Origin of the sequence: Sphingobacterium sp. 1.A.5 (assembly GCF_002734235.1) — a bacterium.
Classification (GTDB): domain Bacteria; phylum Bacteroidota; class Bacteroidia; order Sphingobacteriales; family Sphingobacteriaceae; genus Sphingobacterium; species Sphingobacterium daejeonense.
Genome location: NZ_PEBA01000012.1, coordinates 1 through 57,671, shown reverse-complemented (window position 1 = coordinate 57,671; position 57,671 = coordinate 1). Strand labels below are relative to the sequence as shown.

The 57,671-nt window shown below is 37.7% G+C and carries 55 protein-coding genes (1 of these 55 running past the window's edge); 21 read left to right on the top strand and 34 right to left on the bottom strand.

Annotation, left to right across the window (positions count from 1 at the left end; all coding sequences use genetic code 11):
• On the bottom strand, window positions 1–922 hold the 5' portion of the coding sequence (locus CRT24_RS07310) for a glutamine--tRNA ligase/YqeY domain fusion protein (RefSeq protein ID WP_099370587.1). The gene continues 752 nt to the left of window position 1, outside the view; the window shows 922 of its 1,674 coding nt (coding positions 1–922); the start codon lies at window positions 920–922; its stop codon lies beyond the left edge, outside the window.
• Window positions 923–1,015: 93 nt separating this feature from the next.
• Between CRT24_RS07310 and CRT24_RS07305 the strand changes: the two genes are divergently transcribed.
• On the top strand, window positions 1,016–2,242 hold the full coding sequence (locus tag CRT24_RS07305) for a hypothetical protein (protein WP_144034528.1): 1,227 nt from the start codon (window positions 1,016–1,018) through the stop codon (window positions 2,240–2,242).
• 81 nt (window positions 2,243–2,323) lie between these two features.
• Here CRT24_RS07305 and CRT24_RS07300 read toward each other — a convergent pair whose 3' ends face one another.
• The 3 genes from CRT24_RS07300 to CRT24_RS07290 all read right to left on the bottom strand — a co-directional run bounded on the left by CRT24_RS07300 (window position 2,324) and on the right by CRT24_RS07290 (window position 5,009).
• Window positions 2,324–2,971 (bottom strand): carbonic anhydrase, encoded by a 648-nt coding sequence (locus CRT24_RS07300; protein ID WP_099370585.1) that lies wholly within the window; start codon window positions 2,969–2,971, stop codon window positions 2,324–2,326.
• A 72-nt stretch (window positions 2,972–3,043) separates the two neighbouring features.
• Window positions 3,044–4,621: a SulP family inorganic anion transporter gene (locus tag CRT24_RS07295; RefSeq protein WP_099370584.1), complete on the bottom strand. Its 1,578-nt coding sequence runs from the start codon at window positions 4,619–4,621 to the stop codon at window positions 3,044–3,046.
• A 106-nt stretch (window positions 4,622–4,727) separates the two neighbouring features.
• Window positions 4,728–5,009: a hypothetical protein gene (locus CRT24_RS07290; protein ID WP_099370583.1), complete on the bottom strand. Its 282-nt coding sequence runs from the start codon at window positions 5,007–5,009 to the stop codon at window positions 4,728–4,730.
• Between the two features lie 272 nt (window positions 5,010–5,281).
• Here CRT24_RS07290 and CRT24_RS07285 point away from each other — a divergent pair, with 272 nt between their 5' ends.
• The 3 genes from CRT24_RS07285 to CRT24_RS07275 all read left to right on the top strand — a co-directional run bounded on the left by CRT24_RS07285 (window position 5,282) and on the right by CRT24_RS07275 (window position 8,571).
• Window positions 5,282–6,829 carry a DUF853 domain-containing protein gene (locus CRT24_RS07285; RefSeq protein WP_257213987.1) on the top strand — a complete coding sequence of 516 codons (1,548 nt, stop codon included), beginning with the start codon at window positions 5,282–5,284 and terminating at the stop codon, window positions 6,827–6,829.
• Between the two features lie 54 nt (window positions 6,830–6,883).
• Window positions 6,884–7,795: a sugar phosphate nucleotidyltransferase gene (locus CRT24_RS07280; protein ID WP_099370581.1), complete on the top strand. Its 912-nt coding sequence runs from the start codon at window positions 6,884–6,886 to the stop codon at window positions 7,793–7,795.
• A 95-nt stretch (window positions 7,796–7,890) separates the two neighbouring features.
• Window positions 7,891–8,571 carry a TIGR02117 family protein gene (locus CRT24_RS07275; protein ID WP_099370580.1) on the top strand — a complete coding sequence of 227 codons (681 nt, stop codon included), beginning with the start codon at window positions 7,891–7,893 and terminating at the stop codon, window positions 8,569–8,571.
• Window positions 8,572–8,632: 61 nt separating this feature from the next.
• Here the strand turns inward: CRT24_RS07275 and dnaK are convergent, their stop codons facing one another.
• A complete protein-coding gene (gene dnaK / locus CRT24_RS07270) occupies window positions 8,633–10,555 on the bottom strand; it encodes a molecular chaperone DnaK (protein ID WP_099370579.1) in 1,923 nt (640 codons plus the stop codon).
• A 194-nt stretch (window positions 10,556–10,749) separates the two neighbouring features.
• On the opposite strand from dnaK, the gene CRT24_RS07265 reads away from it, so the two are divergent.
• The gene (locus tag CRT24_RS07265; protein WP_099370578.1) at window positions 10,750–11,307 is read left to right on the top strand and encodes a thioredoxin family protein; all 558 of its coding nucleotides are present in this window, start codon (window positions 10,750–10,752) and stop codon (window positions 11,305–11,307) included.
• A gap of 66 nt (window positions 11,308–11,373) precedes the next feature.
• On the opposite strand, the gene CRT24_RS07260 is transcribed toward CRT24_RS07265, so the two are convergent.
• From CRT24_RS07260 to CRT24_RS07240, 5 genes are all read right to left on the bottom strand, one after another.
• A complete protein-coding gene (locus CRT24_RS07260) occupies window positions 11,374–11,739 on the bottom strand; it encodes an MmcQ/YjbR family DNA-binding protein (protein ID WP_099370577.1) in 366 nt (121 codons plus the stop codon).
• Window positions 11,740–11,742: 3 nt separating this feature from the next.
• Entirely contained in the window at window positions 11,743–12,426 is a 684-nt protein-coding gene (locus CRT24_RS07255; protein ID WP_099370576.1) for a LytTR family DNA-binding domain-containing protein, read from the bottom strand.
• Window positions 12,419–13,474 carry a sensor histidine kinase gene (locus CRT24_RS07250; RefSeq protein WP_099370575.1) on the bottom strand — a complete coding sequence of 352 codons (1,056 nt, stop codon included), beginning with the start codon at window positions 13,472–13,474 and terminating at the stop codon, window positions 12,419–12,421. Before CRT24_RS07250 ends, CRT24_RS07255 begins: the two co-directional genes overlap by 8 nt.
• Window positions 13,471–13,749, bottom strand: coding sequence for a hypothetical protein (locus CRT24_RS07245; RefSeq protein ID WP_099370574.1), 279 nt, complete (start codon window positions 13,747–13,749; stop codon window positions 13,471–13,473). The genes CRT24_RS07250 and CRT24_RS07245 overlap by 4 nt, the downstream gene beginning before the upstream one ends.
• Window positions 13,750–14,040: 291 nt before the next feature.
• Window positions 14,041–15,003 carry an isopenicillin N synthase family oxygenase gene (locus CRT24_RS07240; RefSeq protein ID WP_099370573.1) on the bottom strand — a complete coding sequence of 321 codons (963 nt, stop codon included), beginning with the start codon at window positions 15,001–15,003 and terminating at the stop codon, window positions 14,041–14,043.
• 269 nt (window positions 15,004–15,272) lie between these two features.
• Between CRT24_RS07240 and CRT24_RS07235 the strand changes: the two genes are divergently transcribed.
• From CRT24_RS07235 to CRT24_RS07190, 10 genes are all read left to right on the top strand, one after another.
• Window positions 15,273–15,719, top strand: coding sequence for a MarR family winged helix-turn-helix transcriptional regulator (locus CRT24_RS07235; protein WP_099370798.1), 447 nt, complete (start codon window positions 15,273–15,275; stop codon window positions 15,717–15,719).
• A 22-nt stretch (window positions 15,720–15,741) separates the two neighbouring features.
• Window positions 15,742–18,168 carry a 3-hydroxyacyl-CoA dehydrogenase/enoyl-CoA hydratase family protein gene (locus CRT24_RS07230; RefSeq protein WP_099370572.1) on the top strand — a complete coding sequence of 809 codons (2,427 nt, stop codon included), beginning with the start codon at window positions 15,742–15,744 and terminating at the stop codon, window positions 18,166–18,168.
• Between the two features lie 54 nt (window positions 18,169–18,222).
• Complete coding sequence (locus CRT24_RS07225; protein ID WP_099370571.1) at window positions 18,223–18,588, top strand: four helix bundle protein; 366 nt, start codon at window positions 18,223–18,225, stop codon at window positions 18,586–18,588.
• Between the two features lie 100 nt (window positions 18,589–18,688).
• Entirely contained in the window at window positions 18,689–19,861 is a 1,173-nt protein-coding gene (locus tag CRT24_RS07220; RefSeq protein ID WP_099370570.1) for an acetyl-CoA C-acyltransferase, read from the top strand.
• Window positions 19,862–19,928: 67 nt separating this feature from the next.
• Entirely contained in the window at window positions 19,929–21,722 is a 1,794-nt protein-coding gene (locus CRT24_RS07215; RefSeq protein WP_099370569.1) for an acyl-CoA dehydrogenase family protein, read from the top strand.
• 109 nt (window positions 21,723–21,831) lie between these two features.
• Window positions 21,832–23,274, top strand: a complete 1,443-nt coding sequence (locus CRT24_RS07210) for an NAD(P)/FAD-dependent oxidoreductase (RefSeq protein ID WP_306473157.1) — start codon at window positions 21,832–21,834, stop codon at window positions 23,272–23,274.
• Complete coding sequence (locus CRT24_RS07205) at window positions 23,271–24,191, top strand: TIGR01777 family oxidoreductase (protein ID WP_099370567.1); 921 nt, start codon at window positions 23,271–23,273, stop codon at window positions 24,189–24,191. The genes CRT24_RS07210 and CRT24_RS07205 overlap by 4 nt, the downstream gene beginning before the upstream one ends.
• Before the next feature lie 7 nt (window positions 24,192–24,198).
• Window positions 24,199–25,452, top strand: coding sequence for a YeiH family protein (locus CRT24_RS07200; RefSeq protein WP_099370566.1), 1,254 nt, complete (start codon window positions 24,199–24,201; stop codon window positions 25,450–25,452).
• Window positions 25,453–25,505: 53 nt separating this feature from the next.
• Window positions 25,506–26,042, top strand: a complete 537-nt coding sequence (locus tag CRT24_RS07195) for an RNA polymerase sigma factor (protein ID WP_099370565.1) — start codon at window positions 25,506–25,508, stop codon at window positions 26,040–26,042.
• 50 nt (window positions 26,043–26,092) lie between these two features.
• Complete coding sequence (locus CRT24_RS07190) at window positions 26,093–26,677, top strand: hypothetical protein (protein WP_144034526.1); 585 nt, start codon at window positions 26,093–26,095, stop codon at window positions 26,675–26,677.
• A 37-nt stretch (window positions 26,678–26,714) separates the two neighbouring features.
• Here CRT24_RS07190 and CRT24_RS07185 read toward each other — a convergent pair whose 3' ends face one another.
• The 8 genes from CRT24_RS07185 to CRT24_RS07150 form a co-directional block, all read right to left on the bottom strand.
• The gene (locus CRT24_RS07185; protein WP_257213986.1) at window positions 26,715–27,281 is read right to left on the bottom strand and encodes a nitroreductase; all 567 of its coding nucleotides are present in this window, start codon (window positions 27,279–27,281) and stop codon (window positions 26,715–26,717) included.
• Between the two features lie 50 nt (window positions 27,282–27,331).
• A complete protein-coding gene (gene pepT / locus CRT24_RS07180) occupies window positions 27,332–28,585 on the bottom strand; it encodes a peptidase T (RefSeq protein WP_099370562.1) in 1,254 nt (417 codons plus the stop codon).
• Window positions 28,586–28,909: 324 nt separating this feature from the next.
• Window positions 28,910–29,701, bottom strand: a complete 792-nt coding sequence (locus tag CRT24_RS07175; protein ID WP_099370561.1) for a DUF4197 domain-containing protein — start codon at window positions 29,699–29,701, stop codon at window positions 28,910–28,912.
• Between the two features lie 118 nt (window positions 29,702–29,819).
• On the bottom strand, window positions 29,820–30,656 hold the full coding sequence (locus CRT24_RS07170; protein WP_099370560.1) for an endonuclease/exonuclease/phosphatase family protein: 837 nt from the start codon (window positions 30,654–30,656) through the stop codon (window positions 29,820–29,822).
• 1 nt (window position 30,657) lies between these two features.
• A complete protein-coding gene (locus tag CRT24_RS07165) occupies window positions 30,658–31,419 on the bottom strand; it encodes a glycerophosphodiester phosphodiesterase family protein (RefSeq protein ID WP_099370559.1) in 762 nt (253 codons plus the stop codon).
• Window positions 31,420–31,434: 15 nt separating this feature from the next.
• Window positions 31,435–32,283, bottom strand: a complete 849-nt coding sequence (locus CRT24_RS07160; RefSeq protein ID WP_099370558.1) for a phosphodiester glycosidase family protein — start codon at window positions 32,281–32,283, stop codon at window positions 31,435–31,437.
• A gap of 62 nt (window positions 32,284–32,345) precedes the next feature.
• Window positions 32,346–33,014: an HD domain-containing protein gene (locus CRT24_RS07155; protein WP_099370557.1), complete on the bottom strand. Its 669-nt coding sequence runs from the start codon at window positions 33,012–33,014 to the stop codon at window positions 32,346–32,348.
• Window positions 32,995–34,158 carry a class I SAM-dependent RNA methyltransferase gene (locus CRT24_RS07150; protein ID WP_099370556.1) on the bottom strand — a complete coding sequence of 388 codons (1,164 nt, stop codon included), beginning with the start codon at window positions 34,156–34,158 and terminating at the stop codon, window positions 32,995–32,997. The genes CRT24_RS07155 and CRT24_RS07150 overlap by 20 nt, the downstream gene beginning before the upstream one ends.
• 65 nt (window positions 34,159–34,223) lie before the next feature.
• Between CRT24_RS07150 and CRT24_RS07145 the strand changes: the two genes are divergently transcribed.
• Complete coding sequence (locus CRT24_RS07145) at window positions 34,224–34,598, top strand: DUF3127 domain-containing protein (protein ID WP_099370555.1); 375 nt, start codon at window positions 34,224–34,226, stop codon at window positions 34,596–34,598.
• 298 nt (window positions 34,599–34,896) lie between these two features.
• Here CRT24_RS07145 and CRT24_RS07140 read toward each other — a convergent pair whose 3' ends face one another.
• From CRT24_RS07140 to yiaA, 4 genes are all read right to left on the bottom strand, one after another.
• Entirely contained in the window at window positions 34,897–35,400 is a 504-nt protein-coding gene (locus CRT24_RS07140; RefSeq protein WP_099370554.1) for a GDYXXLXY domain-containing protein, read from the bottom strand.
• Window positions 35,387–36,457, bottom strand: a complete 1,071-nt coding sequence (locus tag CRT24_RS07135) for a DUF4401 domain-containing protein (protein ID WP_099370553.1) — start codon at window positions 36,455–36,457, stop codon at window positions 35,387–35,389. The genes CRT24_RS07140 and CRT24_RS07135 overlap by 14 nt, the downstream gene beginning before the upstream one ends.
• Entirely contained in the window at window positions 36,447–37,406 is a 960-nt protein-coding gene (locus CRT24_RS07130) for a DUF2157 domain-containing protein (protein ID WP_099370552.1), read from the bottom strand. The genes CRT24_RS07135 and CRT24_RS07130 overlap by 11 nt, the downstream gene beginning before the upstream one ends.
• Window positions 37,407–37,498: 92 nt before the next feature.
• Window positions 37,499–37,966 carry an inner membrane protein YiaA gene (gene yiaA, locus CRT24_RS07125; RefSeq protein ID WP_099370551.1) on the bottom strand — a complete coding sequence of 156 codons (468 nt, stop codon included), beginning with the start codon at window positions 37,964–37,966 and terminating at the stop codon, window positions 37,499–37,501.
• Between the two features lie 131 nt (window positions 37,967–38,097).
• On the opposite strand from yiaA, the gene CRT24_RS07120 reads away from it, so the two are divergent.
• From CRT24_RS07120 to CRT24_RS07110, 3 genes are all read left to right on the top strand, one after another.
• Window positions 38,098–39,615: a hypothetical protein gene (locus CRT24_RS07120; RefSeq protein WP_099370550.1), complete on the top strand. Its 1,518-nt coding sequence runs from the start codon at window positions 38,098–38,100 to the stop codon at window positions 39,613–39,615.
• A gap of 98 nt (window positions 39,616–39,713) precedes the next feature.
• Window positions 39,714–40,499, top strand: a complete 786-nt coding sequence (locus CRT24_RS07115; protein ID WP_099370549.1) for a hypothetical protein — start codon at window positions 39,714–39,716, stop codon at window positions 40,497–40,499.
• 1 nt (window position 40,500) lies between these two features.
• On the top strand, window positions 40,501–41,607 hold the full coding sequence (locus CRT24_RS07110) for a toxic anion resistance protein (protein ID WP_099370548.1): 1,107 nt from the start codon (window positions 40,501–40,503) through the stop codon (window positions 41,605–41,607).
• Between the two features lie 66 nt (window positions 41,608–41,673).
• Here CRT24_RS07110 and CRT24_RS07105 read toward each other — a convergent pair whose 3' ends face one another.
• From CRT24_RS07105 to CRT24_RS07095, 3 genes are all read right to left on the bottom strand, one after another.
• Window positions 41,674–42,207, bottom strand: a complete 534-nt coding sequence (locus tag CRT24_RS07105; protein WP_257213985.1) for a fumarate hydratase — start codon at window positions 42,205–42,207, stop codon at window positions 41,674–41,676.
• A 4-nt stretch (window positions 42,208–42,211) separates the two neighbouring features.
• Window positions 42,212–43,609, bottom strand: a complete 1,398-nt coding sequence (fumC, locus tag CRT24_RS07100; RefSeq protein ID WP_099370546.1) for a class II fumarate hydratase — start codon at window positions 43,607–43,609, stop codon at window positions 42,212–42,214.
• 194 nt (window positions 43,610–43,803) lie between these two features.
• Window positions 43,804–44,370, bottom strand: coding sequence for a hypothetical protein (locus CRT24_RS07095; RefSeq protein ID WP_099370545.1), 567 nt, complete (start codon window positions 44,368–44,370; stop codon window positions 43,804–43,806).
• 138 nt (window positions 44,371–44,508) lie between these two features.
• On the opposite strand from CRT24_RS07095, the gene CRT24_RS07090 reads away from it, so the two are divergent.
• Entirely contained in the window at window positions 44,509–46,119 is a 1,611-nt protein-coding gene (locus CRT24_RS07090) for a S41 family peptidase (RefSeq protein WP_099370544.1), read from the top strand.
• 8 nt (window positions 46,120–46,127) lie between these two features.
• On the opposite strand, the gene CRT24_RS07085 is transcribed toward CRT24_RS07090, so the two are convergent.
• From CRT24_RS07085 to CRT24_RS07060, 7 genes are all read right to left on the bottom strand, one after another.
• Window positions 46,128–46,973 (bottom strand): endonuclease/exonuclease/phosphatase family protein, encoded by an 846-nt coding sequence (locus CRT24_RS07085; protein ID WP_257213984.1) that lies wholly within the window; start codon window positions 46,971–46,973, stop codon window positions 46,128–46,130.
• A 254-nt stretch (window positions 46,974–47,227) separates the two neighbouring features.
• Window positions 47,228–48,103 (bottom strand): rhomboid family intramembrane serine protease, encoded by an 876-nt coding sequence (locus CRT24_RS07080; protein ID WP_099370542.1) that lies wholly within the window; start codon window positions 48,101–48,103, stop codon window positions 47,228–47,230.
• Window positions 48,104–48,119: 16 nt separating this feature from the next.
• Entirely contained in the window at window positions 48,120–48,836 is a 717-nt protein-coding gene (locus tag CRT24_RS07075) for a rhomboid family intramembrane serine protease (protein ID WP_099370541.1), read from the bottom strand.
• Window positions 48,837–48,851: 15 nt separating this feature from the next.
• Window positions 48,852–50,717 carry a DNA mismatch repair endonuclease MutL gene (gene mutL / locus CRT24_RS07070; protein WP_099370540.1) on the bottom strand — a complete coding sequence of 622 codons (1,866 nt, stop codon included), beginning with the start codon at window positions 50,715–50,717 and terminating at the stop codon, window positions 48,852–48,854.
• Window positions 50,718–50,814: 97 nt separating this feature from the next.
• Window positions 50,815–50,982 carry a hypothetical protein gene (locus CRT24_RS20840; RefSeq protein WP_180269083.1) on the bottom strand — a complete coding sequence of 56 codons (168 nt, stop codon included), beginning with the start codon at window positions 50,980–50,982 and terminating at the stop codon, window positions 50,815–50,817.
• 204 nt (window positions 50,983–51,186) lie between these two features.
• Window positions 51,187–52,476, bottom strand: a complete 1,290-nt coding sequence (gene lat / locus CRT24_RS07065) for an L-lysine 6-transaminase (RefSeq protein WP_180269082.1) — start codon at window positions 52,474–52,476, stop codon at window positions 51,187–51,189.
• Between the two features lie 6 nt (window positions 52,477–52,482).
• Window positions 52,483–54,012 carry an aldehyde dehydrogenase family protein gene (locus CRT24_RS07060; RefSeq protein WP_099370538.1) on the bottom strand — a complete coding sequence of 510 codons (1,530 nt, stop codon included), beginning with the start codon at window positions 54,010–54,012 and terminating at the stop codon, window positions 52,483–52,485.
• Between the two features lie 317 nt (window positions 54,013–54,329).
• Between CRT24_RS07060 and CRT24_RS07055 the strand changes: the two genes are divergently transcribed.
• On the top strand, window positions 54,330–55,481 hold the full coding sequence (locus CRT24_RS07055) for an acyl-CoA dehydrogenase family protein (RefSeq protein ID WP_218962589.1): 1,152 nt from the start codon (window positions 54,330–54,332) through the stop codon (window positions 55,479–55,481).
• Here the strand turns inward: CRT24_RS07055 and CRT24_RS07050 are convergent.
• On the bottom strand, window positions 55,478–55,921 hold the full coding sequence (locus CRT24_RS07050; protein WP_099370536.1) for a hypothetical protein: 444 nt from the start codon (window positions 55,919–55,921) through the stop codon (window positions 55,478–55,480). The two genes, CRT24_RS07055 and CRT24_RS07050, sit on opposite strands and share 4 nt — an antisense overlap.
• A gap of 13 nt (window positions 55,922–55,934) precedes the next feature.
• Window positions 55,935–56,753: a hypothetical protein gene (locus CRT24_RS07045; protein WP_099370535.1), complete on the bottom strand. Its 819-nt coding sequence runs from the start codon at window positions 56,751–56,753 to the stop codon at window positions 55,935–55,937.
• Between the last annotated feature and the right edge of the window lie 918 nt (window positions 56,754–57,671).

Below are 57,671 nucleotides of genomic sequence, written 5' to 3'. Positions count from 1 at the left end.
AATTACGAATGCTTTCAGGTGTATAACCCCTTCTGCGTAAACCAGAAATAGTAGGCATACGTGGATCATCCCAGCTCTCAACAAACTTCTCATTCACCAATTGGAGTAACTTGCGCTTACTCATAACCGTATAGGAAAGATTCAATCTCGCAAATTCATATTGTTTGGATGGGAAAATCTCCAATCTATCAATTAACCAATCATATAATGGCCTGTGTGGAATGAATTCCAATGTACAAACTGAATGCGTGATTTTTTCAATGGAGTCTGATTGGCCATGTGCAAAATCATACATAGGATATATACACCACTTGTCACCCGTACGATGATGGTGTGCATGCTTGATACGGTATAAAATAGGATCGCGCATATGCATATTAGGGCTAGCAAGATCAATTTTTGCACGTAATACTTTCTCGCCATCCTTATATTTTCCATCACGCATTTCTTCGAATAGTCTCAAGTTCTCTTCGATACTACGGCTGCGGTATACTGTAGGTACTCCAGGTACTGTTGGACTCCCCTTCGAAGCAGCAATTTCCTCCGAGTTACTGTCATCAACATATGCTAGGTCCTTCTGAATCAGTTCAACAGCAAAAGCATACAAAGTGTCAAAATAGTCGGAAGTATAAAGCTCATCAGCCCATTGAAATCCTAACCATTGAATATCTTTCTTGATGCTATCTACGTACTCAACATCCTCAGTTACGGGGTTGGTGTCGTCAAAACGTAAATTAGTTTTGCCATTATAACGCTGTGCTAAAGAAAAATTTAGACAGATTGACTTTGCATGCCCAATATGAAGATAGCCATTCGGCTCAGGTGGGAAACGGGTGAGGACACGCCCATCATGCTTCCCCTCTCGAAGATCCTCTTCGATAATCTCTTCAATAAAATTCAATGATTTTTCTTCTTCTAACATGTAGCAAAGTTAGCTATTTCATCGATATTATGAATAAGTGCATGAACGATAAATGCCTGAATTTGCTTATTTTCGATATAAAATTAGAGAACTATGAATTTGAGAGCCTTTATGCTCCTTTGCATGTTAATCCCCTTAGGTGCTCTGGCACAAAAAAAGGAAAAACCAAGATTGCTAATATATGGCTCAAATGCCGTCGCTTGGACTGCAGCAGTGCAAGCAACACAATCCAATGTGCCCGCAGTATCAGTGTATAATGAACCCATCGATTCACAATTTAACTTAAATAAATGGGCTGAATCATTAAAAAATAACCATAAACCTGATTCCCTTAACAAAGACCCAGACTCACTAGATGCACTTGAATTAGGAACAGTTGGCTTCAATAAAGTTAATGACGCAGTAAATCCTTTATTAACTGAAATTGAAAATAGAACGATTAAGAAGTTAGATAAAACAAAAAGAGGCTGGCAGGTTACACTCTCAGATAATCAAAAATTCAACGTTATTGCTATAATTGATGCAACTGAAAATTCAGATTTAGTGAAAATGAGTACCCTGAATTTTGAAACTCCAATAAAAGAAGAATTTACCCTCGCTAAAGAGATGACCCTACCACTCAGCAGAACCACTGTAGCTACCATAAATACAACGGATAGCATAAATAAAGTAGTTTTCCTGGAGGACATCTTAAAAGCTCAAAAAGATAATCTTTTTGGATTGGGTAGAGGTAAATATTTGCTGAATGAAAAACAAAATGACTCTGGTACAATCGCATTTTCAAGAGCTCTTGGTGTTACAGCAGGATATCTTGCATTTTTTAAAACTGATGCAAGCAAAATTGATGTCAGAAAATTACAGGCTGAACTGATCAACTTCAGTACTGCAATAATCCCTTATCAAGATGTAAGTGCGGAAGACAGCCATTTTAAAGCAATCGTCAAATGCTATCTTACAGGTTTCTTTTTAGGTAAAGAACAAGGCAATAAATATATTTTTGATAAAAATGCAGCAGTAAGATTTGAAGAAATCAAACCCGTACTTAATGATATTTACACAAGAAGCCAACTTTGGTTCTTAGATAATTATCGGGATGACGACCTTACTTGGAAAGATTTAATAAGCTTGATCAGATTTGTATCCTTTAAGGGCGATGAAGTCGATAGACAGATAAAAAAAGACTGGAATACAAAATTGAAATTTGAAGGTGAATATAATGCTGAAAGCAAAGTTACACGCGAACAGTTTGCAGTGATGACGGATTTGTTCTCCACAGCTTTCGCAAAAGCAATCAATCTGGATGGTACCTTTGTGAAATAAAGAATTATCTATAAAACAAATAAGCCGCTCAATTTAATTGAACGGCTTTTTGTTTATGGTAAATAATCCTATGGGATAAGTTTATTTATAAGCGAATACTTTTGCCATACCTTCATTGTTCGTAAAGGTAGTGTCAAGGTTTATCAATTCTCCAGTACCGATATTGATAACCATTCCATGAATAGCTAAATCAGCACCATTTTTCCAAGCATTCTGAACAATGGAAGTAGAAGTCAAATTGAAAACCTGCTCTTTTACGTTCAATTCAACCAATTTATTGGTTCTTTCCTCTGGGTCTTGAATTGAATCAATCTCTGAAGCATGAAGACGGTATACGTCTTTGATATGGCATAACCAGTTATCAATAATACCATATTGTTGTGAACTTAAAGATGCAGCAACACCACCACAACCATAATGACCAGCAACAATGATATGTTTTACCTTTAATACATTTACAGCATAATCCAATACAGCTAACATGCTCATGTCTGAGTGAACACACATGTTTGCAATATTACGATGAACAAAAACTTCACCAGGCTTCTTACCAGTCAATTCGTTCGCAGGAACTCGGCTGTCTGCACATCCAATCCATAAAATCTCCGGACTTTGACCCTTTGCTAATTGTTGAAATCTACCACTTGTATCTTTCTCAACAAAGTTCATCCAATCCTTATTTCCAGCTAAAATCTGATTAAATCCTGTTTCTAATTCTTTATTTCCCATTATATGTGATTTATTTTTTAAAGTACGGCCGTCAATAAGACCATACAAGTTTCTGCAATTATTTTAAATTATTTAAACTACTTTTTTAAGTTTTTGTTTTTTTCGAACGCTCTTTCTTTTATAAGTAACATCGTTCAATTCGATTTCTAAACCTTTGCTCAACGCATTCTGCTCGAAATCCTTGATTACATCAATTACGTCCTTGTCAATAAACTTACTTTTTTGACCATCAATAATAATAGACTTAACGCTTTTTGGCAAATTGTATAACTTCTGTTGAATAGGGGCCTTGTTTAAAAAGGTAACCTCCTCAGCTAACGTGAAAACCGCAGTTTCGCTCTCAGATTGATCCGTAGTCTTAATGTTAAGATGGTAAGCATTGTGCATATTAGCACGTAAGATGTAAAATGTAGCAACCAAAATACCAATACCAACACCAGTTAACAAATCTGTGAATACTACCGCAACAACTGTTACTACAAATGGAATAAATTGATCCAACCCTTTTTTCATCATTTGCTTGAACAAAGCTGGTTTTGCCAATTTAAATCCTGTATGCAATAATATAGCCGCTAGTCCTGCTAATGGAATCAAATTGATAATGCTAGGGATAGCTAATAAGGCTACTAATAACCAAATACCATGAAGTATCGCGGATTGTCTTGTGCGACCGCCAGCATTGGCATTGGCCGATGAACGAACAATTACGGATGTCATTGGTAATCCTCCAAGGAAACCACTAGTGATATTACCAATACCCTGAGCAACAAGCTCACGGTTCGTTGGTGAGTTACGCTTTAATGGATCTAACTTATCAACCGCTTCAATACTCAATAAAGTCTCCAAACTCGCAATAATAGCAATCGTAAAAGCAACAATCCAAACCTCTTTATTGAAGATCTGCGTGAAATCAGGAAAAATAAACAAGCCCTGGAATTCAGCTATCGATGAAACAACTGGAATGCTAACAAAATGACTCTCGCTTAATGCAAAGTTCGTTCCTTGAAATGCATACCCTAAACCTACACCTAATAAGACAACAACTAATGGCGCAGGAACTTTATTTAATTTTTTGATGCTAGGCCAAAAAATTAATATCGCCAAGGATAAGAAACATATAATCGTGGCTCCCCAATTTACACTGGAGAGAACGGTATTCGTAAATGCTGTGATTCCTCCATTCTCAAAATCAAAGGCATTATTTTCTGATAAACCGAAAGCTAATGGAATTTGCTTTAAGATAATCGTAATACCAATCGCAGCAAGCATACCCAAAATAACAGCAGATGGAAAGTAATTCCCAATCATACCTGCTTTGATAATTCCTAAAATCAATTGGATCGCTCCAGCAATGAGAACAGCCAATATAAAGGTCTCATATGCTCCTAACTTCTCAATTGCCCCTAAAACAATAACTGTTAATCCTGCTGCAGGACCACTAACTGATAATGGAGAGCCTGAAATAGAAGCAACTACAATACCACCAATTATACCAGTCAAAATACCGGCAAACAAAGGCGCTCCCGACGCCATTGCAATTCCCAAACATAATGGCAATGCCACTAAGAATACTACAATACTAGCAGGGAAATCATATTTTAAGTCCCTTTTTGATAATTTCAAAAAAGCGGACGTACGTGTACCAAACATAAACTTACGTTTTAAATTTTTAATTCAACAAATGATAAAATGATTCGATATGCCCATTAAGACATCAGTAATGACGTCAGAACATAATTATTCCTCGAAAGTCGAATTAACAGTTTGGAGGTGGGGTGGGAACGGAAGAATGGTAGGCACAAATACTCTTTTCGTTTTTCAGGTAGTGTTTGATGCCGCCAGTATTTTCAACTGTGGGGTTGAAACTCATAAAATTGATCTCTCCAGGCTTGAAAATCTTGATGCCAGTCTCATGCAAATCCTCATTATTGCTGTTAGCACCTTTAGCCGTGTTCTCAATCTCTAATTGCATGACCACTTGCAAGACTGTACCCTGATCAAGTACATCTACAAACATAGGCGTAACAGAAATTAGCATCTTCGTGAAAAAGATAAAAAAGCAAAGCTTTGCCGCTAATATTCTATATGCCCTTGTAAATATGTATGCCCGTGTAATCATATAACATCACAAAAATAAAATTTAATTTCAAAAAAAACCCTTTTTTGAAATTTTATTATGAAAAAATTACAAAAGTCGTGCCTTTTGTCTGAAATCTTAATATTATGTTAACATAACTTTGTTTAAATTCTTAAGTTGAAAAAGGATATCTTTATTCATAAATTTAAATAGCGGTTTAATGCTAGATAATTATGAAAGAACAATTTATTCAAAAAATAACAACTTCTTATAGCCCTAAAGGGCCATTTATTCAATTAGGATCAGGAATCTTAAACGGTGAAATTGTTACTGAGGCAAAGGTAAATCTTGCCCTCAAAATGATGAACCGACATGGACTTATTGCCGGAGCAACAGGAACAGGGAAAACTAGAACCCTACAATTGATGGCTGAGCAACTCTCCGATGCAGGAGTGCCAGTGTTTATGCTAGATGTGAAAGGTGACCTGTCAGGCCTCGCTCAACCAGGGAATACAAATGATGCCCTAATCGAACGCGGAAATGCTGTAGGTATTCCCTTTCAACCAGCAGAATTCCCAATAGAAATATTCTCTCTGTCAGGAAAACTTGGAGCACCAATGCGAGTGACCGTAGAAGATTTTGGTCCTGTATTATTAGCCCGCATATTAGACCTGAATGATACGCAAGCTGGAGTATTGAGCGCCATATTCAAATATGCAGATGATACTCAGTTACCAATAGTAGATTTCCAAGACCTCAAAAAACTCCTTAGCTATTTGTCTGATGGTCCAGGAGCAGAGGAAATAAAAAATGATTATGGCAAGATTTCAACAGCAAGTGCAAACACCATATTGAGAAAAATTGTAGCTATTGAACAACAGGGACTAGCACATATTTTCGGAGAAAAAGAATTCGATATAGAAGATCTATTTGGAAAAATTGATGGAAAAGGAGTGATTACACTTTTGAATATCTCGGATATCCAAGATCAACCTTTATTGTTTTCTACATTTCTCTTAAGCCTATTAGCCCAACTATTCAAAAACCTTCCCGAAGTAGGAGATTTAGACAAACCAAAGTTAGTCTTCTTTTTCGATGAGGCACATTTACTTTTCAATGGGGCATCAAAAGCTTTCTTGACACAAATCGAACAAATTGTAAGATTGATCAGGTCAAAAGGAGTAGGCGTATTTTTCTGTACTCAAGCGGCAACAGATATTCCTGAATCTGTCTTGGGACAATTAGGAAATAGAGTACAACACGCCCTAAGAGCATTTACCCCGAACGATGCTGACAACTTAAGAAAAACAGTTAAAACGTATCCAACCTCTGAGTTCTATGAAATCGATAAAGTTTTAACCTCATTGGGGACAGGTCAAGCATTAATAACGGTATTAAATGATAAAGGGATTCCAACAGAGGTAGTTGCAACTCATTTAGTACCCGCTAGAGCGATTATGGGACCATGTCCGCCAGAAAAATATCAAGAACTTATTCAGAACTCTGAATATCGAGGCAAATACCAAGAAAGAGTAGAAAGAGAAACAGCCTCTGAAATTTTAGAAGAAAGACAAAAAGTTAATGAGGCCAAAGCTCAAGCTGAAGCAACAAAAGCGGCACAAGAAAAAGCCGCTAGTAAAAGCAGCTCCTCGAGATCCAGAAGACAAACACCATTGGAAGCAGCCCAAAATCAAGCCAGCAGAACATTGGCAAGAGAAGGAGCTAAGCTTTTAGGAAAAATCGCAACAGGAATCCTAAACTCCATATTCAAAAAGAGATAATTTTAAAATACTATATTTGCGTACGAAAAATCGAAAACTAAACTAAAAAACATTATGGGAAAACCAATTTTGGTAGTTCTAGCAGCAGGAATGGCGAGCCGTTATGGCTCATTAAAACAAGTGGATGGATTTGGTCCACATGGTGAAACAATTATAGATTATTCCATTTTTGATGCTATACGTGCTGGATTCGGAAAAGTGGTTTTTATTATCCGTGAAGAATTTGAGCAAGTAATGCGTGAAAAATTCGACAAAAAATTAGAAGGAAAAATCGAAGTCGCTTATGCTTTCCAAAACTTTGACCTTAGAAAATTCGGAATCGACAAAGATATCGAACGTGCTAAACCGTGGGGAACTGCACATGCGGTGATGTCAGCAAAAGATGAAGTCGATGGACCTTTCTGTGTAATTAATGCAGACGATTTCTATGGTTATGATGCATTTAAAAAAATGGCTGATTTCCTTTCTAATGAAGCTGATGATAAGCATATGTCTTTAATGGGATTCGAACTGGGAAATACAATGTCAGACTACGGTTATGTATCTAGAGGAGTATGTGAAGTAACTAACGAAGGACATATGGCTTCAGTAACCGAAAGAACCAACATCTATTACGATAAAGAAAACAATGATAAAAAGATCGTGTTCGAAGAAAATGGAGTGAAAAATGAATTGCCAGCAGATGCTCGCGTGTCGATGAACTTCTGGGGATTTACTCCGAAAATATTCGATGTCGCAATGGAGATGTTCCCAAAATTCGTCGAAGAAAATGGTGATAATCCTAAATCAGAATTCTTTATCCCATCCGTTCCTGACCATATGGTGAAAAATGGACAAGCTGACTTTAAAGTTATACCGACTTCTTCAAAATGGTTCGGGGTAACATATGTTGAAGATAAACCAATCGTACAAGAAAGTATTTCTAAATTGGTGGCAGATGGTGAATATCCAGAAAAATTATTCTAAGAATATAAAATCTAAAACGAAAATGGCAGGCTTCAGTCCTGCCATTTTCGTTTTAGTACAATATTGATATCTTTATCCTATATAAATCTACACTGATGAAGAAAATTATGATGGTAATCCTGTATATTTTTATTGGACTCATTGGTTTTGCCACCATCTATTTTGCTGCTGACTTTATTCTTTCAAGAATAAGCGCAAATCATAATGATAACAACCAAAATAAAAATATTACAGCCTATATTTTGTCCAATGGCGTTCATACAGATATTGTTTTGCCAATAAAAAATGAACTGCAAGATTGGACAGAAATCTTTCCATTAGAAAACACAAAAGGAAATGCTCAAGACCATAATTTTGTTTCCATAGGATGGGGAGATAAAGGCTTTTATTTAAATACGCCTGAATGGAAAGACTTAACATTGAAAACAGCCTTGATTGCAGGTCTAGGAATAGGAGAGACAGCATTACATATCACCTATTACAAGAAGATGGTCGAAGATGATTTATGCTATAAAATTCAAATCGACACCAATCAATATAACGCAATAAAAGATTATGTACTGGAAGCATTAGATAAAGACGAAAATGGAAAACCAATTCTTATAAAAACAAATGCACAGTACGGAGATGATGACGCTTTCTATGAAGCGAAAGGAGCTTATAACCTATTTTATTCTTGCAATACCTGGTCAAATGCCGCATTGAAGAAAGCAAATATGCCTTCAGCAGTCTGGACAGTATTCGATACAGGTATTTTAAGACATTATAAAAAATAGAAAAAGCTCGGTCCGAATTGAACCGAGCTTTCTCTTAATATAAGGGGGTAAACTTAAAGTCTTATTTTACCTCTTCGAAATCTACATCTTGAACATCGTCAGCGCCACCACCTTGGTTGCCACCGCCATTGTTCGCTTGGCCAGCATCACCTTGTGGTTGTTGCTGTCCAGCACCTTGTTGTGAAGCAGCGTACATCTCTTCAGATGCTGCACTCCACGCATTGTTCAATTCTGTAGTAGCTGTCTCGATCTCTGGGAAGTTTTTGTCAGCATGTGCTTTCTTCAACTTCTCTAAACCAGATTCGATAGGAGCTTTCTTGTCAGCAGAAATTTTGTCGCCATACTCTTTCAATTGTTTTTCAGTCGAGAAGATTAAAGCATCTGCACCATTCAATTTATCTACTTCCTCTTTCACTTTTTTATCCGCTTCAGCATTTGCCTCCGCTTCTTGCTTCATTTTCTTAACTTCCTCTTCGGATAGTCCTGAAGAAGCCTCGATACGAATGTTTTGCTCTTTACCAGTAGCCTTGTCGATAGCTGATACCTTGATAATACCGTTAGCATCAATATCAAATACTACCTCAATTTGCGGAATTCCACGTGGAGCAGGAGGGATGTCTGTCAATTGGAAACGTCCTAAAGTACGGTTCTGTGCAGCCATTGGTCTTTCCCCTTGCAATACATGAATCTCTACTGATGGTTGGTTGTCTGAAGCCGTTGAGAATACTTCCGATTTACGAGTCGGAATAGTCGTGTTAGCTTCAATTAATTTAGTCATAACACCACCCATAGTTTCAATACCTAAGGAAAGTGGAGTAACGTCTAATAATAATACATCTTTTACTTCACCTGTCAAAACACCACCTTGAATAGCAGCACCTAATGCTACAACCTCATCTGGGTTAACACCTTTTGATGGCTCTTTTCCAAAGAATTTTTTAACAGCTTCTTGGATCGCTGGAATACGTGTAGAACCACCTACTAAAATAATCTCATCGATATCTGATGTGCTGAAACCAGCGTTTTTCAATGCAGTACGACATGGCTCAATAGTACGGTCAATAAGTGGACCAACTAAACTCTCGAATTTAGCACGTGATAAGGTACGAACCAAGTGTTTAGGACCTGAACCATCAGCAGTAATATATGGTAAGTTAATCTCTGTTGATGTTGTGCTTGACAATTCAATTTTAGCCTTCTCAGCAGCGTCTTTCAAACGTTGCAAAGCCATAGGATCTTTCCTTAAATCTAAACCACCATTCTCGTCAGCAAATTCATCTGCTAACCAATTAATGATCGCGTTATCAAAGTCATCTCCTCCTAAGTGAGTGTCCCCGTCAGTTGATTTTACCTCAAAAACACCATCACCTAATTCTAATACTGAAACGTCATGTGTACCACCACCACAGTCAAAAACAACAATCTTCATGTCTTTGTCTGCTTTCTCAAGTCCATAAGCCAATGCTGCAGCTGTAGGCTCATTGATGATACGCTCTACTTTCAAACCAGCAATCTCACCAGCCTCTTTTGTAGCTTGACGCTGAGCATCATTAAAATATGCAGGAACTGTAATTACTGCACGAGTTACTTCTTGCCCTAAGTAATCTTCAGCTGTTTTCTTCATCTTCTGAACAATCATAGCTGAAATTTCTTGTGGAGTATATTTACGGTCGCCAATTTCAACACGAGGTGTATCATTGTCGCCTTTTACTACTTTATAAGGAACTTTATCAATCTCGCCCTTAGCCTCATTATATGTTACACCCATAAATCTCTTGATCGAATAGATCGTGTTCTGTGGGTTAGTAATAGCTTGACGTTTTGCTGGATCTCCAACCTTGCGTTCCCCGCCTGCTACAAATGCTACAACTGAAGGTGTTGTGCGTTTCCCTTCGTTATTCGCAATTACTACCGGCTCATTACCTTCCATTACGGCTACACATGAGTTGGTAGTTCCTAAGTCGATTCCTATAATTTTTGACATATCTTGTTGTGTTATCTTATTAATGTTTAAATGATTTTATATTGTAATAACAACGCTTATGCCAAACGGTTTTTTCTTTGTTTGTCATAGCAAAGTCGGAAATATCTGCAAAGAATTGTCATCATAGCGTGACAATATGTCATTTTTTCCAAAATAATGGAATTATATGTATTTTTGAGAAAATTAAATCCAACATGACTTTTGACGAATACCTGAGTTACTTCGAGGATATCTTAAACAATACAGAAGCACACGAAGCATACTCAACTAACGCTGACTATCTAAACTACACAAAACTAAATTGGTCTAGAATGAACAGATGGCTGAAAAAATTTGAACCATCTGCAGAAATGAAAGTATGCATCGATAATATAAAAGATCCACAACATTGGATCTTAATAACGGAACCTTGGTGTGGTGATGCAGCTCACTCTGTACCACAGATCTATAAAATTGTAAAAGACAACCCTTTTATTGATCTTGATATCCAACTGAGAGATACTGAACCTTTCTTGATCGATGACTACTTGACAAACGGAGGAAAATCAATCCCTAAACTTATTATTCGTAATGACGTAGGTCACGACAAAGTAGTATGGGGACCAAGACCAGATGCGCTGCAAAATATATTTGAAAAACAAAAAGCAGAGGGAAAACCTTTTGAAGAAATTAAAGAAGCCATTCAAAAATGGTACAACAAAGATAAAGGTGAAGAAATCCAAAAAGAATTAACAAAATTATTAAGTGAATAAAAAAAAGGCTGCATCCGCAGCCTTTTTTGTGCAAGAAAAACAACCTTGCAGCAATCCAAAAACCTCCTATTTATGATCTATAAATTTCTGCTGATCTTTTTTTGATAATGAAGCAACGATTAAGTCAAAACTATGATCTATTAATTCTCGAAGGGCTTGATCCGATAACTGACGATTGGCATGTACAGTGTTCCAATGCTTCTTATTCATATGATAACCCGGAAAAACAGTGTGCTCATACTTCTCCCGCAATTCAATAGCATACTCAGGATCACATTTAACATTAAAAGTCAATTCATCAACCTGATCCAGACCAACCAGTAAAAAAACCTTACCCAAAACTTTAAAAACTAAGGTGTCTGGACCAAAAGGTGTCTCCTCTGTCGTTAATGCCTTGCTGATACAATATTCACGCAATTCCTCAATATGCATACACTATAATTTAAACTTTTCTTTAACAAAATCTTGAAAGCTTCCACCAATAGGGATTTCTATATCATCGATCCAAATAACATGCCTGTCCAATTTACTGACCTTGTCCGTATTAATAACATATGAACGATGAACTTGAATGAAATTATTGTCCGCCCATTCTGAAAGAAACTCCTTGATCGTCATTCGTGCCAATACCTCCCTGCCATCCATCACAAATCGAAGGTAATTCCCCACAGCTTGAAGAACAGAAATCTCTTTAAGATCTATTTTTACCATTTGATAGCCATCCTTTACAAATAAGGTTGGATTGTTCTCTAGTATACCCTTCAGCTCCAACATCTCCTTTGCTCTTAAACATGCCTTTTCAAAACGCTCAAAGCTATAAGGCTTCAACAAATAATCTAATGCCTCTAATTCGAAACCTGAAAGCGCATATTCAGAATATGCCGTAGAAAATATAACCAAGGGTTTCTCTTCTAACCCCTTGAATAAATCAATACCGTTGATATCAGGCATTCTAACATCCAAAAACAACAACTGAACATCATTCTCCATTAAATAATCCCTTGCTTCCAAACCATTCAAGAATTGCTTCTCCAAATTTATATAAGGAACACGCTCGGAATATCTTCTGATGATATCCAATGCAATGGGTTCATCATCGATCGCTATAGCTTTAATCATCGTCGCGCTCAATTAATTCAGGAGAATCTCGCAGCTCAATAGTCAAAAAAACAAAGTATTCTTCCTGGTTTTGTTCCATAACCAACATATATTTATCAGGGTAAGTTAAATCCAACCTCGATTTAACATTGTCAAGCCCAATGCCTGACTTCGTCCTCTCCAAATCCGTACCCTCAATATTATGAATACTGTTGTAAACAGAAAACTTTAACTGTCCATCAACAACATCTGCATTCACCTTTATCCAAGATGGCTTAACCATACTGATCCCATGTTTAAATGCATTCTCAACAAATGGAATCAAAAGCATTGGTGCAATAAATAAATTGTCAAAACTATCGACAATATTATGTTCTATTTTAACAGAAGGAACACTCTCTGTCCTCAAGCTTTGAATCGCAATATATTCTTTTAAATAATTAAGGTCTTTAGATAATGGTATTTGATCTAATTGATTCTCAAAAATCAAGAACCTCATCATTTGGCTCAACCGTTGGATAGAATCAGCAGTTCGGCTGGCATCCTCCTGTAAAGCAATCCCATAAATGCTGTTCATAACATTAAATAAGAAATGAGGATTTACCTGAGACTGCATAAGCTTATACTCTGCAGCTGTTTTGCCAAGATCCTTTCTCAAGCTGGCAATCGTCTTCCGATCACTCCTTAACCTAAAGAAATAATAATAAGTAAATGGAATAAGTATCAAGACACAGATGAGACCAAGGATAATTATTTTTTTACTGGGACGACCGTGAATACCTTGAATAATCATCCAGAAAGGAATGAAAATTATTGCACTGCTTAAAAGAACAATTAAAAAGTATTCAACGAAAAGAATCTTTTTCTTAGCTACGAATTCCAATAAAACATAATTGTTTAAGGCAAACAACAAATAAGCAAACGGAACATATAAAAATAGAATGGCCAAATGACGATGAATGGTCGAGCCTATAAGAGAAAAAATAAAAGTCAATCCAACAACTAGAAGTAACTCTGTGAAGAATCTCCTGAATGTGCTTTTTTTCGGTTGGTCAGTATTCGTAATCATATAGCTTCTATAAATGTAAAAAAATACCCATTAGTTTCATGGGGAAGATTGTCAATATTTAGTTGGAAGGGGGCTGTGTCTCTATTTTTCATGTCAGAATATTCTAAACATGAAAAATCTTTTACTTCAATAGAGCAAAAAGGATAGATCATTTGATAATCATAATAAGACATCATAGCTTTTTCACCAGACTGAAAAACATTAAATGTCCACTCACTCAGAACATCCATATCCATCACACCAAGAAATAACTTGATAAAATAATAAAAAACCATATCATCACTTTTGAATAAATCATTCTTTGTTTATACAATGATATAGAAGGAATCAATGCACGAAAAATTTTTGTGATGAACTTATAAAAAGAAATGATGAACAGCATCAATCTCACAAAAAAAGGTTCCTGGCAACCACCAAGAACCCTCTGTATTTTTATAAAACTACACCGCTAAAGATTTTTCCTCTTCAAAACTTTAACCAGTCTAATGTCTTATGTCTAATGTCTTTTGTCTAATCCTTATCCCGCTTAATATCTCACATCTCACATCTCACATCCCACATCTCTTCTACATCTTCAACCCAATTTCTCTCAATCTTTCATCCAAATATTCACCTGCAGTATAGTCTTCATAAGCTTTTGGGTGTTCAGCATCGATGCAAGAGTCCAGTGAAGCTAGGCTCATGCTAGATTTTGGATGCAAGAAAAATGGAACGGAGTAACGTGATGTTTTCATCAGTTCCCTAGGTGGGTTAACAACACGGTGAGTAGTAGATTTTAATTTATTGTTCGTTAGTCTCTGCAACATATCGCCAACATTTACTACAATATCCTCGCCTTTTGCTTTGATAGCAAACCATTCACCATCTTTGGTCAACACTTCCAAACCATCTGCACTAGCTCCGATCAATAAAGTAATCAAATTAATGTCCTCATGTGCTCCCGCACGAACAGCATCCGCTGGAATCGAATCCGGATTTTCAATCGGAAAATAATGAATCGCTCGAAGAATGGAATTTCCGTTGATTACAAATCCTTCGAAATAATCCTCCGGTAATTCAAGATAAGTAGCAATTGCTTTCAGTAAATTACGACCAGCATCCTCTAATTTCTTGTAAATCTCTGCAGTGACAGCATTGAAACGAGGTAATTCAGAAACTTCAGGGTTGTCAGGAAAATCTGATTTTGAATACTCTTCGCCAACAATAGTCTGTCCACGTTGCCAAAATTCTTTTAAATCAGGAGTCTTAGAATCTTTAGCTTTTTCTTTCCCTTTCGATGTATATCCCCTTTGACCAGCTAGTTCAGGGAACTCATACTTGTCCTTGATAGACTCCGGTTGATCAAAAAACTGCTTGACAACTTGATAAAGCTCATCAATTAATTCTTGGGATAGACCATGATTGGAAATCGTAACAAAGCCAGTTTCGTTAAAAGCCTTGCCGATATCAGCAACGAATTGTTTGCGCAATTCTGAATTGCCTTCAGTATAATGTGTCAGATCTAATCTCGGGATATTTACTAATGCCATGTTCTTATTTGTTTGATGCAAAGTTAATGTAATAATAATATCGTTAATTATAAAGTGTTCATAACAACTATTAAATTACCATTAATTATTTGATTCCCAATATCTAAAAGTTTTCCACACTAAATACTATTTTCATTAAAAAGAACATTTTAATAAAGAACTATCTATTTGTGTCAAGGATTTATTAAAAAATCACAAAACTGTTTGATTTATCAATTCAATAATTTAAATTTGTTATGCTTGCATAATAAATGTTAGAAAACCCGAATATGAGCCAAGACAACACTATCGATTATTTCTTAAAGACAGCATGGCAAACTGTTGCCAACAAATATAATGTAATAGCCTCTCAACATGGCTTTACTCAGGCTGCAGGTTATATTTTGATAAACATACATCGAGATGGGACTCCAGTATCGCAGATCGCAAACTCAACAGGAGTGAAAACAACGTCTTTGTCTCGAGTACTTAATAACCTCGAAAGCCTAGGTTTTATATATAGAGAAACGTCAGATACGGATAAAAGATCCGTAAAAGTATATCTAACAGATCTAGGACGTGAAAAAAGAAAAGTCGCAAAAGATGTAGTAAGAGAATTTAATGAGTATCTAAATACTTCTTTCTCAGAAAAAGAAAAAGCTACACTTGTCAAATTCTTGAAAAAAATCAATGAAGTGGCAACGAATTATTCGCCTGAAGTGCAAATTGAACCTTAATAAATAAGAAAATATACGTGATATGAATAGAAATATTAAAAAAGTAGCTGTATTGGGATCCGGAGTGATGGGCTCTCGAATTGCTTGCCACTTTGCTAATATAGGTTTAGAGGTATTGCTTTTGGATATTGTGCCAAAAGAACTGTTACCAGCTGAAGAAGCTAAAGGGTTGACATTGGAAAGCCCAGCAGTAAGAAACAGATTTGTAAACCAATCTCTGGAAACAGCAATAAAATCAAACCCCGCACCTTTATATAGCAAGTCCTTCGCAACGCGTATTACAACCGGAAACTTTGATGACGATATGAACAAAATTGCGCAGGCAGACTGGACTATCGAAGTGGTTGTAGAACGTTTGGACATCAAAAAATCCGTTTTTGATAAGGTAGAACAATTCCGGAAACCTGGAACTTTGATCACAACGAACACATCCGGTATTCCAATTCATTTGATGGAAGAAGGTAGATCACAAGACTTCAAAGAAAATTTCTGTGGAACACACTTCTTCAATCCACCACGTTATCTTCCTTTATTGGAAATTATACCCACTAAGGACACAAAAAAAGAAGTGGTGGATTTCCTAATCGAATATGGTGATAAAATGCTCGGTAAAACAGTCGTATTGTGTAAAGATACACCAGCGTTCATCGGAAATAGAATCGGGGTATATTCTATGCTCGCAGTGACTCATCTCGTAGAGAAATTAGGACTAACTGTAGAAGAAGTTGATAAATATACCGGACCAGCAATGGGACACCCTAAATCAGCAACTTTCAGAACCGCAGATGTAGTAGGATTAGATACTTTGGTGAATGTTGCCAAAGGATTGGAACAAAATGCCCCTGATGATGAAGCTAAAGGTGTATTCATCCTGCCTGAATTCATCAGCAAAATGGTCGAAAATAAATGGCTAGGTGAAAAAACTAAAAAAGGTTTCTATGAAAAAGTAAAAGATGATAAAGGAAATTCTGAAATCCTATCCCTTAACTTAAAAGACCTGACATACGGCCCTCAACAAAAAGTGAAGTCCTCAACTCTCGAAGCAACGAAGCCTGTTGAAGACATCAGAAAGAGAATGAAAGTATACGAACAAGGAACAGATAAAGCCGCAGAACTTTTCAGAGCAATGCATTATCCTTTGTTCGAATATGTCTCCAACCGTGTGCCTGAAATAACAGATAACTTCTTTAGAATTGACGATGCAATGAGAGCTGGATTCGGCTGGGAAATTGGACCTTTTGAAGTATGGGACGCTTTAGGTGTTAGAGAAACAATCGAAAAAATCAAAAATGAAGAAAAAAGAATCCCAGGTCAAACAGGCGAAGTTGCACAATGGGTAAAAGATATGTTGGATGCTGGATTCGAAAGCTTCTATAAAGTGGAAAATGGTGTCCGCCATTACTATGATATTGAAACCAAATCATATCTCCCAATCCCTGGAACAGAAGACCTAATTGTCCTTGACCATATCCGCGAAGGAAAAACAATATGGAAAAATTCCGGTGTATCAATTATAGATCTGGGTGATGGAATAATTAACTGTGAGTTCCATACTAAAATGAATACAATTGGTGGCGATGTCATACAAGGATTGAATAAAGCAATTGACCTTGCTGAAAAAGAATATCGTGGTTTGGTAATCTCAAATGATGGAAAGAACTTTTCCGCAGGTGCCAATATCGGAATGATTTTCATGATGGCTGTTGAACAAGATTATGATGAGTTGAATATGGCGGTGAAAATGTTCCAAGATACATCAATGCGCCTGAGATACTCTGCAATTCCTGTTGTAGCAGCACCATTCCAACTAACATTAGGTGGTGGATGTGAATTCTCAATGCATGCCGACTTTGTACAATTACATGCTGAAACATATATGGGATTAGTGGAATTTGGAGTTGGTGTAATCCCTGGTGGTGGTGGTTCTAAGGAATTTGCATTAAGAGCATCAGACGATTTCCGTCCAGATCAAATTGATCAAAACTTCTTAAAAGATCGTTTCTTGACCATTGGACAAGCAAAAGTTTCAACATCAGCAGTAGAAGCATTCGAGCTAGGCTACCTGCAGGAAGGAAAATATGCCATTACAATGAACCGTTCTCGCTTGTTGGCGGACGCAAAAGCAAAAGCATTAGAACTTGCAGATGCAGGTTATGTGCAACCAGCAAAACGCAAGGACATCAAAGTATTGGGAGACCAAGGACTAGGAATCGTATATGTTGGAGCATCTTCAATGGAAGCAGGGCACTACATCTCAGAACACGATAAATTAATTTCAGAAAAACTAGGCTGGGTTATGTGCGGAGGAGACCTCTCACAACCAACCGAAGTCGACGAGCAATACCTTCTAGACATGGAACGCAAAGCATTCCTAGAACTATGCGCAACCCGCAAAACCCTAGAAAGAATACAAGCAATGTTGACCACCGGGAAGCCGCTTAGAAATTAGTTTCTGGATTTGAGATTTGAGAATTGAGATTTGCGATATTAAACGATAAATAAAGTGCATAAAATCGAGGATATTAAAATTTGGCATATGGCAATAGATCTTTCAACAGAAATATATAGAATAGTGGCAAATTTTCCTAACGATGAAAGATTCGGTTTATCCTCACAAATAAAAAGATCAGCAGTTTCAATTGCTTCAAATATAGCTGAAGGAGCTGGCAGAAATTCTGATAATGAGTTTAACCATTTTTTAGGTGTAGCTGTTGGTTCTTCCTATGAATTGTTAACCCAAATACTCATAGCTGCTAAATTAGGCTTAATTGAAAAAAATGACGCTGAAGATATTTATATCAGATTAACTCAAATCCAAAAAATGATTTATGGCTTTCAAAGAAAGCTGACAAAAAATAAAAATAATTAATAATTGACCCTTTAATTAACAAAGGATAAATCAATAATAGTGAGCTATGGAATTTCTACTATCTCAAATCTCATATCTCACATCTAATATCTAATTAGACATGGAAGCATACATAATAGCAGGATTTCGCTCAGCGGTAGGAAAAGCTCCAAGAGGAGGATTCAGATTTACTCGTGCGGATGATTTGGCAGCTGATGTAATTAAACACTTAATGGCATCTGTACCAAATGTAAATAAAGAAGATATTGACGATGTTATCGTCGGAAATGCAATGCCAGAAGCTGAACAAGGCCTAAATATAGGCCGTTTTATATCCCTAATGGGACTCGATACGGACAAAGTCCCCGGAATAACTGTGAACAGGTACTGTGCATCTGGTTTAGAAACGATTGCAACAGCAGTGGCAAAAATAAAATCTGGAATGGCAGATATGATAGTGGCAGGTGGTGTAGAGATCATGTCAGGAATGCCATTCGGAGGATGGAAGATTGTGCCTAACCCTGTGGTTTCTAAAGAACATCCAGATTGGTATTGGGGAATGGGACTAACGGCAGAAGCAGTAGCCAAAGATTACCATGTGTCAAGAGAAGACCAAGATAAATTTGCGCTTAAGTCCAACCAAAAAGCTGTAGCAGCAATAAAAGAAGGTAAGTTCAAAGAAGAAATTGTGCCTATTACCATCAAAGAAAACTACGTGAAAGATGGTAAAATGGCAACAAAAGAATATGTCGTTGATACCGATGAAGGCCCACGTGCTGATACATCGCTGGAAGCATTGGCAAAATTACGCCCAGTATTTGATGCCAAAGGATCAGTAACTGCCGGAAACTCATCCCAAACATCGGACGGAGCAGCTTTCGTCTTGGTTGTATCAGAAAAGAAAATGAAGGAATTGAACCTTAAACCAATTGCTAAACTTGTAAGCTATGCAGTGGCTGGGGTACCGCCTCGAATCATGGGAATCGGACCAGTCGTGGCAATACCAAAAGCATTGGAACAAGCAGGTTTGAAAAAAGAAGATATTGACCTGTTCGAATTGAATGAAGCTTTCGCTTCTCAGTCTTTAGCAGTAATCAGAGAATTGGAACTCGATGAAGAAAAAGTAAATGTTAACGGCGGTGCAATCGCTCTAGGACACCCTCTAGGCTGTACAGGAGCAAAATTAACCGTGCAAGTATTACACGAACTTAGAAGAAGAGGAAAGAAATATGGAATGGTAACAATGTGTGTGGGAACAGGACAAGGTGCAGCAGGAATATTTGAATTATTGTAAAATAAAATATTAACAAAATATATAACAGAAGAAGGTGCTTGTTCACTTATTCTAAACAAAAAGAACCATGAGCGAAGAAGTAAAAAATATAGCAATTAAAGGTGGAGAATTTGTAATCCGCGAAACAGCATATTCAGATATTTTCATCCCTGAGGAGTTTGATGAAGAAGCAAAAATGATCCGTCAAATCTGTATCGATTTCTTGGACACGGAAGTCTTAAATAAACTAGACCGTATTGATGCACAAGAAGAAGGATTGATGCAGAGCCTAATGGACAAATCCGGAGAATTGGGAATGTTGGGAGTATCAATCCCTGAAGAATATGGCGGTTTCGGTAAAAACTTCAATACATCCATGTTGGTAGCCGATGCAGTAGGTGGAGGATTCTCCTTCGCAGTAGCATTATCAGCACATACAGGTATCGGAACTTTACCAATCCTTTATTATGGAAATGCTGAGCAAAAAGCAAAATACATCCCCAAATTGGGTACCGGGGAATGGAAAGCTGCTTATTGTTTGACAGAACCTAACTCAGGATCTGATGCTAACTCTGGACGTACTTCAGCAAAATTAAACGCCGAAGGAACACACTATTTGATCAATGGACAGAAAATGTGGATTACAAACGGTGGATTTGCTGATGTTTTTATTGTATTTGCTAAAATTGACGACGACAAAAACCTATCAGCATTTATCGTAGAAAAAGATTTCGGCGGAATTTCAATGAATCCTGAAGAACATAAGTTAGGAATCAAAGGATCTTCAACACGACAAATATTCTTCAATGACTGCCCAGTTCCTGTCGAAAACATGCTGTCAGATAGAGAAAATGGATTTAAAATAGCGGTTAATATCTTGAATATAGGACGTATCAAATTAGGAGCAGCAACAATCGGTTCTGCGCGCTCTGTCTTGAATACTGCTATCAATTATGCCAATGAAAGAGTGCAGTTCAATCTGCCAATTTCAAAATTTGGAGCAATACGTTATAAATTGGCAGAAATGGCCACACGGTTGTTTGCAAATGAATCCGCAGCATACCGTGCAGGACAAAATATTGATGATGCTTATGATGCGCTGATTGCATCTGGAATGGATGAAGCGAAAGCAAAATTGAAATCGGTAGAACAATTTGCTATTGAGTGTGCTATTATCAAAGTTTGGTGCTCAGAAATGCTGGATTATGTGGTAGACGAAGGCGTGCAAATCTATGGTGGAATGGGCTACTCAGCGGAAGCACCAATGGAAAGAGCCTATCGTGATGCACGTATCAATAGAATATTCGAAGGTACCAATGAAGTAAACAGGCTATTAGTGGTGGATATGTTGTTAAAACGCGCCATGAAAGGGGAATTAGACCTAATGGGACCAGCACAGGCTGTAGCAGGTGAATTGATGTCAATTCCTGATTTTGGTACTGAAGATGATGCTCCGTTTGCAGCAGAGAAAAAAATTGTTGCAAACCTCAAAAAAGCAGGCTTAATGATAGCTGGAGCAGCGGTGCAAAAGTTGATGATGTCGTTAGCAAAAGAACAAGAAATATTAATGAATATTGCTGATATCATTGGGTACGTTTATGTCGCAGAATCTGTGCTATTGCGAGCAGAAAAATTACAGCATACACAACCAGGAGAACATGCCGATTATGCCGCAGATATGGCTAAAATATATCTCTACGGTGCAATTGACAAAGTAAATGCCGCAGGTAAAGAAGCATTATATTCATTCGCTGAAGGCGATGAATTAAATATGATGTTGGTGGGATTACGCCGATTTACTAAAGCGCAACCATTTAACTTAAAAGAAGCTCGACAAAGAATTGCAAAAAAACTTATTGAAGAAAATAAATACTGTTTCTAAGTATTAAGGTTGATTATGAATAAAAGCCCCTGTGAAGGGGCTTTTTTTTGTCCTCAAACTTGTCTGATTACCATTTGATTGTCTTAACTTTAGAATTTATCCAATTAATTTGAAAAGTTACGATGCTATAATTATTGGTTCTGGACCTAACGGACTAGCAGCTGCCATAACTATGAGAAAACAAGGATTAACTACCCTAATCATAGAAGGTGATGGCATGATCGGTGGTGGTATGAGAACAAAAGAACTCACAATCCCTGGTTTCAAGCATGATGTCTGTTCTGCTGTACACCCATTTGCATTGGAATCCCCATTTTTTAAATCCAATACGCTTGGTAAGTCTGGATTAGAAATAATTCGCGCCGATTATCAACTTGCACATCCCTTAGATACAGGAAATACAGCAATCTTACATAAAAGTTTAGATAGAATGTATGCCGAACTCGGTCCGGATGCAAAAGTCTATAAATCCCTAATTCAAAACCTTGTTGAAAATTGGAATGAATTATCTGGGGATATTCTTGGGCCTTTGAGATTTCCAAAAAATCCATTATTGATGGCAAAATTTGGATTGAAGGCCTTGAAAAGTGCCAATGCTACTGCTGATAGGTTTCAAACGCAAGAAGGAAGAGCCTTATGGGGCGGATTAGTAGGACATGGATTGCTTCCTTTTTCAAAAATTGCAACTTCGGCTATAGGTTTGGTATTAGCTACCTTGGGACATCGGTCAGGATGGTTAATCCCTAAAGGTGGTTCCCAATCAATCGCTGATGCCATGTTAGCAGATTATCAATACAATGCTGGTGACTGCAAAGTAAATTGCTGGATCGATGATCTGCAAGATCTCCCAAAACATAAAATCCTAATCCTGGATATGACACCTCAACAAATACTCAAGCTAAAGGGGTTGAATCTTACAGATAAATACCGTAAAGCTCTCAGAGATTTTAAATACGGAATGGGTGTCTTTAAAATAGATTGGGCATTATCGGATCCTACGCCTTTCTTAGACAAAAGATGCCAACAAGCTGCAACTGTGCACATAGGAAATACTTATGGAGAAATAGCTCATAACGAACTTATGACCTATAAAGGTAAAATAGTGGATAAGCCTTTTGTACTTTTTTCTCAGCCATCAATGTTTGATCCCTTACGTGCGCCGGAAGGTAAGCACACAGGATGGGCATATTGTCATGTTCCACATGGATCAACAATTGATAGAACTGAAGCTATAGAAAATCAAATCGAAAGGTTTGCACCAGGATTTAAGGATACTATTATAGCTAAGTCAACTATGAATACATTGCAAATGCAGGCGTATAATCCTAATTATGTAGGTGGAGATATTAGTGGTGGGCAAATGGATATAAGGCAATTATTTACAAGACCAACAAATTCATTAACGCCCTATAGAACTTCTAATCCTAATGTATACATTGCATCATCGTCAACACCTCCGGGTGGTGGCGTTCATGGAATGTGTGGGTTTCATGCAGCTAGGGTAGCCATGGAAGATCATTTCAATATAACTTTAGATTTTGATTTCGTATGAAAAAGATTGTGTTAGCAGGTGGAACAGGGAACCTAGGGACCATGTTAATTAGACTATTTAGAGAACAAAACTATGAGATCGTTGTACTATCAAGACAAAAGATGGTAAAACATCATCCAAAAGTTGATTATGTTCTATGGGATGCTGAAAACTTAGGTGATTGGCAAGAAAAATTAAATGGAGCCGATGTATTGATAAACCTATGCGGACTGTCAATAAACCGAAGATTTACCGAAAAAAATAAAAAACTATTAAGATCATCCAGAATTACACCAACCAAATTGTTGGGTAAAGCTATATCAAATCTGAAAGATCCAGTGAAACTGTGGATTAACTTCTCTGGAGTTTCCTTATTCAATGGAGCAAAACAAATAAAAGATGAAACAAGTAAACAATACTCAAACGATTTTTTAGGACAGTTGGCTCAAGACTGGGAAAAAGCCTTTTTGGACGCTGAGGTCCCTAAAACAGAAAAAGTAATCCTAAGAATGAGCCCAATCTTGAGTAAGAGTTCTGGAATGTTTGCAGAATTATATCCCTTAGTAAAATTGGGACTGGGTGGAAAAGTGGGAAATGGTGAACAAATGATATCTTGGATACATGAAGATGATTTTGTCCGACTTATTGATTGGATTGTTAATTCTCAAATAAACGAACCCATTTATCATGCCTGTAGTCCAAATCCAGTAAGCAATGCAGAGTTTATGGAGGAATTTAGAAAATCAGCTGGCGCATTATTTGGCATGCCGCTCCCAACTTTCATGGCAAAAATCGGATCATTCGTGAAAAACGTAGATTCTTCTTTATTGTTAGAAACTGTGCCCGTAACAACAATATTAACTTTAAAAAATGGGTTTCAGTTTAATTTTCCCTATATTCAGCCCGCGTTAAATCAACTTATTAAATCATCAACTTAAACTTTTTATGTCTAGTAAAACATTTCAACTTTCCGAAGATTGGACCGTCGTAGTTTTGGGAATAGGAATCATTGCTTTAGCTCTGTTGGGATTCGTAGTTCCAGTGCCTTCTTTCGGATGGTCAAACTCTCAAGAATTGTCCTCTAAAGTATTCTCAGGTGATAATATCGCAGCAATGGGACTGCAGTTTATGCTTGTATATGTCACAGCAATCATAGGAGCACTGTTGTTGAAAAAAGATTTAAAAGCCCTATTGATCGTTTTTCCTGTAGTCTACTTGTTAACAGTTCTAGCACTTATATTAGCCGGAAATTCAGGGGTCAAAAGCTTTAACCTAGAAGCCGTTATTTTCAGTTTGGCAATAGGTTTAATAATCAGCAATTTCTTCAAGATTCCAATTTGGTTTAAACAAGCTTTAAGCACAGAACTATATGTTAAAATCGGATTAGTATTACTGGGTACAACCGTAATATTTGGAGATATATTAAAAGCAGGTGCATTGGGGCTAGTTCAAGCGTTAGTAGTAGTAGTATCTGTGTGGTATTTTGCATTTTGGATTTGTAAAAAACTCAAAATAGACAAGGAAATGTCACTTATGCTTTCTAGTGCTGTATCGATATGTGGGGTATCAGCAGCAATTGCAACCTCAGGAGCAATCGAAGGAGACAATAAAAAGTTGTCTTATGTTATATCCCTCGTCTTGATTACGGCTGTGCCAATGATGATTTTTATGCCCTATTTGGCAGAAATCATGAATCTATCCCAAGAAGTAACAGGTGCTTGGCTAGGAGGTAGTATCGATACAACAGGAGCTGTAGCAGCTTCTGGAACATTGGTCGGGGAAGAAGCCCTCAAAATCAGTACTATTGTTAAATTCTCCCAAAACGTTTTGCTCGGAATTGCAGCCTTTTTTATCAGTATATACTGGACATATTCCAAATCTGTAGATGATAAAACCAAAAAAGATAAACCAACACTAAAAGTCATCTGGGAAAGATTCCCGAAATTTGTCGTAGGATTCGTATTTGTATCTTTGATGTTCTCATTCGTCATATCTCCAGAAACAAATGCTGGAATAAAAGATAGCTTGAAAAGTTTACAAGGATTGTGGTTTGCATTGGCTTTTACTTCAATAGGACTGGAAACAAATTTCAAAGACCTCTTTAAACAAGACAATAAAAAACCGTTATACGCATTTTTAATAGCTCAAACATTTAATATAATAGTAACCCTAGTCTTGGCAATAGCATTATTTGGATAAAAATTTATGCAATCCTAACCAAGAATGCATCATATAGGTGTAGAGAAAATAGCATGGACGAAAAACAGTTATTGCAACATTATAAGCAAACAGGCAATTTAGACGCCTTGGGCAAGCTGTATGCTCCATATATGTCATTGTTATATGGGGTTTGCTATAAGTATCTTCAGGATGCTGAACAAAGCCAGGATGCGGTAATGCAGATCTTTGATGAGTTAATAGATAAGTTGCGCGTATATGAAGTGGATAATTTCAAAAGTTGGGTATATGTATATGCGCGCAATTTTTGCCTTATGCAACTCAGAAAAAATAAACAGATGACCAAGGTTGATATTGAAGACAACCTCTACGAATCTGAACAAAGTCTACACGACAACGATGATAAAAAATGGGAGGAAAAAGACTTTGAAAAATTAGAAACATGTATTGCTGCGTTAAACCCTGAACAGGAAAATTGCATCCGGTTATTTTATTTGGAACAGAAGTGTTATAAAGATATCGCCGATCAAACTGGATATGATATAGCTAAAGTCAAAAGTTATATCCAGAACGGAAGACGAAATCTTAAGATTTGTATGGAAAGAAAGTAATGGAAAATAATTATCAATTATCGCGAATTCACAATTATGTCATGGGTCTCATGAGTAAAGAAGAGATGTATGAAATGGAACGTGAGGCTCTGAATGATCCCTTTCTGCAAGATGCAATTGATGGCTATAAACTGCAACAAGGAGTAGATTCAAATCAACTTAGTATCCTGCAACAAAGGCTCGCAAGAAAAATCGCCGCAAAAGCAGAAGATAAAAAACAAAGGTTCTACAGCTGGCACCGATTGACAATTGCAATGGCAGCAGCTGTACTGTTCTTAGTAGCTTGCTCCTTGATCATGTTCAAATATATCACGAACCATAAAACTGAAAAAAATACAGAGGTTATCTTGATGGATCAAAACATGAAAGTACAATCAAATATCTTGGATGATGCAAATGCAATACCCCTAGGGGGATGGGAAAAATTCAATGAAGAATTGAACTCAGAATTGAGAGATATAAATGCAACAGGAAGATTTCAGGTTTATTTCAACCTAAAGGATGGTAAACCTCAAGATATTCAAATAAGTCCAGCAAACAATCAAGAGTTTGTTCAGGTGTTATCCTCCTTTATTGAACAGAAAATCAGATGGACAGGGGAAAAAGGTGGAATAGTGATTGATGTTCAAGAATAATGAAAAAGCGGTCAAGGATTTCCTTGACCGCTTTGTTTTATTCTTCCCAGCGAATTTTGTCCTCAATAGGACTCCTAACAGGTTCCCTTGGCTCAGACTCATGATGACCCATATAGAAAAAACCAATGCAACGTTGATTCTCCTCTAAATTTAAAAAGGGACCAATATGATTGATTAAGCCAGGTGTAGCCCAATATCCACCAATGCCGATAGAAGCCGCAGCTAGCCACATATTCTCAACAGCACAGGACGTAGCAGCCAATTCTTCCCATTCGGGAACATCACCAGTATAATTGACGATAATAGCAACCGCAGCCTTGGATTGGGTAGCTTTCTTAGACATATTTTGCTCAGTCAATTCAGTATACTTTTCTGAAGGTGTGACAGACTTGTAAATCCTTGCAAGTTCATCACCTAAGCGTACCAAACCTTCATTGCGAAATACAACAAAACGCCAAGGTTGAGTGCGTTTGTGAGTAGGAGCAGCATTGGCAGCCTCCAAAATCGTTAATAAATCCTCTCGGCTCACTTCTTGGTCCGTATAATTCGCCTGAAAAACTGCCCTTCTAAATTGAATATTTCTTAATACTTCGTTCTGATGCATAATGTGTTTTTTACTATTTCTAGAATTGAATATTTAATTAATAATGACCCCTAAGAAAGTTCTTCCCAAAGAGCAACTATATGTAAAATTGTTAAAACTGCTTTTTGCATATCCTGAATGGAAACCCATTCTTGCTTTCCATGGAATGCATGCCCACCTGCAAAGATATTAGGGCAGGGGAGACCCATAAATGATAGCCTAGAGCCATCTGTGCCGCCTCGGATACTCCGTTTTTCAACCTTCATCCCAGCACGCTCAATGCCCATCATGGCTATTTCTACTACTTTGGAGTGATGATCCAAAATTTCTTTCATATTCCTGTATTGCTCAGAAACTTCAAAACTATAAGCTGCACCTGGGTGTTTTGAAAGAACTTCCTTTACGATCGACTCCAATTCTGCCTCATGTTCCGCCAATTTCTTAGTGTCATGGTCTCGGATGATAAAACTTAAAGTAGCCTCTTCAACAGTGCCTTCAATATTGGTTGGATGAACAAAACCCTCTTTAGCATGAGTAGTCTCTGGTGATAATCTGTCTTTCGGTAAACTATCAATAATATCAGATGCAACCTTAATCGCATTGATCATCTTTCCCTTGGCATAACCGGGGTGAATAGAAATACCATCAATTTTAACTTTAACTCCATCGGCTGAAAAAGTCTCATCCTCAATGGTGCCAGCTTTTTCTCCATCCATCGTATACGCATATTCAGCACCTAATTTTTTGAGATCAACATGATCAACTCCTCGACCTATTTCCTCATCAGGGGTAAATAAAATCTTAATATCTCCATGCTTAATTTCAGGAGTGGACATTAAAATACGCGCAGCATCCATAATCTCGGCAACACCAGCCTTGTCATCAGCACCTAATAAAGTTTTTCCACTAGCAGTAACAATATCATTTCCTATTTGTTCCTTTAAATCCGGATGTTCTGAAAAACGTATAATGATCTTTTCATCATCAGGCAAAACTAAATCCTCACCCTGATAATTTGAATGAACCAACGGCTTCACATTCGTACCTGATGAATCCGGTGAAGTATCCACATGGGAACAAAAACAAATTACGGGAACCTGCTTGTCAGTATTGGAAGGAATAGTCGCATAAACATAACCTAAATCATCCAAATGAGCATCCGTAACACCTATAGCTTTTAATTCATCTACTAAAATCCTGCTTAAATCCTTTTGCTTTTCAGTCGAAGGAACACTCGAAGACTGAACATCTGATTGAGTATCAACCTGAACATATCTAATAAAATTCTCAGCTACCTGAAAATTCTTAATATCATTAATTTCCATGAAACAAAACTACTAATTTATTAACACATCTATTCCCCAAATACATCCAACACTTATTTCACCCTTTCTTTCCCACAATTCTTTCACCCTTTCTTTCCCACAATTCTTTCACCCTTTCTTTCCCACAATTCTTTCACCCTTTCTATCCCACAATTCTTTCACCCTTTCTATCCCACAATTCTTTCACCCTTTCTATCCCACAATTCTTTCACCCTTTCTATCCCACAATTCTTTCACCCTTTCTATCTCACAATTCTTTCACCCTTTCTTTCCCACAATTCTTTCACCCTTTCTATCTCAAATCTCATATCTCACATCTCACATCTAACCCTGCTGTTTATCCACCCAACCAAACACCTTATCCAAAATACCCGAATTTCTAGCTCCACCAATATTTTGGCGAATCTTCAATTCTTGATCAGCTACTTTTACAAATAGACCATCAATAGCTTTCTGAGTAACGTATGCAGTAAGATTGGTCTCAATTTTATTGCTCAATGGCAATTGGTTGTATGCTGTTGTTAACTGATTCCAATAGGTGGAAACGTTGTTTTTACCCATAGCAGATTCAACGATTGGACTGAACCTTGTCGTCAGCTCCGAACTTGTCGATCTTTTAAAGAAGTTAGTCGCTGCATCTTGCTGACCACTCAACAAAATATTGAATGCATCATTAACAGTCATTTTAGAAAGAGAGTTAACAAATACGCTGGAAGCTTCTTTCACAGCAGATTCGGCAGCCCTGTTCATACTCGCAATAAATTGATCACATAAACTGTTCATACCAATCGCTCGTAATGCAGATTCAACTTTCCTCGCCTCCTCAGGCATTAATATCTTAACAGCCGCGTCCCCAAGAAAACCATCCTTAACAGATAAAGTCTTAATACTCGCTTGAAGACCATTATTTAATGCCTGCTTAATCCCTGTATTGGCTTCTGCCTGCGTAATAGTCCCGCTAGAAGTAGAACTCCCGGAACCACCAGTGTTACTGCCTGTGGAGCCTGTACCTTGCGGGGGCAAAGTAAATCCACCTTGACTCAAGGTTTCACAACTCGATAAAAATAAACTAACGCCAACTAGGCTCATTATTTGGATGTGTCTGATCTTTTTCATTGCTCAAAAATAGTTTTTTAAATTCTGATTAGATAATTGTTTGAACATGATATCCATAATCAATAACAATGCCCCAAAATTTGTTTTTGGGGCATCGATTATTTGGATATAATAATTTCTACTTCCAGTTTAACTCAACATAGACTGGAAAATGATCCGAAGGAAACTTGCCCATATAGGTATCTGTTAAAATCCCATATTTATGGACCTTAAAAGGTTTGGTAATAAAGATATGGTCAATTCTGCCTTTTTCTTTAATCGATTTCCCCCAACTATTGAATGAGCTGTTAGGTTCATAAACGATTTCCGCTAAATCATAAGTGTCCTCGACAACTCCACTTTTTGAAAGCGTAAAATAGGCTTCATTGTTCTCATCAATATTGAAATCGCCTGTAAGGATTAAGGGTAAGTTCTTAGCAAGTTCTTTCGCTTTCGTTAGAATCAATTTCGCGCTCTCCTTTCTTGCTTCAACACCAACATGGTCAAAGTGCGTATTCATAAAAATGAATTTCTTGCCATTCTTTTTGTCCTTGAAAATTCCCCATGTACAGATCCTAGGCAAAGCCGCATCCCAACCTTTATTGGGAGTCTTTGTATCCGTAGCTGATAACCAAAAAGTGCCGCTCTCTCCAACCTCAAACCTTCTGGTATCATAAAATATAGAAGAATGCTCGCCTTTATCAGCTCCATCATCGCGACCAACACCAATATATTTGAAATTGGGAAGCTTAGCGGACATATCATTTAACTGCTCTTTGAAAGCTTCTTGAACTCCAAAAATCTCAAACTCATGAAATTTGATTAAATCCGTTAAATGGGTATATCTATCTTGCCATAAATTCCCAACATCACCGTCAGTTTTCATACGGATATTGAAAGTGGCGACATTCATTTGTTGAGCAAAAGAAAATCCAATGCTTAATATTAGGCTTAGGGTGATTATTATTTTTTTCATTTTATTTATTTAAAATTGTTTTCAACAATTCTGGCTCATCTGTGGTAATAAAATCAATCTTCTGGTCGATAAAGAACTTCATGTCCTCTTCCTTATTGACAGTCCAAACGTTGGTCTTTAATTTCAAATCCTTAAACTCTTGAATTAAATTTGGGTTCTTCTTGAAAGTCGAAAAATGATAATCTACCCCGGTCAGATTTGCAGCTTTTACCTCCGCTGGTGATTTGTCGCCATTTAAATAATGAACCTTAATCTTCTTGTCAAGCTCCCTGAATTTTAAACATGCATCCCAATCAAAGGCAATAAACTCAACCATCTTCTCTGCTTTTAGCTTTTTAACAATAGCCAAGGATAACTCAACATTCTTCATCGTACGTTCCTTGCTCACCTTACTCGTCTTAAGCTCATAAATCAACTTTGTGCCTTTTTGTTTTAATCCAGCTTTTAAATATTCCTCAACGGTAGGGATAGACTCTCCATTGTCATGCTTCTTGGCCAATAATTCTTTATAAGTTAACTCTTCGACTTCCAAGCCATGAAAATCATGGTCATGGTTGACAACAAGAACGTCATCCTTCGTTAAATGAACATCAAACTCACTGCCCCACGCTCCTTGTGAAATCGCAGCATCCAAAGAAGCAATTGAGTTCTGAGGGACCTTCGTATTCTTCCAAGCACCGCGGTGAGCGATAATTGATGTTTGAGCAAATAATCCTACATGGAAAACCATAGTCATCGCAACTAATAATAATTGTTTTTTCATCGTATTCGAATCTTGTTATTTTAAATATATAATATTTGCAACAGAACGTTGGCCTTCATGGTCAAATTTCTTGTTGTCAGAGGGGTAATTTACAACTCCATTTTCTGTAGCATTTCGAATAAAAAGCGTGCTACTGCCGCCACCATCAAGGTTCATCGCATTCTTGGCACCAAGCCACTTGAAAACTTTACTCAATTCATGCAAATTCATGCCATTAGCTTGGTTACTACGGCCATCGACAACCATAAGTATCAATTTGTTATTACCAGTGATTGCAATAGCCGTACGTGGATGTCGATTGTCATTGAAAGCATTTTTTGAAAGTAAAACATACTCGTTTTCATCAATCAATAATGGACCAGCAACCATAACAGAACCAGCATCTGATTCCTCAACAGTTATCTTGTTCGTTTGTTCAATCTTAATCTTTTTATCTGAAATACTGAAAACAGCATTCGCACGAACATTGCTGTTCTCCAGCTTGCCAGTATTGATAATTTTACCATCTACCTTTAAATAGTCCACTGAACCACCATTCTTCATATCAAAGAAAGAAGCATTTATGGCAACTAAAGCAATGTTTTCTTCCGCAAATTTCGAGGTGGTTTTTAAAATAGTAGAATCTCCTGCAATATGAATGTGCTTGTGATGTTTCCTAAGGTCAATCTCAACCCAATTAATCTCTTGAACAGAATTAAAAAGATTCGAAAAATGTCCCTGATTCCAAATAACACCTTTTTTGATTTCCTTCTTGTTCCATTGGGCTTGAACAATTTGCAAGGAATCTCGGTCTTGTGATAAGACTAATGTTGGAATATAAAAAAGTAAAAATGTACTTAGTTTAAGTAGATAATGGACTTTCATTCAGGACATGTATTGTTGAACATGTCCCGAATTTACCCAATTAATATTAAGATATCATTAATTTATCGGTCGCCATCCCATTCACCATAAAATTGTTGCAGAAACAATTCCATGTGTGCGTGCCTCCCAGCAGCAATTTTTCTTGCAGTCGGAGTATTCATTTTATCCTTCAACAACAAAAGCTTTTCGTAAAAATGATTGATCGTTGGTGCAGTAGTGTTTTTATAGGCTTCTTTACTTTGATTCTCTATAAATGGAATCTCTGGATTATGGATTTCCCTATTCTTGAAACCACCATAATTAAATGCTCTGGCAATACCAATTGCGCCAATTGCATCCAAGCGGTCCGCATCCTGAACCACCTCTAATTCTTTCGAATGAAAGTCAACCTCTCCCAAAGATGCTTTGAAAGACATGTTCAAGATAATGTTTTGTACATGCTCGATCGTATCTGCATCTACATCAATAGACGCTAAAAATTCGCCTGCTACCTTTGGACCAATACTTTCGTCCCCGCCATGAAACTTGCTGTCAGCAATATCATGCAATAATGCAGTAAGTTCACAAACATAAGCATCTGCATCTTCCTCCTTCAAAATTAGCTTCGTATTGTTCCATACCCTTAGAATATGCCACCAATCATGACCTGACTCTGCTCCTTTTAACTTTTCTTCAACGAAAGTGGCGGTGCGCTGTATATGATATTCTTGACTACTTGTCTTTTGAGCCATCGTACAATTCGTATTGTAAAAGCCTACAATCAAGTTTTCCATTGAAAAACTCAAATCTTCTAGACGCCTTCAGGCCGATTTTCTTCGCTAAATCAGGATTCCCAGTAAAAATATAACCGCGGTAGCCTTGACATTTCTTCTTCATGAAATCCCCAATCCGAGCATATGTAAGCTCAAGCTTAATGTGCGTCCCTAAACGCTCCCCATATTCAGGATTGAACATAATAACTCCAGCACCCTCAGGAACGGTAGTCTCTGCAAAATCACAGGTCTCAAACTCAATCAAATGCTCAACACCAGCAGTACGTGCGTTTAAAATCGCGATCTCAACAGCCTCCGATGAAATATCAGATGCAATGATATGTGGTAGGTTAGTCTTGTCAGTAATATCCTTCAAAATCCTGCGCTCCTCGAAAAATACTTCTTCATTATAGCCTATGAAGTGCATAAAAGAATAATTCATCCTTTGCAATCCCGGCTTGCGGTTCTGTGCCATTAATGCAGCTTCAATCGCCAAAGTACCCGAACCGCACATCGGATTCACAAATGGACTCCTACCGTCCCATTGTGTAGCCATAATCGTAGCGGAGGCCAAAGCCTCCAACATAGGTGCTTTCCCAGGATGTTTCCGATAACCATGCTTCGCTAAGGTCTCACCAGAGGTGTCCAAAAAAATCTCAGCACGCTCTTCAATCCAATGTAAATGAATAACTGCCCTGTTCAAGTCAGGACCTGAATTCGGACGAACACCCTTCTTATCCTTGATACGGTCAACAATAGCATCCTTGACCTTAACATTCGCAAATAAAGGAGTCGTAATCGTTTCGTTGTGAACATTAGATGTTACCGAAAAATAACCATCAATAGGAATTAAATCCTCCCAAGCAATGCTCACCAACTGCTTATATAACTCATCTGCATTCCTAGCCTTAAATGATTTTAATTCATATAAAACCTGACTCGCAACTCTTAAGTTTAAATTTAATTTGATGCACTCATTTACAGACGCTTGTAGCTCTACACCGGTATTGAATGCTCGCTTGATATCAAATCCTAATTCTCGGATCTCTTGTTCTAAATAAGGTGACAGCCTGCGATTGCAAGTCACGATAACCTTACCCTGTTTGTTGAAAACTTCTGCCATATTTGTGCAAAGTTACTTATTCTCTTAGCAAAAAATGTTTAATTTTACGGTTTAATAGATAAGTTATGGAAATAAGAGGAAAAGTACATGAAATAGGGGCGACGCAACAAGTAACTGAGTCCTTCAAAAAGAGAGATTTGATCGTTGCCTATGCTGAAAACCCACAATTTGTAGAGTATATTCGTTTCGAGTCAACACAAGACCGTGTTAATATATTTGATAATCTTTCAGTAGGGGATGAAGTTGAAGTTTCTTTCAACTTACGTGGTCGTCCTTGGACAAACAAAGAAGGTGTAACAACCTATTTTAACTCCCTAGTAGCGTGGAGAGTAACAAAAGTTGCTAATAATGCCCAAGCAGCGCAAGCTCCAGGATACGCAGATATGCCGCCAGTAGATATATCAGCAAACTCATCAGATGATGACGATTTGCCATTCTAAATAACAGCAAAAAATAAAAGTCTCGCCAAAAGCGAGACTTTTATTTTTTGCCCCCTCCGCCATGGTTGGTGTCCCCACCAACCATCTTCAGCTGAGCTAGCTCAAGTCTTGCGCGTTGGTCAGGGCAATGGCTAGACTTGGGCTATTAACACAAATTCTTTAACATCACCCGCCATGGTTGCTGTCCCCACCAACCATCACTTTCGAATCTCCCTACAACATGCATGTCATTCCGCATCGCAAGATGGGGAAACTGCTTCTATGACACCATTAGCAAACTATATCTTTTTCTCATATCTCACATCTCATATCTCTCATCTATTCTAATCATTCCCCCATCATACAATCCCACCAATAAACTATTCCCTTTTTCATCAACCTTTAGCCCGCCATACTCCGCCTTTTCATATCTTTCACCTGTACCTTCTTGAAAAAAATAAGACTCAGCCCCAATATTGATGCGCCATGAATTTGGCCTTGTAAATTCAACCAAAACTTCACCAGCATTCAGTGGAGTTCTGCCTTCTTGAAAGCGAACATCGTGACCAACTTGGTTCTCATCCAATTTTAATACAACATATCCTCTTTTCGGTAAACTATCCAACAACAGGTTTTCACCAATGCCGTATGATAGACGCATATAATCACCCTGCATTAATGATCGAGGATCAACAGGTGCTAACTTCAATAGAACCAATCGACCATTGTCAAGAATATGTTCCTTCTGACGGATGCTGTAGTTGAAATAAACCAATAAACCGATCAGGTTTAAAACGATTATTATAATATTAAGCTTTTTCATGTGAATTCGATTTTTTGAAAATCAGAAAATAAAGAAGGATAAAGAATACGCCTGAACCAAACATGATTAACGATTTTTGAAGTAAGGTTATATTCAAATCATAATAAAACATCCCTATGAAATAGATAAAACCCATAATGCCCAAAGCAACTCCTGTCCTGTAGTTAACTTTGAAACTTAACAGCAACAACAGTAAAGATCCAGATATCGCCGGAGAAATGGCGGTAAACCCCAAACAGACCAAAACAACGATGAAAATAAATATCTTCTTCCCCATTTCTTCGCAGTGGAACCGGTTTAATAAGCAATTGATCAGCCACATCAATATGTAGATTAAAATTGCTGAACTGATATAGTTATATGCCCAATTTTCGTCAGACAAACTTCTTCCAACAAAATACAAGCATATCAAATATGAAAAAGTAAGACCAGTCCGAATCGCTTGATATCGCTTTCCTGACGTAAAATTTATCTTTAAGAATTTTGCCTCATTTAGCGTAAAGTAAACAGTTGTTAATGCTGTAATGCTAAGCAGCACATGAAGAAGGTCAGGATGATGGAAATCAAAAATTACAGCTATTAAAGAACCTGTAAAAATCAATACAGATATAAAAGTAAGAATGTAGCTCCTGCTAATTATCAAAGTGGCTATAGCAAACAGACTGAATAAAAGATGGCATATAAAAGGTTCAACCCTAGAAATATCAGTAGCCATTCCAAATAATACATACCCTAATAAATACAGACACACTGAAATGGTGTCCAATAGCACTTTGTCATATCTTTTATTCATCCATAGGGATAGAATAAAAAATAAAGCCGAAAAGCAATATAAAGCAATTTGAGATTTGTCAAACCTGGCTACATAAAGAAATACAACAAAAGCAATGGTTGCCAAAATGCCACCTAAAATTGACAATACTTTAATAGTTAATGGTTGATTGTTACGGCTATGATCTAATGCTATTTCCATTTTTGAATGGTCCACATTCAGACCTCGACCTATTTTCGCCTCAACGACATTTAAAATGGTTTGAATTTCAGTCTTAATTTCCATGTTTCACCCTCCTTTGTACTTTTATTAAATTCCAGATAATAAGACTAACAGATGTTACTATAAAAAGGCCGACCAGGAAAATTCCAGTCTCATCATTTGATTCCATAACCTTCAGAATAGCACCAGATAAAATAATAACGATACTGAATGGAAGTAAACCCATATAGAAAATACTCCTGTTTCTTATTCCATGCCATAACCCTAAACCATAAAATAAAATTGTAGCGAATATGATAACGGGAGCAAAAGAAGCCTTCCCATCTAGAATCCAATACAAGTTGCAGTAGGTCCCCCAAATAACTGCTCCAATCGAAATAATATTGATGAAGTAAAGCGGAATATTTCCTTTTTTCTGATCATTTATCCAAGTGCATAGAACAACAACACTCGCATTCAGTACAAAAAGACCCGCAGTTAAATAAATAAAATCCCAATGCTTGGCAACTTGATCCCAGTATAAGTAAATGGTAAGGTTGCTCAAGAATAAGTACAATAACCAAAGGGGCGGAAAATTAGAAATAAGAACCCATAAGGTAATAAAGACGGTCCAGGCTAAAAAGAAATCATATGCATTTGCTCCGGTTTGGTAAACCTGACCAAAGACTGCGAACATAACTCCAACAAGAATAGATGAACCGGTCAGAATAATATTTTTGTAAATAGTATCTATTTTTAATACTAATGCTAGGATCGTAACTAAAATTACTAATCCTTGGACTATGCCAAGTTTCGCAAATTTGCCCAGATCATCCCAGTTATATGCAAAGAAGAATATGATTCCAGCAGCCATAAAACCGACTCCTAAAGTGATTAAGGTGATTTTGATAAAAGTGGCCCATGAATCCTGATCAGGATAAATATCCTCCTCCAATGTTTTCTGTAATTCAACCCTGCTGATATCACTATGCTGGGATAAAAGCTCAAGGTCATTTCGTTCAAGATCTCTCATGTTATAAGGTTTGTTGAATATGAGTATTGGAAAAATAGCGCAATCGAAAAATCCCTGCAGGCCAATTTGGACACTGCAGGGTAACCGCTAAGTTATATGTTTTCTTCCTTAAATAATTTAGCGTCACGAGTGTTTTTCTGAACGGCAATCGCAGAAAAAATACTCAGTATAAAAGAAATACCGTAAAACCCTTTCTCACTCAATAATAAATCTGCATTCCAAAGGCCAATTATCAACAAGATGATCGATGCTAAAGTTGCAAACCAGCTTATGCCATAATATAATTCTGTAACAGGTAAGCCCTCAGCTTTATCTCGAACACTCTTTTGAACTGAAATTACAGCAAAGAGCCCGAAAAGTAGGATAACAAAGTAATAGCCTTTTTCATTCAAATCCATTGTCGCATTCCATAATCCAATGCAGTAGCTAACAATCCCTGTAAGAAGCGCAACCCATGAAGCACCAACAAATGCTGCGGTCGGCTTAAATGAACCATTATGTTCTTCGGTCTGTTTTTGTGGAGTAAACATCTCCTCGTTTTTTGTATTTAGCGGTTCCATATTTTTTTGTTTTAATGATTAATACTGAACCAAATATCATAGAGTTTAATCGTTATAAAAATTCAATTTTATCAATAAACTGACGATATAAAATATAATATTATGTATTTTTAAAACTTATATATCTCATTATGGATACATTGCATGAATTAGTAAATATCCTTGATAGTCAAGATAAAATAGATTTTAAAAACTATTTAAGTCGAAAAAACAAAAGAAATGATGTAAAGAATATCAAATTGTTTAATTTGATAGAAACTGATGATATAAAATCTTTAAATAAAATCTATAAAAATTCTAAAAATAAAGATGCTTACCATGCACTTAGAAAAAGACTGCAGGATAGCTTGCTACTTTTTCTATCACAGAGAACATTTGAAAACAGTAATGATGAAATTTATGATATCCTCAGAAATATTGTTGTAGCGAGATTCCTTCTAGAAAATAACCTGTCAAAAATTGGTTTTAAATCTTTGGACAAAGCCGAAAGAATGGCGATTAATCAAGAACAATTCAGTCTAGTTAATGAAATATTATTGTTAAAACTGCAGTTTTCACATTTGGACCCCAACATAGACCTGGAAAAACTGACTGGTATGTTCCGAATCAATCAAGATCATATGCAGAGAGAAGCAAAACTAAGGTTGGCCTATGCTTCCTTAAGAAAGGAATTGGATCTGATACACCTCAAAGGAAAGGTCGTAAATCTTTCAGAATTAATAGAAACTACAATAAAGCATTACCAAATAAATAGAATTGATTTCATGAATTATAAATCGTTATATCAAATTCTATTTATCGCCAACGAATATGCAGCTATAAACCAAAACTACAGCCTGATCCAAAAATTCTTGATTAAAAGTCATCAATTCATCGAAAGTCAAAAAGAAAAACCCGACTCGCAAATTTTCTACAAACTCCATGTTTTATATTATTTAGCGAATTTCTCCCTCAGAAATAAAGCATTTGCGGAAAGCATAGATTATTTAAGTCAAATGGAAGCTCTATTTGATATTAAACAACAATATAAATCAGTTCTTTATGCTAGGCAACAGCTGCTATATGCACTCAATTATTTTTTTATGGGCAATCCGGAAAAAGGATTAGGATATGTCGAAGATGCACTGGTAGATTTACCAAAACATGGTTCTCAAACTGATACCGAAGATCTAATGCTTACTAAAGCAATGTTCCTTACTCAACTCAATGATGATGATTCATTGAGTATAATGGCTAAGCTAACCCATACAGATGCTTGGTATGAAAAAAAACTCGGAATGCTCTGGTCTATCCGAAAGAATCTAATGGAAATATTGATGCAAATCCAATTTGGAAATGTGGAACTCTCAGTATCCAGAATAAAGAGCTTTAAAAGAAGATACAAGAAATATTTAAATCAGGTAAATGAACAAAGGGTGTTGAACTTCGTCGCCTTAGTGGAAAAATTTCTAGCAAAGCCTGATATTATCTATCAACAAACCTTTCAATCAACTGTTTATAAGATGTTAGAGATTGAAGAAAATAGAGACATTTTCAATATCAGTTTTATAGCATGGTTGATTTCAAGGTGGGAAAAAACAATCCCGTACAAAATAACAATAAGATTAATCCAAGGTTTATTGGAAGTTTCACCGACAAAAATGACGTAATGACAGGACTTTTTGTGCCAATCACCTAATAGTGACAGGGAATGTTTACATTGGAATAAGAATTGGTGTATTTTTATAAAAATAATTAAATTTAGAGAATGGGTTGGGCAACGAAAAAAAGTAGACCTTGGGAGATAAGGCAACTGATGTGGACATTTTTTTCCATCCTGCTATTCCTGCCTTTGCCGATACATGTGCACCCTTTGGTGATGATGTCGCAGGCAAAGAAAGCGAAAGTTAGAACTTGGATGATAACGGCTTGGCTGCTTTTGGCAGTCGAGTTAGGACTCCTGTTTTCTTTTGTTATGTTCTTTGGAGCATTGAGCCAAGCAATGTTGTTGACATTAGGTGGATCTGTACTGTCTTATATAGTCGGTAATGCTTTATTATTGAATCAAGCAAAACCTTACCTGAAGAGATTGGAACTCGCAGAAGTCCGCGACCTACATTGGATAGCATCTGCAGATTCAATGAAAAGAATCGAATTGTCGGCTCCAACAATAGATACACCCCAGTTTTTTGTGGAAAGGTTACTCCACTGGAGAAAAGAAATTGACAACACAAAAATTCATAAGGATATCGATAATATTCTCCGACTATTTCAATTGCTCGAGAAAAAAGATAAAAGAGAAGCTGAGAAATTTTTGGTAAGACACTCGACAATTGTGAACGTATTGATGCAATATGATGAATTAGAAAATGCAAAATTAAATAATACAGTCACTTTTGAATCCAAAAGAAAACTTGAAGAGGTCATTAGGCAAGCTGCGGTAGCAGTGGAACAGGAAGTAACAAATCAATTTAAAATGGGCATGTTGGATGTATCTGCCGAAACAGATGTATATATCCAAACACTCAAAAGTAGAAACCTTTTAAAAGAATAATATGGCAAACTTAGATTTGACACATCTAGATGATGATCAAAACCAGAATAAGCCCTCAGAGGTAAAAGTTAATTTTACTGACGAGGAAAAACAACTTATTAAACAATATAAAGACAAAATTAATCTGACATCCACAACGGATATCATACAGTTTGGAGTAGGGGCTCAAAGTAATGTGAGCAATTTCTCCAATGAAATATTAAAACAGGTCAGAACTAAAGATCTTGGCGGGGCCGAGGACATTTTGGTAAACCTCAGATCTGAAATCCGTGAATTTGATGATAAGGTTAATAAAAAACCATTAATCCCTTTCTTTGATAATATCAAAAAGAAAATCGGAAGAATGAGAACAGAATATGCATCCGTAGAAAAAAATATTCATTCCATTGAATTGAAACTCGAAGGCCATTATAAAAACCTGGCTAAGGATGTCAATATCTTTGATAAACTTTTTGTTCAAAACCAACAGTATTTCAAAGACCTATCCCTGCATATTCAAGCAGGAGAGGAAAAACTGCAAGAAGTGTTGAATACTACTTTGCCAGCATTGAAGGCAGAAGCTGAAGCTACTGGAGATCAGCACAAAGTACAAGAGTATAAAGACATGGAACAGCATGTCGTGCGTTTTGAACGCAAAGTCCATGATTTGAAGCTAACTAGAATGGTGGTCTTGCAAACAGCGCCCCAAATCAGAATGATACAAAGCAACAGTAGCTCGCTGATGGAAAAAATCCAGTCCAGTATAGTTAATACCCTCCCTTTATGGAAAAATCAAATGGTATTGACTTTAGGTATCGCTCACGCTCAAAGCGCATTGGAAGCACAAAGAGCAATAACAGATGCAACAAATGAATTGCTGAAGAGAAACTCTGAAATGCTAAAAGATGCAACAATCAATGTTGCTAAAGAAACAGAACGTGGAATAATCGATATGGACACCATTAAAAAAGCAAATACCGATATCATTACAACCATAGAAGAAGTACTGAGAATTCAACGTGAAGGACGTGAAAAACGTAAAGTAGCCGAAGGTGAACTATTACAGGCTGAAACAGAACTCAAAAACCATATCCTGAAATCATCAGATGATACCAGATTGATCAATTAATTGATCTTCAACATAAAATATAAAAGCCGAGGTTTTTCTCGGCTTTTATATTTTTCAACGCTCCACCTACAATTCCCATCTCTTCTTAGGAACACAAGTAATATCAGCAATCTTCCGCAATACAATAGGCCGGCTGTCAAACTTGTTCTCCAGAACTAAACTATCCTTACTAGTTGATTTGATCAAAAGCCTTGGACCAAAGACACCTTGTTTATGACAACCTGAAATCTTTTGTTTGCCGTTTTCTTTTGTGTAAACACCATCAACAATCATGCTGTCAGCTCGGATGGAATAAACACCTTTGGCGTATTCCTTCCACTCACCTCCATTATAACAGCTGTCAGGGATACTCTGTACTTTGTTATGAACGCGCATCTCTGCGTATACCGAATCACAAGTGAACTTCAGCTGATATAATGTATAATTCAGCATTTCATCCTGACCCGGAATACTGTCTTGTATCCAAATACCCTGAAGGTAATCCGCTCCCTCTCCCTGCATATCTGAATGTCGTTGACAACTTGCAAAAAGAAAAAGCATACCTACCAAAATAGATAGGTATGCTCTTAATTGAGAATATGTAGTATTTCTTTTGTTCACTATATTATTTTAAGCTACCTACCATTTCTTCAGGCTTAACCCATTCGTCAAACTCCTCGGCTGTAACATAGCCTAATTGGATAGCTGTTTCTTTTAAGGTTGAATTGTTCTTATGTGCTGTTTGAGCAATCTCAGCAGCTTTATAATAACCAATTTTGGTGTTCAATGCTGTAACTAACATCAATGAGTTGTCAACAAGCTGTTTGATACGTTCGTAATTTGGCTCAATACCAACCGCACAATGCTCCTCTAACGAAACACAGGCATCACCGATCAATCTTGCAGATTGTAAAAAGTTAGCAGCCATAACGGGTTTGAAAACATTGAGCTCATAATGACCTTGCGTACCACCAATAGTGATGGCTACATCATTACCCATTACTTGAGCAGCAACCATAGTCAATGCCTCACATTGAGTAGGGTTTACTTTACCCGGCATAATCGAAGAACCTGGCTCATTCTCAGGAATCAAAATTTCCCCAATACCTGAACGTGGACCTGAGGCTAACATACGAATGTCATTCGCAATCTTATTCAAAGCAACAGCTAATTGTTTCAAGGCACCATGTGTCTCTACAATAGCATCATGAGATGCCAAAGCCTCAAATTTGTTCTCCGCAGTAACAAATGGCAAACCTGTAAATTCAGCAATATATTTCGCAACTAAAACATCATACCCTTTTGGTGTATTCAATCCTGTACCAACAGCTGTACCCCCTAATGCTAATTCTGAAAGGTGAGCTAATGTGTTTTTAACAGCTTTGATGCCATAATTCAGTTGAGCAACATAACCCGAAAGTTCTTGACCCAATGTAAGTGGAGTAGCGTCCATCAAGTGTGTACGGCCAATCTTAACAACATTCATGAACTCGTCAGATTTTTTCTTTAACGTATCACGAAGTTTCTCAACACCAGGGATCGTAACTTCAACAACAGCCTTATAAGCAGCAATGTGCATTCCTGTTGGGAAGGTGTCATTCGAAGATTGTGATTTATTAACGTCATCATTTGCCTTCAGAACAGGCTCCCCTTCACCAATCTTTCCGCCAGCCAATACTTGAGCACGGTTCGCAACAACTTCATTAACATTCATGTTCGATTGTGTCCCAGATCCTGTCTGCCAAATAACCAATGGAAATTGATCGTCTAATTTGCCAGCTAAGATTTCATCGCACACAGCAGCGATAGCATCTCGCTTCTCAACAGATAAAACTCCTAACTCGCAGTTAGCATAAGCAGCAGCTTTCTTTAAATATGCAAAACCCTCAACAATCTCATGTGGCATCGAACCCGATGGACCAATCTTAAAGTTGTTTCTTGAACGTTCAGTTTGGGCACCCCAGTACTTGTCAGCTGGAACCTGAACCTCACCCATCGTATCTTTTTCTATTCTGAATGACATAATTACAAATTTTGTGATAGGCAAATTTAGGACTGTTGCTTTTCATAAGCAAATCTTTTAATAACCTATATTCAAAATACAGCAGATTTATAATGATTTTTGCCAAATGAAAAGGAAAATTAGAACATATAACCCTTGTAGTTCCTGTCCAAAATGAAAATAATAGCGACTGACGCTAACTTATCTATTTTAGATCAGGAAAGCCTTTTCTGAATATGTTCCTCAATATGGTGATAAACCTGTTTGGGCTTTAATGTACGCCATGGAAAATTATTCAGGTATTCCCCAAAGTTGATAAAATAATCAATGTGATTATCTTGAAACTCCTTCACCACATGGTCGCGGAAATTGATTCCTGCAATCCATCCATCTTCAATATCATTGAACCATTCCTCATAATAGGAATCATCAGAAGCATGAAAATTCAAGATATTCTCTCCAATAAGAATGAATTTCGTAATTCCTTCATCGATCAATAAGTCAATAAGCTCACGCTTAAGTACCATAATATCATTATAGATGGCATCGTTCCATTCCCCAATAAACTCTATAATGCAATATCCTTTATCATAATCTGCATAGATAATCTTAAGGTATAAAGTCTGGGAGCCAAAGTAATCCCATTGCGGATGAAGTAGATAATTGTAGATTTTCTTATCGTATTCAAACTCACTATAAATAGTCCCATAAAATGGACTTCGCTCATCTTCTGCTGCTATATAATAGTCGCGCCAGTTGTAATATGGTTCTAATTCATGCATCTATCTGTAAAATTATTGAAAATTGCGGAATTATTACCTGTTAACCTACTTTTTGGACTGTTAATTGTTATAAAATAATTGTTATAATTTTCTTTTAAACAAATTGTTAAGTCATTAATTTTGCGGACCAGACCGTAAATGCAAAAAGGTAGAAAACGAAATATCTTTGTCGCAGCAACATATGCTGCTACTCTTCTATTGGGATTGATCCTCGGACAGAATTACTCTGACCAACAAGGATTCAATACCGGAGGATCTCTTGTGCCTATTGGATTATCAGATAACTCTTATAAAATACAACAGGTAGTCGATCTTATTTCAAATCGATATGTAGATAGCATTAATATGGACTCCGTCCAAAATGGAGCAATAAACCATATAATATCCCATCTTGACCCATATTCAACCTTCTTGACTCCAAATGAATCTCAAACCCAAACAGAGGTCCTGGAAGGTACATTCGAAGGAATTGGAATGGAATACTTCAACCTGAATGATACCTTATTGGTAGTAGGTGTTATTACAAACGGGCCCGCTGATAAAGGTGGATTTAAAGTAGGAGATAGAATCCTTAAGATCGGAAAACGAGACATTGCTGGTCATTCAGTGTCCAAAGAAGAAGTTGAAAAATTAATGCGTGGAAAAAGAGGGTCAACCGTGCAGATGATAATTGAGCGTGATTCTGCAGTCATGTCAACACCATTAAAAGCCGTTCGTGATCAGATAAATGTCAGCTCACTTGACGTAGCCTATCTTATTAAACCAACCATAGGGTTTATAAGAATAAGAAGATTTTCCCTGAAAACTGCTGAAGAATTTAAAAATGCAATTATTGACCTTAAAAAACAAGGTGCGAAAAGTCTAATATTGGACCTTAGGGACAATGGTGGTGGATATTTTCATATTGCCATTAAGATGGCCAGCGAATTCTTTCCTGATCAGCGACTCATGGTCTATACCGAAGGGGCTCATGAAGCCAGACAGGATTATCTTTCCGAAGGAAAAGGTAGCTATGACCACGGTCGATTGGTGGTATTAGTCAATGAGAGAACAGCATCAGCCAGTGAAGTCGTTTCTGGAGCTGTACAAGACTGGGATAGAGGTACAATTATAGGAAGAAGGACCTACGGTAAGGCAACTGTGCAAGAACTGTTCGACTTCTCAGATGGCTCTACAATTAACCTCAGTATAGCTAGATATTACACTCCTCTGGGACGTAGCATCCAACGTAAATATAGCCCAAATTGGTCTATTATGAATGACTATGTGTCCATGTACAGTGGTTTATGGTCTCTTGATACAACATATGCACATGCACAGGCGTACCAAACCAAACTCGGAAAAAAATTGTATAGTGGTGGCGGTATTGTACCAGATATAATAATACCAGTGGATTCTAATGAGGTGAGTCTTTTGTATAAAGACCTTGTACAGTCCAGTCTGATAGAACAATTTGTATACAGCCGATTCACCAAAAAATTACCAGCTTATTCAATCGAGAACTTTCTCCAAGGATATAACCTCCCAAGAACGGAATACAATAGCTTTATTAAATTTTTGACCGATCGTGGTTGGAATATATCTCCTGGAAAACAACGAGATTTGCACGACCTCATACAAAGTGATATTGAAGCGCTTTTGGGAAGATATTATTTCGGAAGAGAGGCTTATTTCAAAGTGAAAAATAGATATGACGCCTTCATAGAATCTGCATTGGCACAGCTCGGAGTCGTCAACAATAATTCCTAATAATCCTATTAATTAAGACTGATGTCTGCATAAATAGGGTAGTGGTCAGACATCTTCTTCTTCACCACCTGATAATTGTTCACTGAAAAGTTCTTTTCACAGAAAATGTAGTCAATCTGAAGAATGGGCAATAACTCATAATGGGTAACACCCCAACCATTTCCCTTTTCCTGAAATGCATTTTTCAGATCTTTTCCTATTAAATTAACTGAATAGGACATAGGCGTATCATTAAAGTCGCCCATAACAATCTTGGGATATTTCGTTTCTTCAATATGATCAAACAAAGATTCAGCCTGGTCGCTGCGCTGTTCAAATGCCCATTTTAATTTTCTGCCAACACGTTTTGTTTTGGTCTCTTCAGTACCATCTCCAGTTTTAGGATTCTGAATGAATTCCTTGTCCTCACTCTGTAGACCAAAGGAACGTAAATGAACGTTATATACCCTTACCGTATCCTCGTTCTTAACAATGTCAACATAAATGATCCGGTTGATACCATATTCATTCTTCTTGATCAATCCCGAATTGATAATCGGAAACTTAGAAAAAATAACCTGCCCATAGGCATTATATTCATTCTGTTGCGAAGGAGCAAAATAATAGCTGTCAAAATTATTGTGAGATTTGATCTTCTCACTGAATTTTTTGTTCCCTTTGATCGTACTGCTGAACTCCTGCAAGCAGAGCACATCGGGATCAACATCTTTGATGATTTCTGTGAAAACATCCTTAGCAGGCGTCTCTGTCTTCTCAACAGATTCAAACATATGCACATTGTAAGTCATAACCCGCAAAGATGAATCGTTCTTTGTCCGTGGTTCAACAGAATTGAACGTGACATGCTTCGTCATTAAATTCCAACCTATTAAAATAGCAATTAGGGAAAACAGAGAATACTTAGGTTTCCGTAAAATCCAGTAAAAGATAAAACCTAAATTAATCAATAAGATGGGTAAATAGCCCAACCCTAAAAACGAACTCGGCCAAAAGGATTTCGGATTAATAATAGAAGCTGAATAACATACAAAAAGAGCAACTATAGCTGCTAGGTTGCCCAGCATAATGGTCTTGCTAAAAAAACCGAGATTCTTCTTTTTGATTAACATTATTCTTGCTCTTCTCTACTTATCCTAAATAGGATTTCTTTTTCCCGTGAAGATAGACTTTCGTATCCATTTTGAGAAATTTTATCCAAAATTTCATCTATAACTTCCTGGTTCGGAAGATCACCTTTGTAACTACGGTAAGTAGGAACTTTTTTGACAGGATGGACCACCCGAAGTTTCTTCTTTCGTTGAAAAACAAACCACTTGCTCAAATCATTTCCCGCCTGTAATTGATACATGAAAATCGCTCCCCAAAGAATCGCAATAGGAAAGGTTGCTGCCGCAGCTCGATTAGCAAACAAGTAAAATAAAATCTCTAATGAAAAGAAAACAATAGCAATGGTCCGAAAACGAACAGTCCCAAACAAAAACAACCTGATCTCCAAATTGGGAACCAAAACCATTATGCTCGCAACCAAAGAAGCCAATCCCATCGAATTCGAAAACAAAGAAGAATAAGGCCCCTTAGCCAAAAATTCAACCTGCGATAAAGCCAGAAAACTCAACCCGCTCAAGAAAAATGAAACAAAGAAAACGGTTAGTAATTGGCGCTTGTTTAGAAAATTCAGAAAAGTAGTGCCCATCCAATATAACCAAAGACAATCGAATACAATCCGGAATAAACCGTCGTAGACGAATGGATAGGTAATCAACGTCCATGGACGCAAAATAAACTCCGAAAATGTATTCGGAAGAGTCAAGTTGGTCAACATCCAATCATAAAGCGGAAAGCTGATCACTCCTAGGTCAACTAATAAATCAGCAATATGAAGTAGGACAAATAGAATAATCTGAATAGATAGTATATAAGGAATTGGAGAACCTGTTTGATAGGTTGTCCTGAAGAACATTTTTAATCCACTTTCCTTTTTCATATCTATCGAGACAATCTTAATAATAATTTGTTCTTTTTATTCCCCACATTTTTAAAAGAATAAACCCAAATAAGGCACCTCCAACATGCGCCAAGTGGGCAATTGATGACCCTGAACTCGAAAAACCCAAAACAATTTCAATGACAATCAGAATGGGAATAAAATATTTAGCCTTAATTGGGACCGGTAAAAAGATCAACATAAGTTCTGCATTTGGAAACAAATACCCATATGCCAAAAGCAACCCGTAAATCGCCCCTGAAGCTCCTACCAATGGTGTGCCGTATATCGAAAGTAATGTTCCCAATTGATCTTGTGTAATCGGCAAATTAGTTGAAACCATACCTGTAGTATAGTTGAAATTCAAGAATTGAGACGCTTTAACAGTGCCAGCAATGCTATAAACCTCAAACGCTTGGACACCATATTGCAAAACCAAAGCCCCTAAACCACAAATTAAATAATAGTTCAGAAAGCGCTTTGGACCCAAAATCCGCTCAATAACAGCACCAAACATCACCAACGCAAACATATTGAAGAAAATATGGCCAAAACCTCCATGCATAAACATATAGGTGATAATCTGCCAGATCTTGAAAAATGGTGAATCTGGATAAAAAACTCCAAAGAATCTCGTAGCTTGATCAAAAATCATCGATCCAATAAAACAAACAATATTGATGATCAATAGATTCTTCGTTACTGTAGGTAAATTTCCTAAAAGGTTATTCATATAATAATTTCAAAATTAAATGATCCTACCAAAGCGCTCGGCTAACTCCTGTAGGGTATAAGTAATAATTACGGGCTTCCCAAAAAGAGAAATGTTTGGTGACTCACAAGCAAATAACTTGTCGATCAATTCAGCCATACCATCATTGTCTAATTTCGTACCCGGTTTAATCGAAGCATTCTTCGCCAAACTTTTTGCTAATCGCTCCCTCTTGTTCAGACGCAAGTCGCTCTGGTTCTTGAAATCCTCCAATAACTTCTCGATAATCTGGCTCTCATTGATGTTTTCCAAATCCGCCGGAATTCCATCTACAATATACGTAGTTTTCCCAAATGGACGTAATTGAAATCCCAATGAATGGATTTCAGGCAAAATATCCTGAACCAAAGCAAAATCAGCCGGATTCAACTCAATGGTCTGTGGAAACAAACTCTGCTGGCTCGTCCCTTGATTATTCGTTAATTGTTGTTGAAATTGCTCAAAAAGAATCCGCTCATGCGCAGCTTGTTGATCTATCAACATAAATCCAGAATGTATTTGAGATACTATATAACGGTTGTGCAACTGGAAAAATTGCTTCTTCGGCTGGTCCGATGGCTGGATAATTTCAGCCTCTGATCTAACATCTTCCTCCGTGGGAAGAAGACTGAGTTGCTCCGCTTCTTCCGTTTCCGTAATCTGATATAAACTGTCCCAGTTCTGTGGAATAGCGCTCCTCCGTTCAACCTGTTCCGGTGCAATATAACTACGTGTATGTTTTTTTACACCATCATCAAATGGATTGAAATTCGGATTGAAGTTGATCGTTGGTGCTTGAATCTCATCCAAAGGTTTCGGAGTAATCAAGTTGTTGAAACCCGTTTCCTGTTCAAAATCCAAGGTGGGAGCAATGTTATACCTCCCAATACTGCGCTTTACCGCTGACCTAAGAATAGCATAGATCGCCTTTTCATCCTCATATTTAATCTCTGTTTTGGTAGGATGAACGTTGATGTCGATTTTTGATGGATCGATATCGATAAACAAGACATATAACGGAAATGTATCAGCTGGTAGGATCTCCTCATATGCATTCATGACAGCATGATTCAAATAAGGATCTTTTATGTATCGGTTGTTTACGAAAAAAAACTGCTCACCGCGAGTTTTCTTGGCAAATTCAGGCTTACCAATAAATCCATTGATGTTCAAAATACTCGTCGTCTCCTCAACAGGAACCAACCTCTGATTGTAGTTGTTGCCAAATAAGTGAACAATCCGTTGTTTCAAAGTTTCTTTAGGCAAATGAAACAATTCATTGCCATCACTATGGAAACTGAAGAATATATTGGGATGTGCCAATGCAACACGTTGGAACTCGTCGATGATATGTCGAAGCTCAACAGAATTGCTTTTTAAGAAGTTCCTTCTAGCAGGAATATTGTAGAAAAGGTTTTTTACAGAAATGCTCGTGCCTGCAGGAGCTTGGTCTGGGTATTGTTGGATAACCTCTGATCCTTCGATCTCTACTACCGTACCCAACTCATCCTCAATGCGTCGAGTCTTAAGTTCCACGTGGGCAATAGCTGCTATAGAGGCCATCGCCTCACCTCGAAATCCCATCGTACGAATCGCAAATAGATCCTCTGCCTTCCTGATCTTCGAGGTAGCATGTCGCTCAAAACATAAACGAGCATCCGTAACGCTCATACCACAGCCATTGTCAATCACCTGGATCAATGACTTCCCCGCATCTTTGATAATAAGTTTTATATGATCTGCCCCAGCATCTATAGCATTCTCCATCAGTTCCTTGATCGCTGAAGAGGGACGCTGTACAACCTCGCCCGCCGCAATCTGATTTGCTACTGAATCTGGAAGCAATTGAATTATATCCGACATAATCTACAAAGGTACAAAAATGACTCCAATCAATAGGATTTTAGCCCACCTCTTTAAACTAATTATTGTCAAATATTTTGAATAACCATAAGACCTTTTATGATAAATGTTTATCCGCAATTAATTGGTCAAATATTTTTATGACTCCCGGAACTTGAGCCTCCTCCAATTCATACATCTCCATGTCAAAAAACTTAACTTCTTCTATTTCATTGGTTGGGTGGATATCTTCAATCAATTCGTAAAGAAAACAATCCTGTTCCATAAGAATGTTTGATGATTCGCCATAGTGCTGTTATTTGACATTAATATTGTAAGACCTGTTCGGTGCCTCCAACACCCCGCCCTGGTTGGTGTCTCCACCAACCAGTAAACCTGGCTCAAGTTTCAATTGTATCTTTAAAATCTCCTTTAATAGGATTGTTTTGCAAATAAAAAATCCCGCTTCTAAAAACGGGATTTTAATTTATTAATCAACTATTTTGTCAATAATAGCTATTGCTTTGTCCAAATCTTCTTTTGTGACGGTCAGATGCGGTCTGAATCGGATACTCTTATCGCCACATCCAAGGATCAACATGTTCTCGGACATTGCATCCTTCACAAATTTATCCCTGATTTCTTCTGAAGGCAAATCGAATGCGATGAGAAGCCCTTTACCCCGAACATTACTGATGCTTGGGTGTTTTTCCTCCAGTTCCATTAATTTAACTTGAAGATATTCCCCTAATGTTTCTGCCTTGTTTACTAATCCTTCCTTTTCGATGATTTCAAGAATCAACTTAAAGCGAATCATGTCCACCAAGTTGCCACCAAAAGTAGAATTGATACGGCTCGATTCCTGGAATACATTCTTCTCAACACGGTCAAATTTCTCCCTGTTCGCCAAAATGCCACAAACCTGGGTTTTCTTGCCAAATGAAATAACATCAGGTACTATACCGTAATGTTGGTAACACCACATCTTTCCAGTCATCGCAATTCCTGTCTGAACTTCGTCCAAAATTAGGATGATATCGTGCTGGTCACAGATCTCACGCAATTTCTGGAAAAATTCCTTCCTAAAATGATTGTCACCACCTTCTGCTTGAATAGGCTCCAAAATTAAACAGGCAATGTCATTGGGATTGCTCGCAATGGCAGACTCAATTTCTTGTATCGCTTGCTTCTCGAGTTCTACGGTAGCAGCAACAGATTCTTCAGTCAATGGAAAAGTCAACTTCGGATTCGTAATCCTTGGCCAATTAAATTTTGGGAAATACATGTATTTCCTCGGGTCTTTTGTGTTCGTCAAGGATAATGTATAACCAGTCCTGCCATGGAATGCTTGCTTAAAATGGATCACCTGACTTGCCTCTTGGTCAATCCCTTTTGAAAGGTTCAACCTCGTCTTCCAGTCAAATGCAGCTTTTAGAGCATTCTCAACGGCCAATCCTCCACCGTCAATAAAAAAGCAGTAGCTTAACTCTTGGGGAATCCCAACACGCTCAAAAGTATCCATAAAATCAGCATATTCGTCAGGATAAATATCCGATAAAGCTAATTTGTTAATCGATACTTTTTCAAGCTGCTTTTCATTCGCCAGAATATATGGATGATTATATCCAACCGGTGAGGATGCAAACATGCTGAACATGTCCAAATACTCCTTACCATCGATGTCTACGATATAAGAACCGTGGGATTTGTCCAGGTCCATAACAACAGGTAGCCCATCTGCCAATATATGTTTTGCTAATCTTTTATGTGTTTCTCTCATAATGGTTTATAAATCAAATTTAATACCTTGTGCCAAAGGCAAGCTTGTTGTGTAGTTAATAGTATTGGTTTGTCTGCGCATATATATTTTCCATGCATCAGATCCTGACTCACGGCCGCCACCAGTGTCTTTCTCTCCCCCGAAAGCACCACCGATCTCAGCGCCGGAAGTACCAATGTTAACATTGGCAATCCCACAGTCAGACCCATTCTGACTCAAGAACAACTCAGCCTCTCGTAAACTGTTGGTCATGATCGCTGATGAAAGTCCTTGTCTTACGCCATTTTGCAGCGCAATCGCCTCATCAACCTCACCCTTGTATTTTATCAAATATAAAATCGGTGCAAATGTCTCATGTTGTACAATCTCATAATGATTTTCAACTTCTGCTATGACAGGTGTTACATAACAGCCACTCTCATAACCTGATCCTTGCAATACTTCGCCTTTGGTCAGTAACTTGCCACCCTCTGCCTTGATCTTGTCAAGAGCTGATAAGTACATATCAACTGCCGCGGTGTCGATCAAAGGGCCCATATGGTTTTTGCTGTCCAATGGATCTCCAATCTTTATTTGTTTGTAGGCGTCAACCAATGATTTCTTAACCTTATCGTAAATGCTTTCATGGATAATCAACCTCCTTGTGCTCGTACAGCGTTGTCCTGCTGTCCCAACCGCGCCGAAAACCGCTCCAATGATCGTCATCTTTAAATCTGCTGATGGACTTACAATAATGGCATTGTTGCCACCTAACTCCAACAATGATTTTCCTAAACGCTGTGCCACAACTCCAGCAACAGCTTTACCCATACGCGTAGAACCTGTAGCCGAAACCAATGGAATCCGATCATCCTCAGCAATCCATTTCCCTACCTCAGCATCTCCGGTAACAACCGATGAAATGCCCTCAGGCAATTTATTGGATTTTAAAATCTCCCCAATGATGTTCTGGCAGGCAACAGCACATAGAGGAGTCTTTTCGCTCGGTTTCCAAACAACAACATCCCCACAAACTAATGCTAAGGCAGCATTCCAAGACCAAACTGCTACAGGAAAGTTAAATGCAGTGATTATTCCTACAATCCCTAGTGGATGATATTGATCGTACATCCTGTGGCCAGGTCTTTCAGAATGAATGGTATTGCCATATAACTGTCTGCTTAATCCTACAGCAAAATCACAGATGTCGATCATCTCCTGTACCTCACCTAAACCTTCCTGGTAGGATTTTCCCATTTCATAGGATACCAATTTCCCTAAAACAGGCTTCAATTCACGCAATTTCTCTCCTAATTGACGGACTATCTCCCCACGCTTAGGCGCAGGAATATCCCTCCAAATCAATTTAGCCTTCTCAGCCTCTTCTATAACTTTATCGTATTCCTTTTTTGTAGTGCACTTTACCTTGGCAATCAACTTTCCATTTGTAGGAGAGTAAGAATCAATCAATTCACCCTTAGCAAACCATTTGTTTCCCGTAGAGGTACCTAGATTCTCAGACTCAATCCCAAGTGCTTTTAATTCTTTTGATGTCATAATATGGTTTATATTATTCGAAATTTTCATAAATATAGAGAATTATTTTTGTTATTTTATATATTAGACAGTAGATTGTTTAGAGTTATAAAATTTTGTGATACGAGAATTACGAAATTTAACCAATAACAAGTCCCAAAAATTTAAATTGATGACCAATGTCATTGTTAAAAGATAAGAAGAACCTTAATTTAGAACTATAATCATATTATAAAAACAATAAATATTTAAACCCTAATCATTAAACCAGTAATATCTCATATCTCATATCCCACATCTCACATCTAATATCTCACATCTCACATCTCAATACTAATATGGACTACTACCAAATCGAACAATTACTAACACCTGAACAGCTTTTGGTTCGCGATTCGATAAGTGAATTTGTCAAATCTGAAATCTCTCCTATAATCGATCAGTATGCACAAGAGCACAAGGAAATTCCTGATCTGATGAAAAAATTGGGCAGAATTGGTGCCCTGGGGCCATTTATCCCCGAACAGTACGGTGGGGCAGGCCTCGATCAGATCGCATACGGACTTATAATGCAGGAATTGGAATATGGCGATTCTGCAATCCGATCCGCAGCATCTGTACAATCTTCATTGGTCATGTACCCTATATATAGTTTTGGATCAGAAGACCAAAAACTAAAATTCCTCCCTGGATTAGGAAAAGGTGAACTTATTGGTGCATTCGGCTTGACAGAACCCAACCATGGATCCGACCCAGCTGGAATGGAAACAAAATTGATAAAAGATGGAGATGGATATAGATTGAATGGTGCAAAAATGTGGATCACCAATGCGCCGATCTGTGACATTGCTGTGGTATGGGCTAGAGACGAAGAAAAGAAAATCAGAGGGGTCATCGTAGAAAGAGGCTTCGAAGGATTCAGTACACCCGAAACACTGAATAAGTGGTCCCTGCGGGCATCAAAAACAGGAGAGTTGGTTTTTGATCAAGTATATATCCCTAAAGAAAACATCTTACCAGAGGTGAATTCGATGCGCGGACCATTGTCATGCCTCAATTCTGCCCGATACGGAATTTCTTGGGGTGCGATCGGAGCTGCCGTTGATTGCTACCAAACAGCCCTGAAATATGCTAAAGAACGCCAACAATTCGGAAAACCAATAGCATCATTCCAATTGCAACAGAAAAAAATGGCCGAAATGGTCACAGAAATCACCAAAGCACAGCTGCTATCCCTACGTTTGGGACAATTGAAAAATGAAGACCAAGCAACACCAGCGCAGATATCAATGGCTAAAAGAAATAATGTAAATATGGCCCTGCAGATCGCTCGCGACGCTCGACAGATACTCGGTGCAATGGGCATAGTAGGCGACTATCCTATTATGCGACATATGATGAACCTGGAATCGGTCATCACTTATGAAGGAACTCATGATATCCATCTATTGATCACAGGTAATGATATAACAGGAATCAGCGCATTTTAAATGTCGCCCCTGACCCAGTTGAACTTTTGTGTATGAAGGGGGATATTGTCTAAGTCTATTTTCGTCAATTCCAAGGTTATAGGAGTTTCAGAATTTACCGTGGTTAAGATAATATTCCCATTATTCCCTTTTTTGTAAGTGGCATGGATTCCTCTCTCGCCATATTTAGCAACAATCTTCACTTCCTTCTTTTTACGGTCTACTATGATCTGATAATCCGTGCTCTTGGACTCGTAATTCTGAATAATCAGCTTTGTATCGGTCATAAATATAAACTTCTGCCAATTTTCCGATATGCCTATCAGATTTTTGTTCTTCTGTTCCTTGTCTGTAATATAGAAAGCTCCATATAGCTCTGATTCTGGATCGTTAAAAGCATTCCTTATTTCACTAGAATTGTTTTTCGAACTTAAAGACACGCCAACAGTAATCACAATCAATAAGTACTTTATACTAATAATTGAAATCCTGCCTATTTTTCGAAGTTATGTTCAAATTGGGAAAACTGACCAAGGAGGTGGATTTGCCCTGGCAGAGAAAAGCAAACAGTCTCTGGATATTTGGAGCTAATAGAAATAGGCAAAATAATACCAAAGCAGTCGAAACCATTTTTACCGGCACGTTGTAAAAGTAATTAATGGCCATGACGTTCAAACTTGTGGCCAATGTAATGAGAGCGCCCAATGTTGCGGTCTTCCTAAAGAGCAAGAGGACCCCCAATACCTCAACGATTCCTATAAATATATTATAACCATACGATGCTCCAAAAAATGTCCAAGCCAATGTCATAGGGTGCATATTGTAAAGAGGTGACACAAGAGTAAGATGGAAAGGAAATGGAAATTGGCTTTGGTAAAGTTTCGCAATGCCATATTGTATCATCATCAGCCCTATATAATATCTAACAATTACCGTGAGCCAATAATAGAGTGTGTTGTAGTTCTTCGTCCCTTTGGCAAAAATTGACCAAACAAGAGTGCCAATTAGCGAAAGCATTAGAACAATAAACAATGTATACCAATGAAAGCTGGTGTCACCACTACCACCGAAACCGTAGGTGATGGTTCGGTCATCTTGAAAGATATGGTTAGCCACCCAATTCGCCGAAACCAGCAGCGCATCAATTTTCAACAGGGGTTGCGGATTCAATAAGATCAATGTCCCGTTGTTGAATAAAAGTGTAAACAGGACTATAAACAAAAAAGTGAACCTGAATAATATAGGATTGCTTGGAAAGTAAGCTGAGCTTACACTTTGGTTATCATTGTCCATGGTTATGATTGGGTTTGATTAAAGATAATTGATTTTTGGGGGCTTCGAAAGCTGATATTGTGTATTTAAGGTTTTTTAACAGCGACAGGTGATGGGGGTTTATTTGACTGCTATTGACTCTGCTGGTTCTTGTTATGGTCTTGTTCCTGTCTCGGTATACTCTGGTTCGTCTCTCGTTCGGACCTTGTCCGGACCTTGTTCGGAGCTTCTTCGGAAAACACCCGAACGAGGTGCGAACGAAAGAGGACTGAGAGTGGAAGGAGAGTGGAAGGAGAGTGGAAGGAGAGTGGAAGGAGAGTGGAAGGAGATCAAAACAACCGCCGTGGCCGGTGTCCCCACCGGCCACCTGTTAAACTGTGATTGATCGGATTAATCATGTTTGACATGATTATATGTGGAAAGGCTGAAAGGTGAAATGTGGAGCAGGGATGGTAATGATGAGCAAAAGCCCCATCGGGGTCAAATGCCAGGGGCATGAAATATATCTTAAATGCCTTTCCGTTTCCGTGCCCGCCGGGGTCGGCCGGGGGCGCGCTTTCCCCCGCTGGCGTACCCGCGAGCCGGCCTTTTGGCCATTGGCCGAAAAATTATCTTTCAATGGCATAGCGAGTTACGGTCATTCTGCAAAAAATGTTGTGCCGGGGTCTTGGAAGTAATGTGCAAATGTCCCTATCTTTGCACCACTCCGCAAGGGAGGGACGGCGGAAACGCCACTGAAATGAGGGGAAGGACGGGCGACACCGCAGGCGGCACGATGCCGGCACGGGAAGCCGAAAAGGGGYCGCGAAAATTATTTCAAAATAAATTTTGCGGATTCGAAAAAAGCTCCTACCTTTGCAGTCCCAACCAGGGGAAACGGCGATGGGCGCGACGCCCGGAGCCAACAGAAATGACAGTTCAGGAGTGCTCAAGCACTCT

Coding starts and splice junctions, on each gene's coding strand:
- CRT24_RS07305 (WP_144034528.1), top strand. CDS start 1,016: ATGAATTTGAGAGCCTTTATGCTCCTTTGCATGTTAATCCCCTTAGGT.
- CRT24_RS07300 (WP_099370585.1), bottom strand. CDS start 2,971: ATGGGAAATAAAGAATTAGAAACAGGATTTAATCAGATTTTAGCTGGA.
- CRT24_RS07295 (WP_099370584.1), bottom strand. CDS start 4,621: ATGTTTGGTACACGTACGTCCGCTTTTTTGAAATTATCAAAAAGGGAC.
- CRT24_RS07290 (WP_099370583.1), bottom strand. CDS start 5,009: ATGCTAATTTCTGTTACGCCTATGTTTGTAGATGTACTTGATCAGGGT.
- CRT24_RS07285 (WP_257213987.1), top strand. CDS start 5,282: ATGAAAGAACAATTTATTCAAAAAATAACAACTTCTTATAGCCCTAAA.
- CRT24_RS07280 (WP_099370581.1), top strand. CDS start 6,884: ATGGGAAAACCAATTTTGGTAGTTCTAGCAGCAGGAATGGCGAGCCGT.
- CRT24_RS07275 (WP_099370580.1), top strand. CDS start 7,891: ATGAAGAAAATTATGATGGTAATCCTGTATATTTTTATTGGACTCATT.
- dnaK (WP_099370579.1), bottom strand. CDS start 10,555: ATGTCAAAAATTATAGGAATCGACTTAGGAACTACCAACTCATGTGTA.
- CRT24_RS07265 (WP_099370578.1), top strand. CDS start 10,750: ATGACTTTTGACGAATACCTGAGTTACTTCGAGGATATCTTAAACAAT.
- CRT24_RS07260 (WP_099370577.1), bottom strand. CDS start 11,739: ATGCATATTGAGGAATTGCGTGAATATTGTATCAGCAAGGCATTAACG.
- CRT24_RS07255 (WP_099370576.1), bottom strand. CDS start 12,426: ATGATTAAAGCTATAGCGATCGATGATGAACCCATTGCATTGGATATC.
- CRT24_RS07250 (WP_099370575.1), bottom strand. CDS start 13,474: ATGATTACGAATACTGACCAACCGAAAAAAAGCACATTCAGGAGATTC.
- CRT24_RS07245 (WP_099370574.1), bottom strand. CDS start 13,749: ATGGTTTTTTATTATTTTATCAAGTTATTTCTTGGTGTGATGGATATG.
- CRT24_RS07240 (WP_099370573.1), bottom strand. CDS start 15,003: ATGGCATTAGTAAATATCCCGAGATTAGATCTGACACATTATACTGAA.
- CRT24_RS07235 (WP_099370798.1), top strand. CDS start 15,273: ATGAGCCAAGACAACACTATCGATTATTTCTTAAAGACAGCATGGCAA.
- CRT24_RS07230 (WP_099370572.1), top strand. CDS start 15,742: ATGAATAGAAATATTAAAAAAGTAGCTGTATTGGGATCCGGAGTGATG.
- CRT24_RS07220 (WP_099370570.1), top strand. CDS start 18,689: ATGGAAGCATACATAATAGCAGGATTTCGCTCAGCGGTAGGAAAAGCT.
- CRT24_RS07215 (WP_099370569.1), top strand. CDS start 19,929: ATGAGCGAAGAAGTAAAAAATATAGCAATTAAAGGTGGAGAATTTGTA.
- CRT24_RS07205 (WP_099370567.1), top strand. CDS start 23,271: ATGAAAAAGATTGTGTTAGCAGGTGGAACAGGGAACCTAGGGACCATG.
- CRT24_RS07200 (WP_099370566.1), top strand. CDS start 24,199: ATGTCTAGTAAAACATTTCAACTTTCCGAAGATTGGACCGTCGTAGTT.
- CRT24_RS07195 (WP_099370565.1), top strand. CDS start 25,506: ATGGACGAAAAACAGTTATTGCAACATTATAAGCAAACAGGCAATTTA.
- CRT24_RS07190 (WP_144034526.1), top strand. CDS start 26,093: ATGAGTAAAGAAGAGATGTATGAAATGGAACGTGAGGCTCTGAATGAT.
- CRT24_RS07185 (WP_257213986.1), bottom strand. CDS start 27,281: ATGCATCAGAACGAAGTATTAAGAAATATTCAATTTAGAAGGGCAGTT.
- pepT (WP_099370562.1), bottom strand. CDS start 28,585: ATGGAAATTAATGATATTAAGAATTTTCAGGTAGCTGAGAATTTTATT.
- CRT24_RS07175 (WP_099370561.1), bottom strand. CDS start 29,701: ATGAAAAAGATCAGACACATCCAAATAATGAGCCTAGTTGGCGTTAGT.
- CRT24_RS07170 (WP_099370560.1), bottom strand. CDS start 30,656: ATGAAAAAAATAATAATCACCCTAAGCCTAATATTAAGCATTGGATTT.
- CRT24_RS07165 (WP_099370559.1), bottom strand. CDS start 31,419: ATGAAAAAACAATTATTATTAGTTGCGATGACTATGGTTTTCCATGTA.
- CRT24_RS07160 (WP_099370558.1), bottom strand. CDS start 32,283: ATGAAAGTCCATTATCTACTTAAACTAAGTACATTTTTACTTTTTTAT.
- CRT24_RS07155 (WP_099370557.1), bottom strand. CDS start 33,014: ATGGCTCAAAAGACAAGTAGTCAAGAATATCATATACAGCGCACCGCC.
- CRT24_RS07150 (WP_099370556.1), bottom strand. CDS start 34,158: ATGGCAGAAGTTTTCAACAAACAGGGTAAGGTTATCGTGACTTGCAAT.
- CRT24_RS07145 (WP_099370555.1), top strand. CDS start 34,224: ATGGAAATAAGAGGAAAAGTACATGAAATAGGGGCGACGCAACAAGTA.
- CRT24_RS07140 (WP_099370554.1), bottom strand. CDS start 35,400: ATGAAAAAGCTTAATATTATAATAATCGTTTTAAACCTGATCGGTTTA.
- CRT24_RS07135 (WP_099370553.1), bottom strand. CDS start 36,457: ATGGAAATTAAGACTGAAATTCAAACCATTTTAAATGTCGTTGAGGCG.
- CRT24_RS07130 (WP_099370552.1), bottom strand. CDS start 37,406: ATGAGAGATCTTGAACGAAATGACCTTGAGCTTTTATCCCAGCATAGT.
- yiaA (WP_099370551.1), bottom strand. CDS start 37,966: ATGGAACCGCTAAATACAAAAAACGAGGAGATGTTTACTCCACAAAAA.
- CRT24_RS07120 (WP_099370550.1), top strand. CDS start 38,098: ATGGATACATTGCATGAATTAGTAAATATCCTTGATAGTCAAGATAAA.
- CRT24_RS07115 (WP_099370549.1), top strand. CDS start 39,714: ATGGGTTGGGCAACGAAAAAAAGTAGACCTTGGGAGATAAGGCAACTG.
- CRT24_RS07110 (WP_099370548.1), top strand. CDS start 40,501: ATGGCAAACTTAGATTTGACACATCTAGATGATGATCAAAACCAGAAT.
- fumC (WP_099370546.1), bottom strand. CDS start 43,609: ATGTCATTCAGAATAGAAAAAGATACGATGGGTGAGGTTCAGGTTCCA.
- CRT24_RS07095 (WP_099370545.1), bottom strand. CDS start 44,370: ATGCATGAATTAGAACCATATTACAACTGGCGCGACTATTATATAGCA.
- CRT24_RS07090 (WP_099370544.1), top strand. CDS start 44,509: ATGCAAAAAGGTAGAAAACGAAATATCTTTGTCGCAGCAACATATGCT.
- CRT24_RS07085 (WP_257213984.1), bottom strand. CDS start 46,973: ATGACGAAGCATGTCACGTTCAATTCTGTTGAACCACGGACAAAGAAC.
- CRT24_RS07080 (WP_099370542.1), bottom strand. CDS start 48,103: ATGAAAAAGGAAAGTGGATTAAAAATGTTCTTCAGGACAACCTATCAA.
- CRT24_RS07075 (WP_099370541.1), bottom strand. CDS start 48,836: ATGAATAACCTTTTAGGAAATTTACCTACAGTAACGAAGAATCTATTG.
- mutL (WP_099370540.1), bottom strand. CDS start 50,717: ATGTCGGATATAATTCAATTGCTTCCAGATTCAGTAGCAAATCAGATT.
- CRT24_RS20840 (WP_180269083.1), bottom strand. CDS start 50,982: ATGGAACAGGATTGTTTTCTTTACGAATTGATTGAAGATATCCACCCA.
- lat (WP_180269082.1), bottom strand. CDS start 52,476: ATGAGAGAAACACATAAAAGATTAGCAAAACATATATTGGCAGATGGG.
- CRT24_RS07060 (WP_099370538.1), bottom strand. CDS start 54,012: ATGACATCAAAAGAATTAAAAGCACTTGGGATTGAGTCTGAGAATCTA.
- CRT24_RS07055 (WP_218962589.1), top strand. CDS start 54,330: ATGGACTACTACCAAATCGAACAATTACTAACACCTGAACAGCTTTTG.
- CRT24_RS07045 (WP_099370535.1), bottom strand. CDS start 56,753: ATGGACAATGATAACCAAAGTGTAAGCTCAGCTTACTTTCCAAGCAAT.